Source organism: Enterococcus sp. AZ048, from assembly GCF_051715125.1.
GTDB classification, from domain to species: domain Bacteria; phylum Bacillota; class Bacilli; order Lactobacillales; family Enterococcaceae; genus Enterococcus_A; species Enterococcus_A gilvus.
Genome location: NZ_JBIOTD010000001.1, coordinates 2,622,843 through 2,679,509, shown reverse-complemented (window position 1 = coordinate 2,679,509; position 56,667 = coordinate 2,622,843). Strand labels below are relative to the sequence as shown.

60 protein-coding genes and 1 pseudogene (2 of these 61 running past the window's edge) are annotated in these 56,667 nt (G+C 43.3%); 37 read left to right on the top strand and 24 right to left on the bottom strand.

The features are described from left to right. On the bottom strand, positions 1-300 hold the 5' portion of the coding sequence (locus IGI66_RS13165; protein WP_438849213.1) for a LytTR family DNA-binding domain-containing protein. Its footprint begins 153 nt before the window's first position; the window shows 300 of its 453 coding nt (coding positions 1-300); its start codon is at positions 298-300; the stop codon falls past the left edge of the window. Positions 301-525: 225 nt separating this feature from the next. Between IGI66_RS13165 and IGI66_RS13160 the strand changes: the two genes are divergently transcribed. The 10 genes from IGI66_RS13160 to aspT all read left to right on the top strand — a co-directional run bounded on the left by IGI66_RS13160 (position 526) and on the right by aspT (position 12,762). Continuing rightward, on the top strand, positions 526-1,056 hold the full coding sequence (locus tag IGI66_RS13160) for a helix-turn-helix domain-containing protein (protein WP_438849212.1): 531 nt from the start codon (positions 526-528) through the stop codon (positions 1,054-1,056). A 152-nt stretch (positions 1,057-1,208) separates the two neighbouring features. Then, positions 1,209-1,640, top strand: coding sequence for an effector binding domain-containing protein (locus tag IGI66_RS13155; protein WP_010779452.1), 432 nt, complete (start codon positions 1,209-1,211; stop codon positions 1,638-1,640). A gap of 493 nt (positions 1,641-2,133) precedes the next feature. Further along, positions 2,134-3,357, top strand: coding sequence for a trans-sulfuration enzyme family protein (locus IGI66_RS13150; RefSeq protein ID WP_438849211.1), 1,224 nt, complete (start codon positions 2,134-2,136; stop codon positions 3,355-3,357). Between the two features lie 90 nt (positions 3,358-3,447). Continuing rightward, positions 3,448-4,236 (top strand): ABC transporter ATP-binding protein, encoded by a 789-nt coding sequence (locus tag IGI66_RS13145; protein WP_438849210.1) that lies wholly within the window; start codon positions 3,448-3,450, stop codon positions 4,234-4,236. Positions 4,237-4,274: 38 nt separating this feature from the next. Next, positions 4,275-5,354 (top strand): ABC transporter substrate-binding protein, encoded by a 1,080-nt coding sequence (locus tag IGI66_RS13140; protein ID WP_010779455.1) that lies wholly within the window; start codon positions 4,275-4,277, stop codon positions 5,352-5,354. 21 nt (positions 5,355-5,375) lie between these two features. Continuing rightward, positions 5,376-6,137: an ABC transporter permease gene (locus IGI66_RS13135; RefSeq protein ID WP_010779456.1), complete on the top strand. Its 762-nt coding sequence runs from the start codon at positions 5,376-5,378 to the stop codon at positions 6,135-6,137. A 315-nt stretch (positions 6,138-6,452) separates the two neighbouring features. Next, positions 6,453-7,739: an L-lactate MFS transporter gene (locus IGI66_RS13130; RefSeq protein ID WP_086306305.1), complete on the top strand. Its 1,287-nt coding sequence runs from the start codon at positions 6,453-6,455 to the stop codon at positions 7,737-7,739. A 154-nt stretch (positions 7,740-7,893) separates the two neighbouring features. Continuing rightward, positions 7,894-9,273 (top strand): MATE family efflux transporter, encoded by a 1,380-nt coding sequence (locus IGI66_RS13125; protein ID WP_438849209.1) that lies wholly within the window; start codon positions 7,894-7,896, stop codon positions 9,271-9,273. 222 nt (positions 9,274-9,495) lie between these two features. Further along, on the top strand, positions 9,496-11,082 hold the full coding sequence (locus IGI66_RS13120; protein ID WP_438849208.1) for a bifunctional aspartate transaminase/aspartate 4-decarboxylase: 1,587 nt from the start codon (positions 9,496-9,498) through the stop codon (positions 11,080-11,082). 12 nt (positions 11,083-11,094) lie between these two features. After that, positions 11,095-12,762 (top strand): aspartate-alanine antiporter, encoded by a 1,668-nt coding sequence (aspT, locus tag IGI66_RS13115; protein WP_438849298.1) that lies wholly within the window; start codon positions 11,095-11,097, stop codon positions 12,760-12,762. 73 nt (positions 12,763-12,835) lie between these two features. Here the strand turns inward: aspT and IGI66_RS13110 are convergent, their stop codons facing one another. After that, on the bottom strand, positions 12,836-14,755 hold the full coding sequence (locus IGI66_RS13110) for a BglG family transcription antiterminator (protein ID WP_438849207.1): 1,920 nt from the start codon (positions 14,753-14,755) through the stop codon (positions 12,836-12,838). Between the two features lie 179 nt (positions 14,756-14,934). Here IGI66_RS13110 and IGI66_RS13105 point away from each other — a divergent pair, with 179 nt between their 5' ends. The 9 genes from IGI66_RS13105 to IGI66_RS13065 all read left to right on the top strand — a co-directional run bounded on the left by IGI66_RS13105 (position 14,935) and on the right by IGI66_RS13065 (position 22,840). Next, positions 14,935-15,249, top strand: coding sequence for a PTS sugar transporter subunit IIB (locus tag IGI66_RS13105; protein ID WP_010779462.1), 315 nt, complete (start codon positions 14,935-14,937; stop codon positions 15,247-15,249). 72 nt (positions 15,250-15,321) lie between these two features. Then, a complete protein-coding gene (locus IGI66_RS13100; protein ID WP_176281408.1) occupies positions 15,322-16,590 on the top strand; it encodes a PTS sugar transporter subunit IIC in 1,269 nt (422 codons plus the stop codon). Between the two features lie 18 nt (positions 16,591-16,608). After that, positions 16,609-16,965 (top strand): PTS lactose/cellobiose transporter subunit IIA, encoded by a 357-nt coding sequence (locus IGI66_RS13095; protein WP_010779464.1) that lies wholly within the window; start codon positions 16,609-16,611, stop codon positions 16,963-16,965. Beyond that, entirely contained in the window at positions 16,966-17,766 is an 801-nt protein-coding gene (locus IGI66_RS13090; protein WP_438849206.1) for a histidine phosphatase family protein, read from the top strand. Positions 17,767-17,841: 75 nt separating this feature from the next. After that, positions 17,842-19,272 carry a glycoside hydrolase family 1 protein gene (locus IGI66_RS13085; RefSeq protein WP_438849205.1) on the top strand — a complete coding sequence of 477 codons (1,431 nt, stop codon included), beginning with the start codon at positions 17,842-17,844 and terminating at the stop codon, positions 19,270-19,272. Further along, positions 19,272-19,871 carry a hypothetical protein gene (locus IGI66_RS13080; protein ID WP_114525105.1) on the top strand — a complete coding sequence of 200 codons (600 nt, stop codon included), beginning with the start codon at positions 19,272-19,274 and terminating at the stop codon, positions 19,869-19,871. Before IGI66_RS13085 ends, IGI66_RS13080 begins: the two co-directional genes overlap by 1 nt. A 290-nt stretch (positions 19,872-20,161) precedes the next feature. Beyond that, complete coding sequence (locus tag IGI66_RS13075; RefSeq protein WP_438849204.1) at positions 20,162-21,682, top strand: metal ABC transporter solute-binding protein, Zn/Mn family; 1,521 nt, start codon at positions 20,162-20,164, stop codon at positions 21,680-21,682. Positions 21,683-21,716: 34 nt separating this feature from the next. Beyond that, entirely contained in the window at positions 21,717-21,833 is a 117-nt protein-coding gene (locus tag IGI66_RS13070; protein WP_010779469.1) for a putative metal homeostasis protein, read from the top strand. A gap of 155 nt (positions 21,834-21,988) precedes the next feature. Further along, positions 21,989-22,840, top strand: a complete 852-nt coding sequence (locus IGI66_RS13065) for an arginase family protein (protein WP_438849203.1) — start codon at positions 21,989-21,991, stop codon at positions 22,838-22,840. A gap of 35 nt (positions 22,841-22,875) precedes the next feature. On the opposite strand, the gene IGI66_RS13060 is transcribed toward IGI66_RS13065, so the two are convergent. From IGI66_RS13060 to IGI66_RS13030, 7 genes are all read right to left on the bottom strand, one after another. After that, positions 22,876-23,994, bottom strand: coding sequence for a glycosyl hydrolase family 8 (locus tag IGI66_RS13060; protein WP_438849202.1), 1,119 nt, complete (start codon positions 23,992-23,994; stop codon positions 22,876-22,878). A gap of 11 nt (positions 23,995-24,005) precedes the next feature. Beyond that, positions 24,006-25,319, bottom strand: a complete 1,314-nt coding sequence (locus tag IGI66_RS13055) for a glycosyltransferase family 2 protein (protein WP_114525101.1) — start codon at positions 25,317-25,319, stop codon at positions 24,006-24,008. Continuing rightward, positions 25,319-25,459, bottom strand: a complete 141-nt coding sequence (locus IGI66_RS13050) for a hypothetical protein (RefSeq protein ID WP_010779473.1) — start codon at positions 25,457-25,459, stop codon at positions 25,319-25,321. Before IGI66_RS13050 ends, IGI66_RS13055 begins: the two co-directional genes overlap by 1 nt. Positions 25,460-25,473: 14 nt before the next feature. After that, entirely contained in the window at positions 25,474-26,340 is an 867-nt protein-coding gene (locus tag IGI66_RS13045) for a GGDEF domain-containing protein (protein ID WP_438849201.1), read from the bottom strand. A gap of 13 nt (positions 26,341-26,353) precedes the next feature. Beyond that, entirely contained in the window at positions 26,354-27,487 is a 1,134-nt protein-coding gene (gene wecB, locus IGI66_RS13040) for a non-hydrolyzing UDP-N-acetylglucosamine 2-epimerase (protein ID WP_438849200.1), read from the bottom strand. A 234-nt stretch (positions 27,488-27,721) separates the two neighbouring features. Further along, positions 27,722-28,375 carry a YoaK family protein gene (locus tag IGI66_RS13035; protein WP_431378934.1) on the bottom strand — a complete coding sequence of 218 codons (654 nt, stop codon included), beginning with the start codon at positions 28,373-28,375 and terminating at the stop codon, positions 27,722-27,724. Between the two features lie 122 nt (positions 28,376-28,497). Continuing rightward, positions 28,498-29,646, bottom strand: a complete 1,149-nt coding sequence (locus tag IGI66_RS13030; protein WP_438849199.1) for a cobalamin-independent methionine synthase II family protein — start codon at positions 29,644-29,646, stop codon at positions 28,498-28,500. 114 nt (positions 29,647-29,760) lie between these two features. On the opposite strand from IGI66_RS13030, the pseudogene IGI66_RS13025 reads away from it, so the two are divergent. Both IGI66_RS13025 and IGI66_RS13020 read left to right on the top strand, forming a co-directional pair. Further along, positions 29,761-30,696 (top strand): annotated as a pseudogene (locus tag IGI66_RS13025) (LysR family transcriptional regulator). A 194-nt stretch (positions 30,697-30,890) separates the two neighbouring features. After that, positions 30,891-32,045: a CapA family protein gene (locus IGI66_RS13020; protein WP_438849198.1), complete on the top strand. Its 1,155-nt coding sequence runs from the start codon at positions 30,891-30,893 to the stop codon at positions 32,043-32,045. 121 nt (positions 32,046-32,166) lie between these two features. Here the strand turns inward: IGI66_RS13020 and IGI66_RS13015 are convergent, their stop codons facing one another. From IGI66_RS13015 to IGI66_RS12995, 5 genes are all read right to left on the bottom strand, one after another. Further along, complete coding sequence (locus tag IGI66_RS13015; protein WP_438849197.1) at positions 32,167-33,009, bottom strand: aldo/keto reductase; 843 nt, start codon at positions 33,007-33,009, stop codon at positions 32,167-32,169. Between the two features lie 114 nt (positions 33,010-33,123). Then, positions 33,124-33,657 carry a GNAT family N-acetyltransferase gene (locus IGI66_RS13010; RefSeq protein WP_438849297.1) on the bottom strand — a complete coding sequence of 178 codons (534 nt, stop codon included), beginning with the start codon at positions 33,655-33,657 and terminating at the stop codon, positions 33,124-33,126. A 111-nt stretch (positions 33,658-33,768) separates the two neighbouring features. Then, positions 33,769-34,797: an LLM class flavin-dependent oxidoreductase gene (locus tag IGI66_RS13005; RefSeq protein ID WP_435934652.1), complete on the bottom strand. Its 1,029-nt coding sequence runs from the start codon at positions 34,795-34,797 to the stop codon at positions 33,769-33,771. Between the two features lie 142 nt (positions 34,798-34,939). Further along, a complete protein-coding gene (locus IGI66_RS13000; protein ID WP_010779483.1) occupies positions 34,940-35,494 on the bottom strand; it encodes a hypothetical protein in 555 nt (184 codons plus the stop codon). Between the two features lie 99 nt (positions 35,495-35,593). Beyond that, positions 35,594-35,926 (bottom strand): hypothetical protein, encoded by a 333-nt coding sequence (locus IGI66_RS12995; protein WP_301521336.1) that lies wholly within the window; start codon positions 35,924-35,926, stop codon positions 35,594-35,596. Positions 35,927-36,393: 467 nt separating this feature from the next. Here IGI66_RS12995 and IGI66_RS12990 point away from each other — a divergent pair, with 467 nt between their 5' ends. The 3 genes from IGI66_RS12990 to IGI66_RS12980 all read left to right on the top strand — a co-directional run bounded on the left by IGI66_RS12990 (position 36,394) and on the right by IGI66_RS12980 (position 38,659). Further along, on the top strand, positions 36,394-37,326 hold the full coding sequence (locus IGI66_RS12990) for a PLP-dependent cysteine synthase family protein (protein ID WP_438849196.1): 933 nt from the start codon (positions 36,394-36,396) through the stop codon (positions 37,324-37,326). Positions 37,327-37,536: 210 nt separating this feature from the next. Further along, the gene (locus tag IGI66_RS12985) at positions 37,537-38,193 is read left to right on the top strand and encodes a class I SAM-dependent methyltransferase (protein WP_301517517.1); all 657 of its coding nucleotides are present in this window, start codon (positions 37,537-37,539) and stop codon (positions 38,191-38,193) included. A 1-nt stretch (position 38,194) separates the two neighbouring features. Continuing rightward, positions 38,195-38,659, top strand: a complete 465-nt coding sequence (locus tag IGI66_RS12980; RefSeq protein ID WP_438849195.1) for an S-ribosylhomocysteine lyase — start codon at positions 38,195-38,197, stop codon at positions 38,657-38,659. 41 nt (positions 38,660-38,700) lie between these two features. Here IGI66_RS12980 and IGI66_RS12975 read toward each other — a convergent pair whose 3' ends face one another. After that, complete coding sequence (locus tag IGI66_RS12975; RefSeq protein ID WP_438849194.1) at positions 38,701-39,588, bottom strand: VOC family protein; 888 nt, start codon at positions 39,586-39,588, stop codon at positions 38,701-38,703. Between the two features lie 533 nt (positions 39,589-40,121). Between IGI66_RS12975 and IGI66_RS12970 the strand changes: the two genes are divergently transcribed. After that, complete coding sequence (locus IGI66_RS12970) at positions 40,122-40,976, top strand: hypothetical protein (RefSeq protein WP_438849193.1); 855 nt, start codon at positions 40,122-40,124, stop codon at positions 40,974-40,976. Positions 40,977-41,156: 180 nt separating this feature from the next. Here the strand turns inward: IGI66_RS12970 and IGI66_RS12965 are convergent, their stop codons facing one another. Both IGI66_RS12965 and IGI66_RS12960 read right to left on the bottom strand, forming a co-directional pair. Next, positions 41,157-41,648, bottom strand: a complete 492-nt coding sequence (locus IGI66_RS12965; protein WP_010779490.1) for an AraC family transcriptional regulator — start codon at positions 41,646-41,648, stop codon at positions 41,157-41,159. 29 nt (positions 41,649-41,677) lie between these two features. Beyond that, complete coding sequence (locus tag IGI66_RS12960) at positions 41,678-42,055, bottom strand: helix-turn-helix domain-containing protein (protein ID WP_438849192.1); 378 nt, start codon at positions 42,053-42,055, stop codon at positions 41,678-41,680. A 176-nt stretch (positions 42,056-42,231) separates the two neighbouring features. On the opposite strand from IGI66_RS12960, the gene IGI66_RS12955 reads away from it, so the two are divergent. After that, on the top strand, positions 42,232-43,092 hold the full coding sequence (locus IGI66_RS12955) for a VOC family protein (RefSeq protein ID WP_438849191.1): 861 nt from the start codon (positions 42,232-42,234) through the stop codon (positions 43,090-43,092). A 70-nt stretch (positions 43,093-43,162) separates the two neighbouring features. On the opposite strand, the gene IGI66_RS12950 is transcribed toward IGI66_RS12955, so the two are convergent. Then, the gene (locus tag IGI66_RS12950; RefSeq protein ID WP_438849190.1) at positions 43,163-43,315 is read right to left on the bottom strand and encodes a hypothetical protein; all 153 of its coding nucleotides are present in this window, start codon (positions 43,313-43,315) and stop codon (positions 43,163-43,165) included. Between the two features lie 167 nt (positions 43,316-43,482). After that, the gene (locus IGI66_RS12945) at positions 43,483-43,758 is read right to left on the bottom strand and encodes a CD3324 family protein (RefSeq protein WP_438849189.1); all 276 of its coding nucleotides are present in this window, start codon (positions 43,756-43,758) and stop codon (positions 43,483-43,485) included. Positions 43,759-44,456: 698 nt separating this feature from the next. On the opposite strand from IGI66_RS12945, the gene IGI66_RS12940 reads away from it, so the two are divergent. Both IGI66_RS12940 and IGI66_RS12935 read left to right on the top strand, forming a co-directional pair. Further along, on the top strand, positions 44,457-44,612 hold the full coding sequence (locus tag IGI66_RS12940) for a hypothetical protein (protein WP_438849188.1): 156 nt from the start codon (positions 44,457-44,459) through the stop codon (positions 44,610-44,612). A gap of 33 nt (positions 44,613-44,645) precedes the next feature. Further along, positions 44,646-45,260: a toll/interleukin-1 receptor domain-containing protein gene (locus IGI66_RS12935; protein ID WP_438849187.1), complete on the top strand. Its 615-nt coding sequence runs from the start codon at positions 44,646-44,648 to the stop codon at positions 45,258-45,260. A gap of 100 nt (positions 45,261-45,360) precedes the next feature. Here IGI66_RS12935 and IGI66_RS12930 read toward each other — a convergent pair whose 3' ends face one another. From IGI66_RS12930 to coaA, 5 genes are all read right to left on the bottom strand, one after another. Further along, positions 45,361-45,927: a restriction endonuclease gene (locus IGI66_RS12930; RefSeq protein WP_438849186.1), complete on the bottom strand. Its 567-nt coding sequence runs from the start codon at positions 45,925-45,927 to the stop codon at positions 45,361-45,363. 36 nt (positions 45,928-45,963) lie between these two features. Then, a complete protein-coding gene (locus IGI66_RS12925; protein ID WP_438849185.1) occupies positions 45,964-46,929 on the bottom strand; it encodes a caspase family protein in 966 nt (321 codons plus the stop codon). Positions 46,930-46,940: 11 nt separating this feature from the next. Next, on the bottom strand, positions 46,941-47,318 hold the full coding sequence (locus IGI66_RS12920; protein ID WP_438849184.1) for a hypothetical protein: 378 nt from the start codon (positions 47,316-47,318) through the stop codon (positions 46,941-46,943). Positions 47,319-47,507: 189 nt separating this feature from the next. Beyond that, positions 47,508-49,076: a glutamine-hydrolyzing GMP synthase gene (gene guaA, locus IGI66_RS12915; RefSeq protein ID WP_288226830.1), complete on the bottom strand. Its 1,569-nt coding sequence runs from the start codon at positions 49,074-49,076 to the stop codon at positions 47,508-47,510. Positions 49,077-49,132: 56 nt separating this feature from the next. After that, positions 49,133-50,056: a type I pantothenate kinase gene (gene coaA / locus IGI66_RS12910; RefSeq protein ID WP_010779508.1), complete on the bottom strand. Its 924-nt coding sequence runs from the start codon at positions 50,054-50,056 to the stop codon at positions 49,133-49,135. Between the two features lie 354 nt (positions 50,057-50,410). Here coaA and IGI66_RS12905 point away from each other — a divergent pair, with 354 nt between their 5' ends. The 9 genes from IGI66_RS12905 to IGI66_RS12865 all read left to right on the top strand — a co-directional run. Beyond that, positions 50,411-51,028: a GrpB family protein gene (locus IGI66_RS12905; RefSeq protein WP_438849183.1), complete on the top strand. Its 618-nt coding sequence runs from the start codon at positions 50,411-50,413 to the stop codon at positions 51,026-51,028. 54 nt (positions 51,029-51,082) lie between these two features. Continuing rightward, positions 51,083-51,664: an SGNH/GDSL hydrolase family protein gene (locus IGI66_RS12900; RefSeq protein ID WP_438849182.1), complete on the top strand. Its 582-nt coding sequence runs from the start codon at positions 51,083-51,085 to the stop codon at positions 51,662-51,664. A gap of 4 nt (positions 51,665-51,668) precedes the next feature. After that, positions 51,669-52,268, top strand: coding sequence for a class I SAM-dependent methyltransferase (locus tag IGI66_RS12895; RefSeq protein ID WP_438849181.1), 600 nt, complete (start codon positions 51,669-51,671; stop codon positions 52,266-52,268). A 139-nt stretch (positions 52,269-52,407) separates the two neighbouring features. Next, a complete protein-coding gene (locus tag IGI66_RS12890; protein ID WP_010779512.1) occupies positions 52,408-53,355 on the top strand; it encodes a sugar-binding transcriptional regulator in 948 nt (315 codons plus the stop codon). Between the two features lie 33 nt (positions 53,356-53,388). Beyond that, a complete protein-coding gene (locus tag IGI66_RS12885; RefSeq protein WP_438849180.1) occupies positions 53,389-54,255 on the top strand; it encodes a helix-turn-helix transcriptional regulator in 867 nt (288 codons plus the stop codon). 56 nt (positions 54,256-54,311) lie between these two features. Beyond that, positions 54,312-54,785, top strand: coding sequence for a hypothetical protein (locus IGI66_RS12880; protein ID WP_438849179.1), 474 nt, complete (start codon positions 54,312-54,314; stop codon positions 54,783-54,785). Between the two features lie 182 nt (positions 54,786-54,967). Continuing rightward, positions 54,968-55,768, top strand: coding sequence for an SDR family oxidoreductase (locus IGI66_RS12875; RefSeq protein ID WP_438849178.1), 801 nt, complete (start codon positions 54,968-54,970; stop codon positions 55,766-55,768). A 105-nt stretch (positions 55,769-55,873) separates the two neighbouring features. After that, positions 55,874-56,287: a PTS sugar transporter subunit IIA gene (locus IGI66_RS12870; RefSeq protein ID WP_010779516.1), complete on the top strand. Its 414-nt coding sequence runs from the start codon at positions 55,874-55,876 to the stop codon at positions 56,285-56,287. Position 56,288: 1 nt separating this feature from the next. After that, a protein-coding gene (locus IGI66_RS12865) for a mannose/fructose/sorbose PTS transporter subunit IIB (RefSeq protein ID WP_010779517.1) crosses the window boundary here: on the top strand, positions 56,289-56,667 show its 5' portion. The gene runs 110 nt beyond the window's last position; the window shows 379 of its 489 coding nt (coding positions 1-379); it begins with the start codon at positions 56,289-56,291; its stop codon lies off the right edge, out of view.

Here is a 56,667-nt window from a genome sequence, read left to right as displayed (position 1 = left end):
ATTGATACGGTAAAAATTCAGACTTTCGAGCCCGCTCAATTCCTTGAGCCGTTTTTGTAAAAGATACGTGCGCTGATCACACAACGTTACCTGTACAAGGTGTCCCATCGTTTCAAAGGCAACGACTTGACTCATGGGCAGTTTGACGGAACGATTGTTTTTTGGATCGATGGCGATGAGCGCCTTTTCCTGCTGGAGTTGTTTTTCAAGTTGAAGCAATTGTTGTTTGTTTTCTGGATGTGCGAAGATATCTATTTCGTTTATGGCTTTTTCTTTTACCCAAGTGAAGTGGATGTTCACTCATTCTCCTCCTTTTGTTTTCTGTATGTCTCTCTTTCATGAACCTAGCATAGCAAGGTTTTTGCAGAGAAAGAATCTTTTTTTCGTTTGTTACAAGAAAACAGCCATTTGTTGCAAAAAAGCAGGATATCAAACATTCCTTGCGGGAAAAAGCAGCGATGAAAGCGACGCGCTCTAGTATACTTGAAGTGAGGATTCTATCATCAAGTTAGGAGGAGATGCAGCATGATTGCCGAAATTTTACGAAGGGAAAGAAAACAAAAAGGCATCACGCAACAGGAAGCGGCAGAAATTTTTAATGTGACACGTCAAACCATTTCAAATTGGGAAAATGAAAGAAATTATCCAGACATTCCGACACTGGTGGCAATCAGCGAGTATTATGAAATCTCTTTGGACTATTTGATAAAAGGGGACAACAGGTATATGGCGAAGATGAAGAAAGAGGCTAGGTTGATGCAGTCGATTCGGATGGGCTTATTTTCAGTGATTGCTGGCGGAATCCTGTTTTTGCTTTCGATGGTCACGTTGGTCGCCGCATTCAATGGCGGAAAAATCGCCTATATTCTTCCAGAGCAACTGTGGATCATCGTCGCTGCGATTTGGGTCGGTGTCATCCATTTCAAAAATTTGAAGGAGGACATGACTGCTTCGATTGGGATGGTCGTTAGTATTTTCTTGATAGGGACATTCGTCACAGCATTCTTTTGTTTGATGCTTTTGATCCTTGCATTGATGGGCGTCATTTATTTTTAATGGAGGAAATAGGAACAGACGTCAGTAAGCGTTTTTATTGCATTGGGGAAATAAGGGGCATATATTTAGCCTGTAATGGATGACTCTCTGGTTTTCTTTGAGAAACGAAGGGTTGCTGGTCAATTATATGAAAAGAAAGAAGGCGCTTAGTGATGTTGAAGCTAGTTGAAAGAGACGATCTGACGATTCACGGGTGGATCACAACGCTGCACTCGATGGATTCGCCGGATGAATTGATAGAAATGAGTAAACAGAAGATGCGGGCAAAAGAGGAATACGCGTCGAAAATCGAAGGGGACCTGTACGCAGTGAATGCTGTGATCAATGGGGACCAATGCTATTTGATCGGAAATAGTGATACTGAAAAGACACGTCCTTCAGAATTCGAGCTGCCGGCTGGGACCTATGCCGGTTTTGACTTGACCTACACCGATCAAGGAGAGCTGGATCGACTGATTGGTCATAGTTACGCAGAAGTCATGCAAAGTGACGCGTATCAAGTCGCCGGAAACTTTAATCTGGAAGAATATTCAGGCGTGGGGAAAGTCTCCTTTTACGTCCCTGTCCAAAAGAAAGAAAAATAAAGCACCGCTGAAGAAAATTGATAAAGGAAGACTGCCAAGCCACGACGGTTTGGCAGTTTTTTATAGATACTAAAATGGAAAGTTTTCCAATAAATAGGTAATAATGCAATAAAATAAAACAAAATAAGATTATTTGCTATAGAGTATGGAAAACGCTATCACTTAAAGGTATACTAGTGATGGAATTCACTTAATTGGAATGCACAAGGAGGTGAGGATGTGTTTATACAGCGTTACTGAGCGTGAGAATCGCAAAATCTTAGAGTTTCTAGGACAGTTAACAGAATAAAACGACGTTCTCACCTCATTTTTTTCAGGAATTAGTGGGTCTATTTGTGATTGAAAAATGAGGAGACATACTGAAAGGTATGCCTCTTTTTGTCGTGGGCGAAAAGAGGAAAATTTTATCTGTTAAATAACGCTTGTAGTTTAAACGTTCTGATAAAAGGAGTTCAAGGTATCTATGAAATTTGAAAAAAGTTGGAGGGTAAAAATGAGTAAGATTGATTTGAAGCAGGTTGGATTTGGGACGTTAGCAATTCATGCTGGGCAAGAACCAGACCCAGTCTACGGTTCATTGGCTACACCGATTTATCAAACATCGACGTTTTGTTTTGAGACAGTAGAGACCGGAACGCAAATTTTCGATGGGGCGCTTCCAGGCTATGCTTATTCTCGTGGAGGAAATCCAACAAACGCAGTGTTGGAGAATAAGCTTGCGGCATTAGAGGGGGGCGAGGCCTGTGTGGCGACAGCTTCAGGTATGGGAGCGATCGGCTCAGTTTTCGTCGGGCTTTTACAAGCTGGCGATCATGTCATCAGCGGGGAATGTATTTACGGTTGTTCCTCCCTCGTATTGAAAAATACACTGACGAAATTTGGGGTAAAGACCACTTTTTTGGATACAAGTGACTTAGCTGCGGTAGAAGCCGCTATTCAAGAGAATACCAAAATGATCTACTTTGAAACACCGACCAATCCGACGCTTGAATTGACGGACATCAAGGCGATTTCAGCGTTGGCTCATCAGCATGAGATCAAGGTGGTTGTAGACAATACCTTTGCACCGCCACCGATTCAATACCCTTTACAGTTGGGGGCAGATATCGTCGTGCATAGCGGAACAAAATATATCAACGGGCATGGCGATGTCATCTCGGGTTTTGTGATCGGAAGTGAAGCGGACATCACTCCGATTCGAAAAGATGCTGCAACGAAGCTTTGCGGATCGACCCCAAGTCCATTCAATTCCTTCCTAATCATTCGCGGGATGCAGACACTGGAATTGCGGATGGCTCGTCATTGCGAGAATGGGTTGGCAGTAGCTGAATATCTTGAAGAAAATCCTTTTGTTGAAAAGGTTTATTATCCTGGGCTGGAAAATCATCCCCACTATGAGCTGGCGAAGGCACAAATGAATAACCAGTTCAGCGGCATCATGGCATTTGAATTGAAGGAAGACATTGGCGGCATGGACAGCTATACCGCGTGTAAAAAAGTGGTAAACCAGTTGAAGCTGGCCTCTATCGCGGTTAGTCTCGGCGATCCGGAAACCTTAGTCCAGCATCCTGCCAGCATGACTCACGGCAATATGCCGAAAGAGGATCGAGAAGCTGCCGGAATCAAAGATAATTTGATTCGTTTGTCTTGTGGGCTGGAAAATAAAGAAGACATTATCGCTGACTTTGAACAAGCTTTTTCAATTCTGAAATCATAGGTACTTTGGGTGAAAAAGTGTTAGGCGGATCAGAGGGATCATGGAGAAAGTTCTCTTGAAAAAGGTCCTCTGGATTGAGAAAGGAGCTACATGGAGCAAATAAAAGTAACCGATCTGTCGTTTGCTTACAAAGAAGCGCCCGACCGATTGATTTTGAAGGACATCAATTTAGAGATTGCTTCGGGGGAATTTGTTTGTTTGTTGGGACAATCCGGCTGCGGAAAAAGTACGTTTTTACGGCTGCTGGCTGGACTGGAAACACCCACTTTGGGAGCTCTTACGATTGATTCTGTACCGATCAAAGGTGCAAGCTTGGAAAGAGGTGTTGTTTTTCAAGACTATGGACTATTTCCGTGGATGACTGCGGGAGAGAATATTTTTTTGGCATTGAAGCAGAAATACCCGAAGAAGGACAAAAAGGAATTGAAGACGATTATTTTAGATATGTTTGAAAAAGTCGGCTTAGATTCGTCGGTTTATAAGAAATTGCCAAAAGAGCTTTCCGGTGGAATGAAACAGCGTTGCGCGATCGCCCGCTCCTTAAGTGTCGATTCGCCGATTTTGTTGATGGATGAGCCTTTTGGTGCCTTGGATGCAGTGACTCGAGCACGGCTGCAGGATTTGATTTTGGATCTATGGTCAAAAGAAGAGCTGAAGAAAACCGTCTTTTTCGTGACGCATGATGTGGATGAAGCGCTTCTTTTAGCAAATCGAATCGTTGTTTTAGGGCAATCGCCCAGCAACATCATCTATGAATGCTGCATACCGGAAGAAAAACGAGCGACAAGGGACACGCAATTTGAAAATTTAGAGGTGTTAAAGCTTCGAAATACATTGATCAAAAATATCAATCGCGACGTCGAAAAACACATTGATTAAAACGCATGACGAAAAAATGGACGATAAAGGAGAGTATTATGAAAAAAAGAGTGGTTGCTTTGTTGGCACTGTCTACGTTGGTTTTAGGGCTGGGTGCCTGTGGCGGAAATTCCGCAAAGAGTAAAACAGAAGACACGAAAAAAGAAGCGAAATCAGAAAAAGGCGAATCCAAAAAGATTACCTGGGCACAAGGAAACAGCGGGAATGTTTTGGTGAGCATTGCGAAGGATCAGGGCTATTTCAAAGAAGTGGGATTGACGATCGATGAAGTTCCTTTAGACGAAGGGCAGTTGGAGGCAGTTACCACAGGACAAGTAGATATAGCCTCGAATTCAGGCACTTGGACACCGGTACAAATGATCGCAGCAGGGGATGATATGGCGATCATCGGCGGTTTCATGCTGACGGGGTCGATGCCGATCATCGCGGCGGAAGATGCGGATTGGAAAGGGCCGGAATCATTATTAGGCAGTAAATATGGCGACACGATCTCACGTTATGCGACGCTCCATGAATTGTACGAACAAGGACATGATCTAGAAAAAGAGATCGAGTTTGTTGATATCAGCGACGATGATGAGATTACAGCAGTCCAAAAGGGTGAGTTGGATTATGCGGTCATCGGAACTGGGAAAATGTATCAAGTACAGAATACGAAGGGCATCAAGATCGTAGACTATTGCAGTGATATCACGCCAAATTATTCATGCTGTCGAATGGTGGCACGAGATTCTTGGGTAAAGAAAAATCCAGAAACGGTGAAATTACTGAACGAAGCGCTGATTCGTGCACAAGCTTATTTTGAAGCAAACCGTGAAAAATGTGTGGACTTGATGGCTGAGCAGTTAGGAACGGACAAGGAATACGTGGAAGCCTATATGTTGAATGAACATTATCGGATCAATCCAGACACCGTAAAAAATACGGTTATGGACAACTACAAATACATGAAGGCAGTTGGCGGGATCGATCAGGAAGACAAAAAGGTGAAGCTTGAAGACCGCATTTATTCTGACCTATACAAAGAAGCTTTAGACAATGCCGTAGAAAAATACAGCGATGAAGATCCAGAGTTCTACAAAAATGCCGTGACCTTCTATGAAGAAAATAATTTATAGACGGATAAAGGAACAGACGAAATGAAAAAAATAAGGACATTTATAAAAAAATATTGGATCACTTGTTTGATTTGCGTCGGCTTCGTCTTTCTTTATAAATATATCTCGGACAATAAATTGTTCAACGCGCTGATGTTCCCGCCTGTCGAAGATATTTGGGAAGCCTTTATCAAGGACCGTGATTATGCTGCACTCAACTTGCTGTACTCGTTGAAGCTGCTGATCCCTTCGATCGCCATAACGCTGGTGATCGCATTGGGATTAGGTGTACTTGTGGGAATGAACACGCGGCTGCGTGAGATTCTGCACCCGATCATTTATGCCTTCAGTTGTGTTCCTTCGATCCTGCTTTCACCGTTTGTAGTCCTGCTGGCGCCCGATTTTTGGTGGGCCTCAGTGGTTCTGATCGTGTATGGGACGGTCTGGGCAACGCTTTTTGCGACGATCACCGGTATTCAGACGATTGATAAACGCTATCTGGATAATGCGGCAACATTGGAGCTGCGCGGCGCTAAAAAATTTTTCAAAGTCATTTTACCCGCAGCCAGCCCATCGATTTTATCAGGGTTTGTCAATTCTCTTCGCAGCTCCTTCGTGATGCTGGTCTATGCTGAGATGTACGGAGCGACATACGGTCTGGGCTTTTATGTCAAGCGGTATTCAAGCCTGGGCATTTATAAAAATATGTGGGGCGGCTTTGTCTTCATGGTGCTGGTATTGGTAGTAGTGATGCAGTTGTTTGAGAAAATCAAAAATCACTTGCTGAAATGGACGATTGATTAATGAATAGTAGGAAAAGGCGGATGGGAAAATTTCTCATCCGCTTTTTTTTAGAAAAAAAGCAGAAGGAAACAGTGGGAATTTAAAAATAAGAGAAAAATACATAAAACGAGCGGGTTCGATTCTTTTTTTTAATAAGAAAGAATGTATTCGGATTATATTAATTTTTTTATTGAATTTAACAAAATGGGAGCGTATACTCGTGATTATTGAGTGTTTGAAAAAACTATTTTTTTGATGAAAAAGACAGAACAAAAGTTATTTGTTTTATCACAGGCACTCACACATACAAATGGATTGAAATCAGGAGGGAAAAGAATGCGCAGGGAAAAAAATAGATGGCTGATCGCTCTATCCGGTGTGGCGATTCATCTGTCTATCGGTTCGGCATACGCATGGAGTGTATTCAAAGAGCCAATCAAAGAGCTGACTGGTTGGGACAAATCATCGATCTCTTTTGCATTTAGTTTAGCTATTTTCTGTTTAGGAATATCCGCGGCATTTATGGGGAAATTTGTGGAAAAATTTGGCCCTAAGAAAACGGGCACGGTGGCATCGATTTTATTCGGACTGGGCATCGTTTCAACAGGGTTTGCCATTTCCAGCCACTCGCTGCCGATGCTGTATCTGACCTACGGGATCATTGGTGGGATTGGATTAGGGGCAGGGTATGTGACACCTGTGTCCACGATGATCCGCTGGTTCCCGGATAGAAAAGGGCTGGCCGCGGGACTGGCGATCATGGGCTTTGGATTTGCCTCCATGATCACAGGACCGATCGCTCAGCAGCTCATGGTGCATGTCGGCGTTGCTAAAACCTTCTATATCTTAGGCGTCGCGTATTTCTTAGTGATGTTCACGGCTTCTCGCTATTTAGAAAAGCCTGCGGCGGATTGGGCACCAAAGGGCTTTGAGGCACCGAATCCTACAAAAGAAGTAACGATCCAATATAAAGGCATTCAACTGACCGCCAATCAAGCGATTCGGACCAAGACTTTTTGGCTCTTGTGGTTCATGCTCTTTTTGAATATCACGTGCGGCATCTCTTTGGTTTCCGAAGCGTCTCCGATGGCGCAGGAAATCACCGGGATGTCTGCCGGCATGGCAGCAACGATGGTGGGCGTAATGGGCGTCTTCAATGGCTGCGGGCGATTGTTCTGGGCGTTGATCTCCGATGTTCTCGGGCGGAAAAATGTGTTTACGATTCTCTTCATCATTGATATTGCGGTATTACTAAGCCTTTCTGTCGTGCGTTCGCCGTTTCTTTTCGCAGCGTTGATCTGTCTATTGATGACCTGCTACGGGGCGGGATTTTCGATCGTTCCGGCGTATATCGGCGATGTTTTCGGTTCTAGGGAGGTCGGTGCGATCCATGGCTATATCCTGACTGCTTGGGCAGCGGCGGGGATGTTTGGTCCGATCTTTTTGGGCAAAGTGACGGAAATGTTCCACTCCTATACCGCGGTGTTACGGATCTTCGCGGTGCTTGCGCTGGTGGGCTTTGCGGCGTCGATGCTGATTCGTTCGTCAATCAAAAAGCTGGCAAATTCGGACGATCATGGAACACCGAAAGGATCAAATTACGACAAGACGAAACATGCTTAAAAAATCGTTCCAGCGGTCAGAGCCGACAGGTTTTGACCGCTTTTTGAACAAGAAAAATCTATCAAGATCGGACACTGGCTTGGGCGGCTGGGAGAAATTTTGACGTATCTTTAATTTGAAACAGTGAGTTGGAAAGTAAAAAGGAGGATAAAAAATGGAGGGAACGAATCCATTAGGGATTGAAAAAGTTTCGCGGTTGTTATGGCGGTTCTCCATTCCGGCGATCATTGGGATGGTCGTGAATGCGTTGTACAATGTCGTGGACCGTATTTACATTGGAAATGCGCCGGGATTAGGAGCGAACGGGTTAGCAGGGATCACGATCGGCTTTCCCATCATGATCATTTTGTTGTCGATCGGAATATTGTTTGGTGTTGGCGGTGCGACGTTGTTTTCTATGAAATTGGGCGCCGGAGAAACAGAAGAGGCGGAGCTTGCGTTAGGGAATGCCTTTTCTCTGCTGCTGATCAGCGGTGTTCTTTTCATGGTTCTTGGACAGGTGTTTCTGTCCCCGCTGCTTGCCTCATTCGGTGCCAGTCCGCAAGTTTTGCCTTATGCCATCGGATATATGCGCATCATCTTTTGGGGCGCCGTGTTCCAAATCGTCAGTATTGGCTTAAACAACTTTTTGCGGGCAGACGGGCAACCGAAGCTGGCGATGGTGACGATGTTTATGGGAGCGGGGGTCAACATCATCCTCGATCCAGTCTTTATTTATGTCTTTGATATGGGCATGGCAGGCGCGGCGTTGGCGACGATCCTGTCGCAGTTCATTTCAATGGTCTGGATATTGACCTATTTTTTCAGCAAGCGAAGCCATCATCCCATTCGTCTGAAAAATATGGTGCTCAAGTGGGGGACCGCGATTCGGATCACGGCATTGGGCCTGCCTAATTTTTTGCTGCAATTGGGAAACAGCGTGCTGAACGTCGTGTTGAATATGACGTTGCTGAACTATGGCGGGGACATCGCTGTATCGGGCATGGGCATCGTCAATAGCATCCAGACGATCTTGCTGATGCCGATCACAGGACTGGTCCAAGGAGCTCAGCCGATCGTCAGCTTCAATTTCGGGGCTAAAAAATTCAATCGCGTCCGAGAAACGCAAAAATATGCGATCCTGATTGCCACTACGATCGTTGGTATCGGGTGGCTGGCAACGAGGATCATCCCGGAGCCGCTGGTTCGACTGTTCAACAGCGAACCAGAATTGTTGGCCTTTGGCACACAAGCATTGCAGACGTGGTTCCTAGGGTTGCCGATCATTGGCTTCCAAATCGTAGCGTCAAATTTCTTCCAAGCGACTGGGCGCACGAGGTCAGCTATTTTTCTAACGCTGACGCGTCAAATCATCCTGTTGATCCCAGCCATCCTGCTTTTTTCCCAAACATGGGGGATGGATGGTCTGCTCCACGCGGCACCCTTTTCAGATGCCGCTGCCGGATTATTGACAGCCGTTTTTTACATTGGCGGCATCAAACGCCTGACGAAGGAAGAAGCCGAGGGGGATCAGTTGGATTATGAAATCGAATAAAACGAGGGATAGAAGACTTGGGGATAAAAAATCTCCAAGTCTTTTTTTGTGAAGAAAGGTCGAAAATAAGGTGTTTTTTTTGTTTATTGGAAACGGTTTTGATTTTCGAATAATGAAGATTTTGTGGAGCAAAGGCTTACATAGAGTCGCTTTATTTCCTAACAAAATAGGGAAGTGCTAGTCTGATAAAGGAAAGAGTAATCACAGTAGGAGGAGATCCGCATGGTAACAAAAAAAGAAGAACAACAATTAGAAACACTCGGCGCATTTGAAATAAGCAATGACATGTTGAAACTGGCGCAGCACAATGAAAAGAACAATATCTTTTTGAACGCCGGCAGAGGCAATCCTAACTGGATCAACACAAAGGCTCGTTTGGCTTTTGCACGGATCATTGAATTTGGTGCACAGGAATCAAGACGGACGATGGATCAGGGAGATTTGGCTGGCTACACGACTTTGGAAGGAATCCGTGAACGCTTAGAGACGTTTTTAGATTCGGAATCCAGCGAGATCGACCGCTTTTTGTTAGACGCAGTTGACTATGCCCACGATCAGCTTGGTGCAGACAAAGATGAATTCGTGAAAGAATTGGTCGATGGTGCGATAGGAAATAATTACCCAGTGCCTAGCCGAATATTGAAAAATAGCGAGCGTGTGATCAATGCGTATTTGGAATCTGCTTTGTATCGCGGTGAAAAATTAGCTGATCAAACGGAGCTGTTCCCTACAGAAGGCGGGACCGCAGCGATCGTGTATATTTTTAATTCATTAAAGGAAAACAAACTTATCAAGAAAGGCGATAAGATCGCGATCAATACACCGATCTTCACGCCATATCTGCAAATTCCTGAACTAAACGACTATGACATGGTCGAAGTTGATTTGCGTTCAACGGAAGAAAATAATTGGGAAATCCAAGCTTCCGAAATCGATAAATTAAACGACAAAGATATCAAAGCCTTCTTTATCGTGAACCCTTCAAATCCAGGTGCGATGGCTTTTGACGATGCTGCTTTAGCTGAAATCAAAAAGGTCGTCGAAGCACGCCCCGATTTTATCATCATTACTGACGATGTGTATGGGACTTTCGTGACGGACTTCAAAACAGTGTACAGTGTCGTTCCCCACAACACCTTGCTTGTCTACTCGTATTCAAAATTGTTTGGTGCGACTGGCTGGCGACTAGGCGTGATCGCGGCGAATAAAGACAATGTCTTTGATCGATTGATCAGCAAATTGGACGAAAAAGACAAGGAAGAATTGAATACCCGCTACGCCATCAATGTCATCGATCCAGAAAAGATGTCCTTCATCGACCGAATGGTGGCAGACAGCCGCTCCGTGGGACTTTACCATACATCCGGCTTGTCGACACCGCAGCAAATCATGGAAGTATTGTTTTCATTGACCCATTTGCTGAATCGGGAAAAGGATGCCTACATTGATGCGTCAAAAGCCATCGTTGATCGACGCTACGATGCCTTGTATAAAGGCTTGAAAATCGAAAAAAATCCAAGCAAAGAAAACAGTAAATATTATAGCCTGATTGATATCTATGGCCTTGCAGAAGAATTGTACGGTTCAGCATTCAAGGATTATTTAGTCGATAATTTTGAGCAAGTAGATTTCCTCTATAATCTGTCAGAGAAAAATGGCGTGGTTCTGATGGATGGCGTTGGTTTCGGGACACAACCGGGAGAACTGCGTGTATCAGAAGCCAATCTGCCAGATGAAGATTATGAGATCTTGGCAAAACAAATTCTTGAATTGCTTGGTGAATACCATGCGCAATTTTTACAACACTAAGGAGGAACAATGATGTGGAAAGAGATCAGCACGTTTTTATTGGCTAATCCAATCATTAGTCTCTTTCTCGCCCTTGCAGGGGGCTATTATATCGGAAAGTTAAAAATCAAATCCTTCAGTCTGGGATCGACCGTCGGCGTGCTGTTAGTGGCACTGCTGATCGGCCAAGTCGGAGCGTTCACGATCGCGCCGATACTAAAAAGTATTTTCTTTGATCTATTCATTTTTGTTGTCGGTTATGAAGTTGGCCCCGCGTTTGTCCAAAGTCTGAAAAAATCAGGGATCAAGCTCGTGATCCAATCTCTCTTTTTCTCGGTGGTCGCTTTTGGGATCGCGATGGTCATTTTCAAAATAGCGGACATCGATGCTGGTGAAGCTGGCGGGATCATTGCCGGAGCACTCACACAGTCAGCCACGATCGGGACGGCGACTTCTGCGATCAATGGGCTGGCGATATCGGCTGCAGCAAAATCTGCGATGACTTCGAATGTAGCCATTGCCTATGCAGTGACTTATGTTTTCGGAACGATGGGTGTAGTGATCTTTTTGAAGAATATTGCCCCCGCGATCTTACGAGTCAATTTAAAAGATGAAACGAAAAAAATGATGGAGTCGTTAAATCTGGATACTTCTGACAGCAGTTCGCCCTTATTAAGCACACTTGCGACCCGCTCCTTTGAGATCCTCCAACTGCCTCAAGAAAAAATGACAGTGGCGGCCTTTGAAAAGAAGTTCCATGACAAGATCGTCCTTCAACAGCTATTCAGCCAACGGAACCCCGTGGACTTTGATGCTCAGACCTTATTGAAAAAAGGACAGGTAGTCACCGTTCTAGGAGACAGCGAGGATCTATGGAAACTCATCAAAGAAGGCGTCAATTACAAAGAAGTCTTCGACGATGCGTATCGTAAGATTCCATTGCTGACTATGGAAGTCATGCTGACGAACGAATACAGCTATTCTGCACTGTCTCGTTTGACGGATCACAGTATCGTGGTCGCTGAAGCTATGCATGAGGGAACTAAGGTGACAGAGTTGTCCACGTTGAAGCCGGGAGACCGGGTCACGCTTGCCGGTCCTGCCCGTTCGATCAAGAAGGTCTTGCCTACACTTGGCTATCCTGTGGAAAATGGCGCAGAAACAGATGTCAGCTTTCTATCGATCGGACTGATCGTCGGTCTTCTGATCGGGTTATTGGTGCTGACCGTCAAAGGGGTGCCATTAACGCTGGGAGCTGGCGGAGGCGCCTTGTTCAGCGGCTTGTTTTTTGGGTGGTACCAAAACAAGAAGGCATATTTGGGGAATATTCCCAGTGCTACTCGCTGGTTCTTAAAAAGTGTCGGCCTAAACCTGTTTATAGCTGCCGTCGGGTTAGAAGCAGGCAGTCAATTTATCAAGGCATTAGGCGCTATGGGAATCCAGGTATTGCTGATCGGTGCGGTGATCTCGATTTTGCCGCATTTGCTCACGCTGCTGTTCGGCAAGTATGTATTGAAGCTGAACGCAGTCGACAACATTGGCTCCTTAGCCGGCGTTGGGACGATCAACGCGGCGTTAAATGCCATCAGTGAGGAAACACAAAGCAGTGTCTTTTCATTGAGTTTCACCCCAGCCTATGCGATCGGGAACATTACACTCACCGTAATGGGTCCTTTAGTCGTAGCGTTGCTGGCACATTAACGAAAAAAATAGACTTCACGAATTCGCTCCATCAGTCATTGATTGAGCGGGTTCATGAAGTCTTTTTTTTTGCTTAATATTTCCGTTTGATCTTCGTATAAATAAACGAGCGAAAGGCAGAAAAATTTTTGATCCGTTTGATTTCTTGATAGCCGTCAGCCGTCTCGAAAAGAGAGATCAAGGCCTCGTAAATGTCCGTGAACCTCCGACGATCCACATCGTTGATCGCAGCCAATAGGATGATGTGGACCTTTTGATTTCCCCAAGCGATCCCTTTTTCAGAAATGGCGATGCTAATGACGGTTCGATGGGCATCCATATAGACAGAATGGGGGATCGCGATCGCTTCAAAGGCTGTTGAAGATGCGTGCTCTCTTTCTAATACATGGGTCGTGAACACGGCGGGGATCACGCCTTCTTTTTCTAATACATGGCACATCTCAGTGATTGCCTCATCTGAATTATCCGCCTTCAGGTCACTGGTAAAAAAGATTTCGTTGAAGTAATCGTCAAAGTTTTGGCGCAGGATGCTCTTCTTTCGATCCAGTCGAATGTTTCCCAGCTCATTAAGCAGCATCACGCGCTGTTCTTCTGTAAAGATCGGAGAAACATTAATCACGAGAAAGTCCTGTGAATCAGGGACAGGCAACGTAGTGATCAACAATTCAAAATCCAATTCTGCCACCTCAGAAAATTTGGAGACGACGGTTTGGATGTTCAGCTCATTGCCGAAGTGTTGATGCAGCTTTTCATAAAGCTGTTCATCTAGATTCATGTATTTTGGACATAAAAGAACCGTCCGTATCTTTGAAAGGTTGCGTTTTTGCCCCTCCAGTTCAGAACCGATATGCAAGGCGATATAGGCGGTCTCGTCTTCGCTGATGGAAATATCAAACAAGGCGCTTAACCGTAACGACAGGTAGACCGAGACATCGTAGACCATCGGAAAGCTCTTTTTCAACGACTCCAGCATGGGATTTTTCAAAGAAGTCTCCTGTTTGGCACGAGAGAACAGCCCACTGATATGCAGCGAGAAGGGAACAAGAAAATTCTCGCTCATGAGATTGATCCCAAAGGTTTGCCGGACATCCTCCAACACCTCATCCACTGCCTGAGAAATATCGCTTCCTATGATCTGCTCCAGCTCCTTCAAATTATTCGAAGGAATATAGTTGGCGTTGGCTTGAAAGATCATGTGGATCTCTTCTTTTTCCAAACTATTCAAAGACAACTCAAACGATTCTTCGATCATGGCGATCATTTGTGTGACTAGCTGCGCTTTGTCTTCCCGCAGCCAGGAGCTGAACCAATTTCGAGTGACTAAAGATTTATCGTTCCGCACAGAATCTAGCAGAATCAATAAGTGCAGCATCAAATTGACAAAGGAAAAGTCATTCAAATGATAATTAGATTCGTGCATGATGCTGTGAATAATAGTGGATAATTTTTCGATGTCCGCCTTATCGAAGGTGGCTTCTAAAATTTGCTTGTCGATAAATTTATGGGGCACTTCTTCAAAGATGATATAAGAGATCAGTCGGCGCTTTTCCTTTTCCTCCCCCACGATCTGGATCTCGTCTTGCTTGAGTACGAACTTCACGTGGTATTTCTCATATGCCTTATTCATTCGGGCAAGATCTGATTTTATTGTGGAATAGCTCACGAATAATTCATCGGAGAGGTCAAAAATGTTTAGCTGTTGATGCTCCATCAAGATTTGTTTGATGATAAAGAAAGACCGTTCCTTGAAGGTTTGAGGTAAATCGTTTTCATTTTGCGGTGTGGCTAATAGCTTCGCGGCTTCCTCCGGGACGATCGTGTAGCCTAGATTGGAGGAATGGATCACGGGCACAGAGCCCAATCTATTTAATTGATAGATATAATTTTTCACCGTTCGGATAGAAACGCCCATTTTTTCAGCCAAAATTCTGGAAGAGACAGGAGTATCTTGCTGCAGCAGCAATCTCAGCAGGTAGTCTTGTTTTTCCTTCATTTCCTCATCCCCTCATAAATGCTTTTTATTATTATATCGTGAAACACTAGAAGATAAAATAGAGAGTTGCACGGTCGGCGTGCAAGAGCCTGGTTGAGGGAAATGTGAAAAATCGGAATAATGAGGGTGTAAAGAGAACAGCGCGTACAGAAAAAATAGATTCTTAGGAGGATTTTATTATGGAAACGATCAATATTTTACTTTGCTGCGGTGCCGGTATGTCTAGTGGTTTCTTAGCTCAAAAAACACGAAAGGCTGCAAAGAAGCGCAAGATCTCAGGGTCTATCGATGCAAGAAGTGAAAGTGAAGTGGCTTCTTATCTAGATGCGATCGATATTTTACTTTTAGGCCCGCATTATGCGTCATTCAAAGAAGAAATGTCTGAGCAGGCAGCGCCTTACAATGTGGTGGTGGACGTCATTCCTCAAGATATTTACGGCATGTTAGATGGCGAAGGGCTGTTGGATTTTGCTCTTAGCAAACTGGAGAAGTAATGAAAAGATCGCCGTCTTCTCGTAGTCGTTTCGTTAGAGAAGAGACGGTATAAAAAATAGGAGGAACAAAAAATGAAAAAATTTATGGATTGGCTGGCCAATTCGTTTGCGCCAAAAGCAAAAAATCTGACGCAGCGCCCGTCCGTTGCTGGATTATCGAGTGCGATGCAAAAATTGATTCCCTTCATTATGACGGGATCGATCGTCTTCTTTTACAATGTTTTTCGCTCGTACATTCCGCAACTGCCAGATTTAGGCAATATTTCAAATTATTCATTCGGCATGATTGGGTTGATTGCCGCGTTCATGGTAGCGAATCAGTATATGGAGAAATTCAAACATGCGAATTACTCAATTACCGCAGGGATCGTCTCAGTCTGTGTTTTGATGATGACCTTGCAGCCAGTCGGAGCCGAAGAAGGCGTCTATGACATGGGACGTGTCGGACCCACAGGGATTTTGATCGGGGTAATCGTCGGCGCAGTCGTAAGCGTGATCTTCCATTATTTCAGCAAGCTTCACTTATTGCGAAATTCAGAATTGCCGGATTTCGTTGTTGAATGGATCAACAACATCATCCCAATTTTCTTAAGCTTGGCGTTATGGTCCACACTGATCTTCGCCTTGAAGATCGATGTTTTCGAAGTCATCATCAATCTGTTTGAGCCGATCCAAAGCTTCGGGCAATCATTGCCAGGACTGATCCTGCTTGTATTGATCCCAGCCTTTTTCTACTCGATGGGGATCTCAACATGGTTATGGTCAGCCATCCAAAACCCGATCTTTATCGCCGGGATCGCGGCCAACGCCCTCGCTCTGAAAAGTGGAGATACCGGAATGAATATCGTCACGAATGAGACGGTTTATAGTTTGGGCTTGATCATGATGGGCGGGACAGGGGCGACCTTGTCGCTGAATCTGCTGATGTGCTTCTCAAAAGCGAAGAAATTAAAAACATTGGGACGCATCTGTATCGGTCCTTCATTATTCAACATCAATGAACCCGTCGTCTTCAGTACTCCCGTAGTGATGAACCCGATCTTGATGATGCCTATGTGGATCAACTCGATTACAGGAAGCATCGTTGTCTGGTTCGCGATGCGAGGCGGCTTGCTGAATATTCCGCAAGAGCTGATGCAAGTGGCGCAGATCCCAGCACCGATCTCCAGTGTGATGATCCTGCAAGATTTCCGCGCGATCCTCTGGTATGTCCTGTTGTTCGCGATGTACCTGTTGACGTGGTACCCATTCTTCAAAGTGTATGAAAGAGAAGTGCTGGCTGAAGAAGTCAAAGAAGAGCAAGTAGGTGCAGAATTAACGGCACCTGTAGAAGCTGTATAAAAGGATGAGGTGAAAAAAATGATGGAAGAAACAGAAGTACTCGAAGAAGAAAATGAACTGATCTCGGTAGCCATGCAAATCATTTTACACGCAGGCAACGGCCGAACAAAGGCGCAAGAAGCCATCAAATACGCAAAAGAACAAGATTTCGAGGCGGCTCAAGACGCGCTGAAGGAAGCAAAGGACCATATCGTGTTGGCCCATCGCTCTCAAACTGCGATCATCCAAAATGAAGCAGCAGGAAAAAGCTACCAGCCTAGCTTACTTTTCACCCATGCGCAGGATCATTTGATGACGATCACCAGCGAAGTCAATATGACCAGAGATTTAGTCGATCTGTTTGAAGTAGTGATGAAAAAGCAGGAGACCGTTTAAATGAAGAAGAAATTAGTAGGGCTATTATTCCTGATGAGCATTCTGCTGGTCGCTGTCGGAACAGTGACCAGCGGAGTAAGTGAAGCAGCAGCCAAAGAATCCAAGCAACCCAAGGAAACGACAATTTATTTAGTCAGACATGGAAAAACGTGGTTCAATACGCAGAATCAAGTCCAAGGATTTTGCGACAGCTTGCTGACGGAAGAAGGAGAAGCACAGGCAAAATTAGTCGGTGAAGGGTTGAAAGAAGTCAAATTCCGCGCGGCGTATTCCGGTGATTTAGGTCGCCAAAGAAAAACAGCCCAGTTGATTTTAGAGCAAAACAACAAGAAAACACCGCAAATCATTGAGAACAAAGGCTTTAGAGAGAAGAATTTTGGCGGCTTTGAAGGTCAGTCCAATGATGACATGAATCTCGCTGTTGCCAAGTCGTTGAATTTGGATTATCCCGAAGGCAGCGATGAGCTATGGGATTTCTTAAAGGAGCAACTGACGGAAGAAGAGCTGGCAAATAAAGTAGCGGAGGTCGATCCAACGAAGACGGCTGAAACTTACGATCAAATGAAGCAGCGTGTAGAAAAAGCAATGCCGCAAGCACTGAAAAAAGTGACCAAAAAAGGCGGAAATGTTTTGATCGTTTCATCCGGCGGTATCATTCCGATCTTACTGGAAAGCATCGCCCCTGGAAGCTATCAAGGAGAAAAAATCGCCAATTGCAGTGTCACTACGTTGACCTATAAAGATGGGAAATACACGATCGATACGATCGGCGATACCAGCTTTGTTGATCAAAAAGAATAACCTATGGAAAACCTGAAGCAGTCCGGTAAATGACTCATCCTTCAGTTTTAAATAAAAAGATGAGGAGCGAAAACGATGAACAACGAATTTCCAAAAGACTTCCTGTGGGGAGCAGCAACCAGCGCGTACCAAGTAGAGGGCGCAGCACAAGAGGATGGGAAAGGACTATCCCAACAAGACATCATCAACAGCGAACGCCACGAAAAATTCGGCTTTGCCGATGCGAGTGTCGCCAGCGACCATTACCATAAATACAAAGAAGACATCGCTTTGTTCAAAGAAATGGGCTTCACCAGCTACCGCTTTTCGATCGCGTGGTCACGAGTGTTCCCAAATGGAGATGATGTAGTCAATGAAGCGGGCATCCAATTTTACCGCGATCTGATCAAGGAATTGAAAGACAATGGCATCGAACCGATCCCGACCTTGTATCATTATGATTTGCCATGGCCTTTAGTTGAAAAATATGGCGGCTGGCTGTCTCGTGAAGTGGTGAAGGATTTGGAAGTCTTCGCGAAATACGTGATCAATGAATTCAAAGACGACATCAAATATTGGATCACCATCAACGAGCAAAGCATCATCGTGCAATACTGGACACAAAAATGCTATGTATTGCCAGAATATCAAGACAACAATCAGCTACGGTATCAAATCAATCACCACATGAATTTGGCGCAAGCAGTCGCGGTGAAAGCTGCGCATGAGGTGGGCGCAAAAGCAGGTCCTGCCTTAGGCTATGCCCCTGTGTATGCCCGCACCTGCAAACCAGAAGATCAGTTAGCGGCTTTGAACGCGAATGACCTACGTAATGCTTATTATTTGGATGTGTATTTCCGCGGCTACTACAATGTCGCAGCGTTGACTTACTTGAAGCAAGCCGGCTTGGCACCAGAAATGGAAGAAGGGGATGAAGCCTTCTTCGCGGAAAATTTATCTGACTTTTTTGCCATCAATTATTACGACAGTCAGTGTGCTCATGCGTGTCCTGAAGGGGAAGAGCGCCGCTGGTCCGGCTACAATTTATCGGGTAAAAAAGGCGATATGTCTGGTTTTGAAACACATCCTGGATTTTATCAAATGTGTTCAAATCCAGAGCTGCGCACGACAGACTGGGATTGGGCGATCGACCCGATCGGTTTAGAGTATGTTTACCGTGATCTCTACACTCGGTACCGCGTACCATTTATGATCACTGAAAATGGCCTAGGCGCATACGACGAGTTGACGCCTGACGGCAAAGTTCATGACGATTATCGCATCGAGTATTTACGGGAACACATCCAAGCGACGAAACGTGCGATGGATCTAGGCGTAGAAGTAGTCGGCTATATGCCGTGGTCAGCGATCGATCTGCTGTCCACCAGCAATGGCTATAAGAAGCGTTATGGATTGATCTATGTGGATCGTACAGACGACGATGTAAAAGAATGCAAACGAATCAGAAAAGATTCTTTCTATTGGTACAAAGAAGTGATCGCGTCTAACGGCACGAAGATGGATTGATGAAGATGCTTTTACGAAATCTGATTTCTGTTCTGGGCTCTTCTTTAGTAGGCGTGGGCGTTGGGCTTTGCGTTGCTACAGGCCTTGGTGCGGATGCACTGGGTGTCCTGTGGGAAGGACTGGCCAAGCATCTGCCGATCACCGTCGGGCAAGCATCTTTGTTAGTCACTTGTACGTGCCTGCTGCTGGTACTGGTGATCGATAGAAACGAGTTAGGCGCAGCAACCTTGTTCAATCCTATTGCGACCAGCATTTTTACCGACTGGATGATTCGCCAATGGACGATCGAAGGTCCTGTGATCGTGAAATTCCTGCTGGTTGTCCTTGGGATCTCATTCATCGGCATCGGGTCTGGGATCGCCGCCGCAACCAATGCAGGCAAGGAAGGCTACATTGCGCTAAGTTTTGCCTTGAGCCATCGTCTTTCAGTCGATTTGGCAAAAGTGCGGATGAGCTTGGATCTGATCTGCTTTATCGCTGGTATGGTACTCGGTGGAAAATTTATGATCGGACCATTCGTGGGTGTCCTATTGATCGGGCCTCTATTGAAGCGAACAAGCAGCTATTGTGGAGAAAAAATGTCACCATTGTTAGGGTAAGAAAAAGGATTCAGACGGAAACGTTTGAATCCTTTTTTTGATGGGTATGATTATTTTGTAATAAAAATAAATAGTCACAGAGCCAGAACACGAATAAGACTAGGACCGTCATATGAATGAGGATACAAATGAATAAAATTTCATGTTATTTTATCTTGACGTACCTTCGAGTAGATGGTAAAGTATTTCTGCTTAAATAGTAATCGTTACGGTTTGACTGATGCAAATAGTAATCGACAGACCCTGTGGACCGACGAGTGCTCAGAGCAGAAATCAACTGGAGGTTTGGAATGAAAAAGAAAATAGGTATTCTCATCATCGGCTTATTGGCACTTTTTGGTTTAGGTGCCTGCAAGGATAACCAAGCAACAACCAATAGCAAGGGAGACAAACTGCATATCGTGGCGACCTTCTATCCCATGTATGATTTTACGAAACATATTGTCGGCGATGCCGGCGACGTGAGTCTATTGATGCCGGCAGGCTCAGAGCCTCATGATTATGAGCCTTCTGCAAAAGATATGGCAAAGATCTCGGAAGCAGATGCTTTTGTCTATCACAACGAAAACATGGAGGGCTGGGTTCCCAGCGCGATTAAATCTTGGAAAAAGGGCGCACCCAATGTTATTGAAGGAACAAAAGGAATGGTCTTGCTGCCAGGCGGCGAGGAAGAACACGACCATAGTCATGAAGAGGGACACCACCATGAACTCGATCCCCATACTTGGGTGTCGCCTCATCGAGCGATCAAGGAAGTGACTTCGATCAAGGACCAATTGATCACATTATACCCAGATAAAAAAGCGACATTTGAAAAAAATGCGCAAAACTATTTGACGAAGCTAGAGGCTTTGGATAAAGAATTTTCAGCAGAATTGAAGAACGCCAAACAAAAGGATTTCGTCACACAGCATACCGCCTTCAACTATCTTGCGGTGGATTATGGCCTGAATCAAGTGGGCATCTCAGGATTGAATCCCGATCAGGAGCCAGATCCTTCGAGAATCGCGGAGCTGAAGCACTATGTCGAGGACAATGGCATCAAGTACATTTACTTCGAAAACAACAATCAAGGAAAAGCTGCGAAGACATTGGCGGATGAAACCAACGTGACACTTGCCGTGCTGAATCCATTAGAAAGTTTGACGCAAAAGCAAATGGATGCCGGAGAGGATTATATCTCCGTCATGAAAGAAAACTTGTCTGCCTTGAAGAAAACAACGAATACACCTGGAAAAGAAGTAACGCCTGAAACAGCTGCAAAACAGGAACAGACTGTCTATAATGGCTACTTCAAAGATGCGCAGGTCAAAGACCGTCCATTGTCCGATTACGCCGGTGATTGGCAATCTGTTTATCCATTGTTGGAAAAGGGAACATTGGATCAAGTATTCGATTATAAAGCGAAGCTGAAAAAAGATAAAACACCAGAGGAATATAAAGACTATTATGAAACAGGCTACAAAACCGATGTAAATGAAATCAAAATCACAGACAATCAGATTGATTTTCTCGTGGACGGTAAACACCACAAGTATACCTATGAATTCGCCGGTCACGAAGTGTTGACTTACGAAAAAGGCAATCGCGGTGTTCGCTTTACCTTTGAGACAAAAGACCCAGACGCAGGGGACTATCGATATGTCCAATTCAGCGATCACGGGATCGCGCCGGCAAAAGCCGCCCACTTCCATATTTATGTTGGGGGAAGCAGTCAAAAGGAATTGCTGAAGGAACTGGACCACTGGCCTACGTATTATCCGAAAACGATGAGTGGTCAGGAGATTGCCCAAGAAATGATGGCGCATTAATCAAGAAAAGCGAAGAAAGAGTGAGGAAGAATCCATGGAAAAATCAGATGTATCAAGTGCCTACCGCCGCTTAAAAAGCCCCAATATCAAGACACGCAAGCGTGCATTAAAGATTATCAAAGAGAATAAGCGACAATCAGGAAAGAAATAAGCACAGCTGACAGCTTCTGAGATTTAACAAAGTCCCGCAGGATTCGTTAGAAAGAGGGGGTTGCTTTTCAACAAGTCGAGCACGAAGAGTTGCATGGGCAGAGGAAAGAAGGGTAAGATGAACGTATCAAATACCCCTACAGAGGAGAGGTTCCATTGACTAAAACCACTCGATTGAAAGTCCCTCAATGGCAGGGAGGAAACAATCTCACTTACGCACTGGGTGCAGATATTCTTTCCTTTCTAGCCCCAAAGAATTTGGAACAAAAAGAAATCATCGTGCCGATTTCTGAGTTGGAAGAACCCTTGATCAGAGAAAACGGTGTGACTGGTCAGTCTGTCGTTGCGGAGAATGTCGATAAGATGACGGCGATCATCCAAGAGGAGACGCCTGACAAAATCATTACACTGGGTGGTGATTGTCTAGTCTCACAGGCACCGTTTGACTACCTGCATGGCAAATACGAAGACAAGCTCGGAATCATCTGGCTAGATGCCCATCCGGACATTTCGACACCGGCTATTTTTTTCAATGCTCATGCGATGGTTTTAGGCAATTTATTGAAGGATGGAGACCCTGTCTTAGCGGAAAAGGTGCAGCACCCCTTTGAAGCAAAAGATATTTTGTATGTGGGATTGCAGCAGCCGACAGTAGATGAGGAAGCGATCATGCAGCGGTTAGGCCTTCAGTATCAAGTCCAAGCACAGTCACGGCTCGCACCGGAAACGATCATCCAATGGCTGCAGCACAACGAATTTACGAAAGTTGCGGTTCATTTTGATTTGGATGTTCTAGATCCAAATGAATTCCGCTCGCTTTACTTTTCAGAACCTGGTACTGCGAAGCATTCGGCGGAGGCTGGGAAGATGTCCCTACTGGAAGTGAAGGAAACGATGCAGGCCATTGCAGAGCAAAGCGAGATCGTCGGTTTGACTATCGCAGAGCTGTTGCCATGGGATGCACAGAATTTGAAGAATCTGCTAAACGGATTTGATATTTTTCGATAAGAAAAAGACGAGAAGAGGCCTGCCTCTTCCCGTCTTTATTTTTGATCCATTTGCAGAGTGATCAAGGTTGTCAATGTGTCACCGTAGTAATCATTTTTCGATACCCCGTCATTGATGACCCACGATTCTGTCGTTACGAGATTGCCATAAGCTTTTTTCTGATCCGCCGCAAATAAAACGGGCGCAGAGAAATTTTTCGATAAATTTTGAGACAAGGGTTGTCCTGAGAGGGTATAGCCTTCAGCGATACTGCCCTGTTTCAAAAAGAAATTCATCATTTTGCTCAAGATTTGGTTGCTGCGTTTGTCGGATGAGCTAGCCAACCGCCATGGGATGCGGCAGGCGTTGGCGCCGTAATTGCCATCGTTGGGACCAGCGATCAGATTCTTTTCTGCTGGTTCGACACGGTTGTTTTTCACGACAGCAAAATCAGGAATCAAGCCGCTTTTATGCTGTTTGCTGAGGTCTTCTAGGACCACTAGCGAATGGCTTTTTAGCGTCTTCCAAAAATCATCGCCTGTAAAAGAAGCAAAGGCATCGAAATAGCTTGGGATAATATCTGAAGGGCGGATCAAATCGTAGGAATCAGACTCTTTTGTCGCCCACGCGCCGACGGTCAACAGCTTATTGGTTGAATTATAGTTTTTGGTTTTGATCGCTGTAAGTAATTTTTTAGCGGCACCCTTATAATTCGTTTGACTGTCTGGCCACTGCTTGCTTGCCTCGATCAAGGCGTAGGCAATATCCAAATCGCCGTCCGTCGCATTGGTCTTTTCTTGTTCCAGCACGCGTTCGTCTTCGAATTTCTGCCGCCAGCTCATCAGCGGCACGTCGTCGCTAAGCTGAAAATGTTCATAATAGCGATAAAAATCGCGGAACTCTTTCTCCGAAGCCCAGCCGCGTTTGGCCGCTTGCATCGTGATCAACATCCCGTAGCCATGACCTTCTGAGAGTGAGACTGCTTCTTTCTCCTCTGGATTGGTTTGGACATAAGAACCGTTGCCAGATTCTTTGACATACGCGGTTTGCCATTGCTGATAGGTCGTTTTTTCTAACTGTTTCTGATTGTCTTTTATAGTAATGATGACGGCTGCGACATAGCAAAAAAAGAGCAATGCCAGCAGCGGCCACATAATTGCAGGACGTCTGCGCATACGTTCGCCTCCTAATCATCGAAACGCTGAGTTTTGTACCACTTCGTACCGTCACGTCGAAACAGTTTGTCTCCTATATAGGAAAAGAATGCTGCGATCGAGATGCCGATAAAGAGTAGGGAGTAGGTAAAGTAGGACGCGATGGCATAGAAGAAATTCGCCGTCGTGGCCTGTCCAAATTGGCTAGATAACGCCAGTTGGATCTGTAACAAATAGATCGTAAACATCAACGCCCAATTGACGAATAAGAGCGCGCCGATCTGACGATTGCTGCCGCCAAAGGTAAAGATCACGTCGATGGACGGAAACCAAAGGTGTAAGATCATCGCGATAAAATTGACGATGAACATGATGTTCGAGAGAATGATCGCACTAGTGAACCAAAAGAAGGTGTTAAAATAATAAACACTTTGCAGACGGATGCGCCAGTTGGAGCCGCCAAAAAAGTCTTTTAGGTTATTGACGATGACTTCATAATTTCCTTTTGCCCAGCGTTTTCGCTGCCGATAATAAACGGACAGCGTCTCTGGCTCCTGCTGAAAAGCTTCTGCACGGGAGGCCAAAGCAATCAATTTGCCGATTTTCATGATTCTAAAGCTCAAAGCAGTGTCTTCGGTCAAGGCTCCATTATCCCAGCCGCCTAAGTCGCGGATCATTTTTGTCTGAATAATGAAGTTTGTACCGGGAATCTGTCCGATTTTAAAAAGCTGCCACATGCCAGTATGAATGATTCGTTGACTCGTCACGATCTCTAAATTGATACAACGGGTCAAAAAATTCCGTTTGTAATTCCGTGTTTTGTTTCGGCCAAAAACAGCACCGTAACGCTCCGGGTCTTCTAAGGCCCGTTCGATCAAAAAATGCAGGGCATTTTGTTCAGGCATCGCATCGGCATCATAAACACAAAGATACTCTCCGTGAGCGATTTTTAAGGAGTCATTCAATACGCCGGCTTTTCCTCCTGTGCCTCGGCGGTCAATGACATTAGTCAGATAATAGCCGGTATATTCTGGCTGCTGCAAGATCGACTGGACCCGTTCATACGTGGCATCGTCGCAATTATCTGCAAACACCAGTATCTCCATCTTTTCTCTGGGATAGTTCATGTTTAAAATCGCCTTCACGGTATCTTGGATAACGATCTCTTCATTATGGGCAGGGACAACGATCGTCACGACCGGATATGCGCGCAGCGGGTCCAACCGATTTTTTGGCGGGCGAATATTCTTGAGCAGGAAAAACACAGCTCCGAATAAGACGACCAAAGTAATCAGCAGTGAAAACCAAATAGAAATAATCCCAAACATCAATAGAATACTTGCCATCAGTAATCACGCCTCCTAAAGTAACGCCAGATCCGATCCTTGATGACGAGCAGACAGAGGAATAAGACGACGGCTGCCACAAAAAATATACCTGTGATGATCTTACTTGCTTCAAAGAAATACATCAGTAACTGATCCATAAATAGCCGCCTCCTTATAAAATGTACTCGTCTGTCAAATCTGCCTCTGAGCGTCTTCTTACCCGGCTGATAACTTGCTCAGCCGTCATTTCAGTAGAACCTTCGATCAGAAACTCGCCGGAACGAACCACGATGCTTTGTGAATGCTCAAAATTTTTAAATGGGAAGAGAGAAAATTGTGTCTTGGTGATTTTATTTAAGCTTTGGATAAATTCGCAGCTTTTTCCCGATTCATAAACGGGGGATAACACGACAAAGATGCCATTGCCAAAATAAAACTGGTCCTCTTCTGGTAAACGGATATTACTCAGCAATTCAGCGAGTTCCTTCAACAAGTCATCCGTTGCTTGGTCGTTTTGATAATTCAATTGCTCGATATAATCAATGGTATACGACGAAATGAGTAACCCGCGCCCGGTTTTGTGATACAAATTCATGGCACATTTAAATTTCTCGTAACGGGCATCAAATTCTTTTCGATTGTAAAGGCCCGTCGTTTCATCCAACGTCTGTAAATATTCCCGCATCCTCGGCTGGAACGTGTTGCTTCGCTGATTGAACAGCACACTGTTTTTAGTGATCAAACCTAAAACGGCAAAAATCGGTATCACAACGATCAAATAGATTTTTTCCAGTCCCGGCATAATGATCGGCGTATAATACAGCAAGTATGTGCCTGTCGACATGACCAACATAGAAAATACCGCAACGGTTATCGTGTTTCCTAAAAAACCAACTAATAGACCTAAGAAGGCCAAAAGAGAGATGCTCAGCACAGGGACAAAACCAAAGCGATCATCGAGGACCAAGTTTTGAATAAGAAAAATAGCGGCTAGCAGGATCATCATCCATTCGATTCGAATGCGTCGTAAATACTTCATAACATCGTTCTCCTTATCGACTAAAGTCTGCTGGACGAGGGGCAGCATAAAAATAATGAGCGATCGCTTCAGTGATTCTTTCGCTGGCTTTTCCATCGCCATAGGGGTTGCTGGCCTTCGCCATTTTTTCATAGGCAGCAGGGTTCTCGAACAGCTCTTTGATGGCGGTGTATACAGGAAGTGTATCTGTTCCGACTAAACGTAAGGTTCCCGCAGCGACACCTTCTGGCCGCTCCGTTTGATCCCGCAGGACGAGAACCGGGACACCCAAAGAAGGGGCTTCTTCTTGGACACCGCCAGAATCTGTCAAAATCAAATAACTCCGTTTGGCATAATTATGAAAATCGATCACATCCAAAGGTTCGATCAAGGAGACATTTGATAATGTGCCTAATGCTGCCTTCGCCGCGTCGCGGACCATTGGATTTTTGTGCATCGGGAAAATAAATTGCGTGTCTGGATATTCCTCGGCTGCTTGACGGATCGCTTCAAACACCTGCTGCATTGGCTTGCCTAGATTTTCACGGCGGTGCATGGTAATAAGAACGAGTCGTTTTCGACCTTTCGAGACAGCAGCAGGAATCTGATACGCTTCATCAATAGTATTTTTCATAGCATCGATCGCGGTATTGCCTGTGATATAAATATGTTTGTCTGAATGGCTTTCTTTAAGCAGGTTCTCTTTGCTTTCCTGTGTTGGAGCGAAATAAAGATCTGCTAAATCATCCGTCAGTTGACGATTGATCTCTTCTGGAAATGGCGAATACTTGTCCCAAGTGCGTAGTCCCGCCTCCACGTGTCCAATGGGGATCTGCTGATAAAAAGCACTTAAAGCTGCTGAAAAAGTGGTTGTTGTATCCCCGTGGACCAGCAAAATATCGGGACGCTCTTCAAGCAAGACAGCAGTCAGCTTTTCAAGGACACGGCTGGTGATCTCGCTCAGTGTTTGACCTTGGTGCATGATGTTCAAGTCATAGTCCGGTGTGATCGAAAAGGACGCTAAGACCTGATCGAGCATCTCACGGTGCTGACCGGTGACAACGACTTTCGTTTCAAAGCGATCGTCCGCCTTCAAGGTCTTGGCAAGGGGCGCCATTTTGATTGCCTCTGGCCGTGTTCCAAAAACTAAAAATACTTTCTTTCTCATTATGATCCCCCTTAATAGATAGAAAAATGATGGATAAATTTGAAAAATACTAAGAAATAAAAAGTTAAGACAGTATAGCATCTGATTAAACGATTGAAAAATTAAAAATAACAGGTCACATTTTAAATTAATTTTCACCATAATCATAAGGGTAATTTGAATGTATATGAAGTTTTTAGCTTGACGGGAGACAAAAAAAAGCAGGAAGATCGCTCTTCCTGCAAAAAAAGGCTGTTAACGAAAGGCGCGACGGTCTTTTACCAGCAAGAAAACCGCGATCGCCAAGAAAATCAAACTGAATAAAATCGTTCGATGCCCAAAATAAATGACCAAAAAGCCATTTAAAAAGGCACCAACAACAAAGCTGGCTAGAATCAGCAAGGTGTCAGAAAAAGCTTCTTGTTTGGCTTTGTCATGAGTGAAGTAGCCCTCAAAGAAATTGGTAGCAAGATTGCGCAGATTTCCGGTCATCATCAGTGAAGTAAAAGGCTTGCCCTTTAGCCGTTGGAACTCTTGAAGCTGAGTCGCCGCTGTGATAGAAAGCAGCGCATTTGCGACCAAGTTAGGTAATTGCGGGGAGAAGATCCCAACGATCAACAGCAAGAAAATCTCAATCAGTAAAAACCGAAGCTGCTGGTCACGCAGGATCTTCGTCTGTAAGTAACGGGCCATCAATGCCCCCAACGCAAAGGAGAAGATTGGGATCAAGTAATGTATAAGTGCTCCCCAATCGCCTTGGCCTAAATGAATCCCCAATAGGATAAAGTTCCCTGTTTGCAGTCCGGCAAAGACTTCACCATGAACAAGATACGTATAGGCATCTAAGCCGCCGGCTGTGGCTGCTAAAGCCATCCCGAACGCCAGTCGTTCATGCATTTTTTCTTCCATTATAAAAGCACCTCTTTTTTCTTCATCAGAAGTGTACGACAAATGGCGAGAAACAACAAAAGAAGTGTATCGATAAAAAAAGAGCAAACAAGAGGTGCTTGTCTGCTCTAATTAATGCTGGTCTATCCAAAGAATGTTTTAGCAAGCTGCTGGCCTTGGTCGATCTTCGCCCACTGCTCGTCCAAGGTTAAGTGATTGCCGCTATCGCAAGAGGCGAAGCCGCATTGATGCGATAAGAACAACCGCTCTTTTGGAAGGATCTCACTCGCTTTTTCCAGGTATTTCAACACGCGTTCATCGTCATCTAAAGTATTTGTTTTGCTCGAAAGCAGACCTAGAACGACTTCAACAGAATCCTTTTCCTTCAGCACTTCTAATGCCGCTAGATCACCCGCGCGCTCGTCGTCCCATTCCAAGAAGAAGCGATCATAGTGCTGTTCCCCAAGGAATTTTTCAGCAATGGCTTGATACGTCCCGCCTGAAGCATGGCGGGATTCATAATTGCCGCGGCAATTATGGGTCCATACCTTCAATCCCAATTCGTGACCAAAATCGGCAATTTCATTATTCACAGCGATAAATTCATTGGCCAAGCCAATCAGATCCACATTGCCTTCGGAGAAAAAACTGTCCTTGTTGGTAGAATCAAAAAGCTCCCACAAACAGTCGTCGAATTGAACGATCTTGCCGCCAGCCTCTTTATACTCAACTAAAAATTCCTTATACGCAGTAACTAATCCGGTTTTTAAATCTTCCTTAGTCTGATAGACCTGATCCGTTCCAAATAGGTGATTAAACACAGAGAGTTCTGTGAACGCATGGGCGACACTCCAAACAGTGGTCTTTACGTCGTTGCCTTGCGCTTGTTCGCTTACTTCACGGAAAATGTCTAAAAAGTGATGATTTTTCCCCGATAACGGTGCAACGATTCGAATCCCAATGTCTTTCCGTGTTTCAAAATGCGCGCCATCAAAATCCTTGAAGCTGTAGCCGTGGTCAGCAATAAATCGTTCTACCCCGTGCAGCCCCCAAAGGAAATCCAGGTGCCACATAGATTTTGAATATTCTCCGTCTGTGAGCACGTCGATGTGATGTGCGAGTTGCTCCTGAATCACTTGAGTGATCGCGTTGCTCTCTGTTTCTTTGTACCCGTCAAATGCGTCGTAAAAAGGGTAGGTAATATCGTCTCGTTCCTCGATCTGGTTTTTATAATCCAACAGGTTTTGCGGACGTAAAAGTGACCCGACTAATTGAAATTTTGATTTCTCCATGTATAAACAACCTCCAAACATTTAAGTTCGTTTATCGTATCAAATATCCTGTATAATAAATAATACGTAATTTCTTTCATAAATTATAGGCAGAACCTATTAAGGAGGGCATCTATGCGCATTCAATAATTAGAGTACCTAGAGAAAATTGTTCAAACAGGCTCAATGAACGAGGCGGCGAAAAAATTATACCTCTCTCAGCCCAGCTTGACGCAAGCAATCAAAGAACTGGAAAGCGAATACCAACTGCAGCTTTTTTACCGCAATAAAACCGGGATGACGTTGACGAATGACGGTCGCGAATTCATGAACTACACCAGGGGGATCTTGGATCAGGTCAACCTGTTGAATGCGACGTATAAAGTACAAACGACGCGGAAGCAGGTCTTCAGCGTCTCGGCGCAGCACTATGCCTTTGTCGTTCACGCCTTCGTTGAACTCGTCAAAAAGCTTGGCGGGGAGGAATACGATTTTACTTTGCGAGAAACACTGACAGAGAATACGCTGAACGATGTCCAAACCTTTAAGAGTGAATTGGGGATCATCTATTTGAACACCTTCAATCGCATGGTTCTAAAGCGATTGATCACGGATAAGGAGCTGGAATTCATTCCTTTGTTTGACGCGCACCCTCATGTTTTTGTCGGTCGCGAAAACCCCTTAACGAAAAAGAAGACCCTCAAGCTGGAAGATCTGGAAGAGTATCCTTATCTATCCTACGAGCAGGGGGAGACCAATTCCTTTTACTTTTCGGAAGAGATTCTAAGTACCATGCAGCACAAGAAACAGATAAAAATCAGTGACCGTGCGACGATCTTTAATTTGATGGTCGGGCTTAATGGGTATACGATCAGCTCGGGAATCATCAGCAGTGAATTGAACGATGAAAAAATCGTGGCGATCCCACTAGAGATCGACGACCAGATGACGCTTGGCTACCTTAAACATAAAAAAAGCACCCTCAGTGTGATGGGAAAAGAATATTTAGAGCTGCTAAAACAGCATATCCGAAACTATGGCTTTGAGATCTTCGAGGCGCCTGAAAAATAAAAACCACAAAAAAAGAAACGCGTCCCACTTCGCGTCTTTCGTGCGAGTAGTGGCATCCTATGTGAATTGAGACCGACAGTCTTTTTTGGTTTGAATGGATAGAGATAGCGGTTGCAATCGTATAGTGAACATGACAAACTTGTTATTGAGAGAAAGAAACAAGCAGTTTATTTTACGATTAAAGGGGAAAACAGGTGAAAAAATTAGTGATGATAGGCATGATTGTCGGGCTATTTGTGACAGGATGCGGAAACACTCGATCCGAACAAGAGACCAGCACCACTTCTACTAAGACGTCGAATCAAGAAAGTCCTTCGGAGGTGTCGTTGACCTTTTCTGCAGTGGGAGATAATTTGATCCACGATTTTATTTATGACCATTTGAGACAACCGGACGGCTCGTACAGATTTGATGAGATGTATCAGCCGACAAAGTATTTGAATCAAGATCGAGACCTAGCTTATATCAATTTAGAAACCATTTGTGGGGGGGAAGAGTTGGGACTGTCGGGGTATCCTACTTTTAATGGCCCAACACAAGTCTTGGATTCATTGCACACTGCCGGGTACAATTGGCTGTCTGCTGCAAGCAACCACACCATGGATAGAGGAGAAGAGGGGATCGTGAAGCAGTTGGAGTATTTGGAAAGATACCCCGACATCACGGTGACGGGCTCACAAAAAGCACCGGATGCACCACGACTTCATATTCAAACGATCAAAGGGGTAAAAGTTGGTTTGATATCTTATACGTTTGGGTTAAATGGGATTCCACTACCCGAAGGCAAAGAGTATTTAGTCAATTTGATCGATGAAGAACAGATCAAGAAAGATATGCAGACATTGAATGCTCAAAGTGACATTCAACTTGTCAGTATGCATTGGGGTGAGGAGTATCAAATTGTTCCCAACGACGAACAGACACGATTGGCACAAGTATTGAGCGATGCAGGCGCGGATGTCATCATTGGAGGGCACCCGCATGTCATTCAGCCGATGGACTATGTAACTGGGGAGTCAGGGAATCAAACATTGGTCATGTACTCATTAGGAAACTTCATTTCTTCTCAAGATGTCAACGATCGGATGCTAGGGGGCATGGGCCGTTGGACGATCAAGTATGACAAAGAAAAAAAGAAGGGGATCTTTGCAGATGTCGAATTTTGGCCAACGATCACTTATATCGGTGACAATTATCAAACCTATCAAACTTATGCCTTGAAGGATTACACCGATGAATTAGCGACTCAGCATATGCTCCATGTGAACCAAGGGCAGGATGTATCAAGAAATTATTTCATCGAACGAACAAAGCAGATCATGAATGATAAAGTGAAGATCGTTTACTGAGAATCCTTACGTCAGAGAAAGAGCAAATCATTGAGAGTCCTTCCTGTTCAATGCGCAACCAGTGATTATCTTCAAAAAAAAGCCGCAATCGAGTCAATCGATTGCGGCTAATGCTATATGTTTATTTTCTGCTTAATGAGCCCTTCAAAAATTCTTCGTCGTTTGGATCACCAGAGCCACGTTGATTTTTATCAATGGAAGCGATCATAGACATTTCTTCCTCTGTTAACGTGAAATCGAAGACATCGATGTTTTGAGCGATGCGTTCTTCGTGGACAGATTTCGGAATGACGATGATATCCCGTTGCAAGTGCCAACGCAAGATGACTTGCGCCACCGTTTTGCTGTGGGCTTCAGCGATTTTTGTTAACACAGGATCTTCTAAAACATTGCTTTTGCCTTGTCCAAGAGGGCCCCACGCTTCATGAACGATATCCAAACTCTTCAAATACTCATGCAATTCCTTTTGTTGGAAGTACGGATGTGTCTCGATTTGGTCAACAGTAGGTTTGATTGTTGCTGTCGTCATCAATTTTTCCAAGTGCGGTTTCTCAAAGTTTGAGACACCAATGGATTTGATCAGACCGTCATTGTACAAACTTTCCATCGCACGCCATTTTTCGTTGTAGCCTTCACTTGGCCAGTGGATCAAGTAAAGATCCAAATAGTCGGTTTGTAATTTTTTCAAAGATTCGTGGAAAGCGGCAATTGTTTCATCATACGTCGTGTTGCTGTTCCATACTTTTGACGTAATGAAGAGGTCTTCACGTTTCACATCGCTTTGAGCAAGTGCTTCACCAAGCCATTCTTCATTGTGATAAATCGTTGCAGTATCGAAGTGACGATAGCCGTCCTTCAAAGCTTCCGCTACGGCACTTTTCAAATCATCCGCATCTTGCACTTTGAAGACACCGAGACCCAATTGAGGGATCATTTGACCGTTGTTCAATTTCAACTCTTCCATTAAGAAAAACCTCCTAATATAATCGTTACACTAAAAGTATAACGCGAGTTGGCCTATACTGTAATAATTTTGCTTTATCAATTGTAGATTTATAAATGAAAGGAAGACAAAAAGCTAGTCACGAAGTCGCGAATAGAGGCATTCATCTACGATCCCACGATTATTTTTTCCTCGTTGTTTCAGCAAGCCTTCATACGTGAAGCCGCATTTTTTTAAAACATTCCCAGAATTCTCATTTTCAGCATCATGAAAGGCCTCGATCCGCTGGACGGAAGTAGCGGCAAAGAGGTAGTCTACAACGGCGGTCAGCGCTTCGGCAATGTAGCCCTGATGCCACCAATCTGTACCGAGAACGTAGCCGATCTCCATGGTTTTTATTTCTGGATGATAGCGAACGACAGAGATCGCCCCAATCAAGTGCTGGGTTTCTTTCTCTTCGATCCCCCAGTAAAAATGCTCCTCGCTCTGATATGCTTGTTCATTAAGCGCGAGATAAGCAGCGACATCTTCCGCATTTTCATAAGGTTCCCAAGTCAGGTACGTTGTTACAGCAGGATCATTTGCCCAGTGGCGAAACATCTGGACATGGTCTGCCACGACCATCTTCCTCAATATCAATCTTTCAGTCAGTATCCGTTCCGTGCCCATTGTGTCACGACCTTTCTGCGTAAAACAGCTTTTTTCGATTTTACCATAGATGTCTAGGCGAAACACAAAAAAGCCAGCCTGCTTTGCAGACTAGCTAAAGGATACACTATATTATCTCCACCCTAAGTCGGGAGCAATGTCTTTAACGATGGACTCAAGCAAATGCATATTGTATTCGACGCCTAATGTATTAGGGATCGTAACAAGGACTGTATCTGCTTCTTTGATGGCTTCATCTTCTGCCAATTCTTTAGCGATCTTGTCTGGTTCACCCGCAAAGGTTTTCCCGAAGATCGTTGGGTTTTGATGGTACGCAAGGAACCCAACTTGGTCGTATTTTGCATCGTCGCCTTGGCGGCCGAATAGCTGACGGTCCAAGTCTGTTGTAATTGGCTGGATAGAACGTGTCACCAAAGTTCTTGGTTCAAAGTCATGTCCAGCTTCTTTCCATGCCTCTTTATAGGCACGTAATTGTTTGGCTTGTTGAACATGGAAAGGTTCGTTCGTTTCATAGTTTACCAACGTTGAGGATTGCAGATTCATCCCGTGTTGAGCAGCCCAAATCGCTGTCTGCTGTGAACCAGCGCCCCACCAGATCCGTTGACGAAGTCCTTCTGAATAAGGTTCTAAACGCAATTTTCCAGGTGCTTGCGGGAACATGGGTTGTGGATTTTGTTCAGCGAACCGTTCGCCTTCAAGCAGCTTCAAAAATTCCAATGTCCGCTCTCGTGTGATGTCTTTGATCTCGTCTTCATCATAGTCATACCCAAAATATTTCCAACCATCAAGCACTTGTTCAGGCGAACCACGGCCAACGCCTAGTTCAACCCTTCCTTGAGTGATGATATCTGTTAATCCAGCATTTTCAGCCATCATATAAGGGTTTTCGTAACGCATATCGATCAACCCAGTACCAATCTCGATCTTACTGGTTTTCGCACCGATCGCTGAAAGCAATGGAAAAGGTGAGCCGATTTGATCTGCGAAATGATGCACGCGATAATAAGCCCCATCAATGCCGATTTTTTCTGCTTCCACGGCTAGATCAATGGATTGTAAATACGCATCTTTTGCTGTTTTTACGATTGATCCTTCAAAATCCATCCAATGACCAAAACTTAAAAAGCCAATTTTTTTCATAATGGATGACCTCCTTTGTTCTCTAAAAATCACTTACTTTTAATAAGTTAAACCGATTCTACTACGTTCCTTTTTAAAAAGCGAATAATTGTTCTCGGAGGGTTCTCTTTGTTCTGGCGTCCTCATCCACGTTATCCAGCGATTAAATGAAACTCTCTAAAAATTCTGTCGCCACTCGTTCAAAGGATTCATCATAATCAATGAGCAATTGCTTCAAAGGCTCTGTTTGGAGAACGTTTTTTCCTTGTGTCTGGACCTCCATCAACAGCTCCTCTCCGTTTAATCGGAAATCCACAAAGACTTCATCCTCGATATTTGTTTCAAGATAATCGATCAAGGTCTCAAAATACCCCTCCGCCAAAGGATCTGCTACTTCTGCTAAGACTTGTTCCATCAAGGCATCCACACCGGAATGCTGATAAAGAAGGAAATGCTTGCTGACGAAGGCGGAATTGTACACATTCTCAATGTTGAAATCCAAAAATTGCAGGTAATCGTCTACTTCGCCAATTTTTTCTAATGTATCGAATACGCGCTGCAAGATTCGCAACAGGGCGTCATCAAGTACGGCATCAAAACGGTCTTTCGGATAGACAGTTTCGACGTGTTCTTCCTCATCAAAAAAGCTTGCTTGGATTTTTTCAAAATAGCAGCCGTCAGATTGATCCGTGACAAAAAAACGGATAGTCATTCCCATGGGACACACCTCACTAAAATTTATTAAAAAGCCTACTTCAAAAATAAAAAACTGAACACGTCATAAATCAGGCGTCCAGTTTTTTACAGTCGATAATAATTAGTTAGTATTAACAATGCGTTGGATTTTTTCGGCAAGATGACGAATCAGATTTGGCGCATTGGTACGGAAATCCTCAATAAATGAGTCAGATAAACTAGTTACCGTGCCGACTTCTTTGTTCATGATATCAAAAATGGCGAGTGTTTTATCTTGTGATTGCCATTCGACCTTCCAATAAGGACCTTCTAAATCACCATCTAGAATTTGTTGGCTGTTGTCTCGGACCGCTTCACGGATGACATCTTCTTCAGTCGTATCAATGCCTTTTTCTAATAAATAAGTTAATTTTTCTTCGACTTCATACATATTTTCGGGAACAAGTGAATACATTTTTCCAATCTCCCTTACTCGCATTTGCGAGGGTTTATTTTCTTTAGTTATACTCAAATTATCAGAAATCTGCAAAGAATAAAACTTACTTGTTTTGTAAAAAAAATTAGCAAGGTGAGCGCTTGAAAATGAAATACTGGTTAACAGCATTAAAAATAAATGAGTGCTTTCTTTGACAAAACGTTTTATCTATGCTAATTTTTTTAAAACGTAAAAAACTTTTTGGGAGGGGAAGACATGACAGTCAGCAAACATTTCGCAACTGAATCTTGCTGTTGTTGTATGGTGCGTAAACGCAGCATACCATTTTGTCATGCCTATTAACTGCCCAATTTGCGACTGTTTTTGATACGTATGTGCCCGTTTGAGGGGCATAGTCAAGGTGTCAATAAAGCGAATCTCAAGGTGCTGATTAATAGTCAGTGCCTTTTTTGTTTTCCAAAAAACGTAATTAAGGGAGTATACCAATGATTATTGATTCGATTCAGATGGCGATTGGGGACACACCGATGCTCCGATTCACCCATCACCAGTTTGAAGAAATACCGAAAGGTTCCGCCATTTATGCGAAGCTGGAATATTTAAATCCAGGAGGGAGCATCAAAGATCGTTTAGGCGCTTACCTGATCAAGGAGGGGATAGAACAGCGTAAAATCACGGAAAATACAGTGATCATTGAACCGACCGCTGGAAACACTGGGATCGGTGTGGCGATCGCCGCGCAGGCAGCCAAGCTGTCGACGATGTTTGTCGTACCGGAAAAATTCAGCTTGGAAAAGCAAGAGCTGATGAGGGCGTTGGGGGCGGAGATCGTCCATACACCAACAGAAGAAGGAATCAAAGGTGCGATCGCGGAAGCCAAACGATTGCATGCGGAGCGGTCAAACAGCTATTTGCCCTTGCAGTTTGACAATCCCGCAAACCCTGAAGCCTATTACCATACCTTGGGTCCCGAATTAATAAAGGATCTTGGCTCATCCATAACAAGCTTTGTGGCCGGGATCGGCAGTGGCGGAACCTTTAGCGGCGTGGCACGCTACTTGCTGAAGCATGTGCCATCGATTCGCTTGATCGGCGTGGAGCCTGAAGGATCGATTCTCAATGGTGGCGCGAGTCATAGTCATGAAATTGAAGGAATCGGCGTGGAATTTATTCCGACTTTTCTTGAAGGACTTCCAGTTCATGATTTTGTGACAATCAGTGATGCAGAGGGATTTGCCATGACTCGTCGATTGGCAAAAGAGCATGGCACGCTCGTTGGAAGTTCGTCGGGGGCTGCGATGGCGGCAGCTTTGCGAGAAGTCGCCACTCTTCCAGCCGATAGTCAAGTAGTGACCGTATTTCCCGATGCCGGAGATCGCTACTTGTCAAAGCAAATCTATTCTAGAACCAATTATTGATGCTCTTTAAATACGTTTTCCTTGCCAAGTTATGGGTATTATAAGTTGGCAAAAAAGCGAGAAGTGATGTCCGTTGCTCATACAGAAACAGCGATGTACTGCTCGCAGGATTGAATAGAAGGTTGTTTCAGTAAAAGGCTTTGGAGGTGTAGAGCGTTCAGCCTGAAAATAAATAAAATAGAAGAACGATTGGAAAGGAACGAGACCGATATGGGATTAGAGTTCATGCCGATTTTTGAAGGCTGGGCAGTGGATTATGATGAGGAAGTAAACGGCGCGAACCCGGAATATCAGGAAGTGTTCGCGAATTATTGGCAAATTTTAGATGAGATCACCGCACACTCGGGACAGTCTGTGCTGGAGTTTGGCAGCGGAACAGGCAATTTAACGGAGAAGCTGGTTGCTGCTGGAAAGACCGTTTATCCTGTGGAACCTTCGCCAGAAATGCGGGACATGGCGGCAAAAAAAGACACACTGCAAGCAACCTCTTTTTTTGCTGGCGATATGGAAAACTTCCCCTTGCCACCAGAGCCTGTGGATACGATCGTATCGAATTTAGTGTTCCACCATCTGACGGCAGAGGAAAAGCAAAAGGTTCTCAAAGAATACAATCAGATCCTTCCTATCGGCGGGAAAATTATTTTTGGGGACACGATGTTTTTGTCACAAACGGTTTACGACACCTATCTACGCACAGAAAAAGAAGCAGGACGACAGAACTTAGCCGCTGATTTAGAGCGAGAGTATTATCCTGTGATAAGTGAATTAGATCAATATTTTCAAAAAAGTGGGTTTCAAACAACGTACCGACAAATGAATCGTTTTGTTTGGATCGTTTATGCAGAAAAAATAATGGAGGCAGAATAAGATGAAAATGAACGTTGAAAGTTTTAATTTAGACCACACAAAGGTAAAGGCGCCGTATATTCGCGTCGCGGACAAAAAGACTGGAGCAAATGGCGACTTGATCGTGAAATACGATGTTCGCCTGAAACAGCCAAATCAAGCCTATATGGATATGGCTGCATTGCATTCCTTGGAGCATTTGACAGCAGAACTGATCCGAAACCATGCAGAATATATCGTAGACTGGTCACCAATGGGATGCCAAACAGGATTCTACCTGACTGTTTTGAATCATGACGACATTGACGAGATCATGGATGTTGTGGAGCAAACGATGAAGGATGTCTTGAAGGCAACAGAAGTACCGGCGAGCAATCCCGTCCAATGCGGCTGGGCAGCGAACCACACATTGGAAGGTGCTCAAGAGTTGGCGAAAGAATTCTTGAGTCAACGAGACGAATGGCCGCATATTTTTGCGGAGGGCTAAACAAAAGGAGGTATGACCAGCGTTAGGTCACACCTCCTTTTTTATGCCTCTGGATAAATATTGGCTTCTATTTCAGCACGTTGATCAGCTAAAAATGGCGGCAATGCAAAATGTTCTCCTAGCTGTTCCAAAGGTTCATCGATGGTAAAGCCCGGCCCAAGTGTTGCGAACTCTAGCCGATTCCCACCAGGTTCACGAATGTAAAGACTCTTGAAATATCCGCGAGAGACGAATTTCTCGATCATCCAGCCTTGTTTTTTCGCCCGTTGCTGCAGCTCATCCAAGACAGTATCATTCGCAATGGCGAAGGCGACATGATCCGCACTGCCGCGCCCCATGTGACTTGGCTTGTCCGAATCAGTCGGTAAAATCTCAAGAAAATCCGTCGCATTCAATTGAATTCGCTGGTCCACGGTGGTCCAGCCTAGAAAAGTCTCAAAAAATACACTTGTTGCCTGAGGATCACGAACGTGAAGCTGAGTAGAATGCAATCCTAAAAGTTGTTTTTCGGCTGGAATATCAGTGTTCACTTGATGCTCTGAAGTCAAAGGAGGCAACGCTGTCTCAGTCAACAGAATCTCTACTTGATCAGGATCGAGAAAGCGTAATTGCCCCTCACTCGCCGTATAGTTTACCGAATAATGCTCCAACCGTTCTTGCCAGTAGGCCAAACTATTCTTCGGAAGTTTCAGACCGATCGTCGAGATAAATTGATGATTCTCATAACGATGCCCTAACTGCGGAACAACAAAGAAAGTCACCACACTGCCCGGTGAACCTTGATAGTCGCCATAATAATAATGAAGCATCCGATGATTCTCCTGATTGACCGTGTTCTTCACAAAACGCATCCCTAAAACATCGGTATAAAATCGTACATTTTCACGACTGTCCTTCGTTAATAATGAGATATGATGAAATGCTGCCACAGGCGCACCTTCCTTTCTTTTTACTTACTTAAAATAAGTATAAAGGAGAGAAGAAAGTGAAACAAGGGAAGCGACTTGGTGGTGAAAAATGCTGACTGAAATTAGTTGAAAAATTTGATAGGATTCAATTTTAAACTACATGAGTGTCAACGAAATAAATAAAATTTATTTGATTTAAAACGCCGAGTTACTCGTGGGTGCGTACAATGGGAAACTATTTGATAGTCATCTTGAATTTCAGTCCTTTTTTATTCGTTCTGTCAGTATGTGATTCATCATTCACATACAATCTTTTTAGTAATAGGCGTTCGCCAATGATAAAATTCATCGGCATTTTTGTATTTATTCGGTTCTGATAAAAAAATCACCTAAAATAATGTATAAAATTATATTTTTGCAAATCTAAATTGCTGAAAATTCTATTTTTTGGTAACATTTTTTATACAGATATGGTGTGAATGTTATTTAGTGTTTAACAAAAAATAGATACATAGATAAGACGAAACGAAATTTGCGAAATGAGGCAGATAAAAATGAATAAGAAAATCCTCGTGCTCATCATGATCACTACGATCATGACGGCTTTAATTATTTGTGGAGGAATGTATAAGGACGCTCAACGTAATAACAAAGTGGAAGCAGATAGGGACGCTCAACAAAAACTAGATACACGAATGGAGAAAGAAAAAGAGGCACTGGAAACCGCGGAAGCAGCAGTTAATACTGCTTATAAATCCCGATTGGAAAAAGATATTGATAAAGCCAATGAAGCCATCAAAAAACTAAGCAAGAATCAACAAGCCGAAAAAACAAAACTGACCGACAGAATGGCAAAATTAGCTAGCTTTCTCAAACAAATCTCAGCGGTAGATAAAGCAATAAAGAAGGCTGAAGAATCGAGAACCGATACCGATATTGAAGCTGCGCAGGATCTGATCGATAAGGAGACTGACCCGTATCTTAAAAACGATAAAGAGGCGGCGCAAAAAAGATTAGACGATTTGAAAACACAAATCGCCAATGTACTTGCCCAACAGCAATTAGAAGCCGAGCCGCAAGTACAGACAGAGCCAACAGAAGAACCAACGCAGCCGTCGGAAGAACAACCAGATGCCCAAGAAACACAGCCAGAGCAGCAAAACCCAGTGACTGAACAACCAGCTTATAACGAACAACCACAGCCAAGCTATCCACAACCAGTCCAGCCAGATCCTGTACAAACGGTGCCGATTCAACCAGAGACCTCCAATCCTGAGCCAACGCCCAGCCAGTCATCTGACGATGGAGGACAAGGAAATACGCAACCATCAGAATCCACATCCGAAGGCGGAAATGCTGATGCAAACGAATTGGGATCGGAACAATCAGCACAGGATGTCACTGATTAAAAACGAGAATCTAATCTAAGGAAAATGAAAAGTACTAAAGCCGTCGGAATTTTGGCTTTAGTACTTTTTGATCTTAGGGAAGTTTATACTCATTTTATGTTTATCAGTGAACAGTATTCAAGCAGCCAGCGATAGTACAAACGGCAAAAATCTTTAAATTGTCTCGTTTTTCCATTCTTCTCAATTAATCGGAATATAAATATCCGTAAAACTTTTATCTCTAAAATTCTTAGGTGGCTCGGTAACGAACAATTCAAACGGTACCGCATCGCGAGCCTTCTGATCGTCTTTGAAAAGCCATTCTTGATACATATAATTCCAGGCATCACCATATTCTTTTGCGGATAGTTCAAAATGTCCGACACCAAATTTTCCTGAAATACTAGACAAGCAGATATTGCCGGTTTCTTGAACGGTTCGATCGTTTGGAATGGTCATGGCGACACTGGTGCGTAAATTCTTGGACTCGGTAATAAATGGATTGTCATCGTAAATAGTCAATACCTTGGTCTCATTTTCGACGATGAGATCATTTTTTGTCGCGAATTCAAATAGTTCGTTGAACAGCTTTCGGCTCTGCTTTCTAAATGCGGCGTAGCTTCCTCTGAAACGAATATAAATGATTTTCAAGTCCTCCAGATTCTCTGTTGTGATGCTTTTCGGTTCGATCATGTTTGTGTCCCCCTTTTAGAATATCTTCATTATTCCATGTTTCTTTTTGGAACTCTTGTCATTTCTTGCTGTTTCCGATACTTAGAGGGGCTGACGCCAAAATGTTTTTTGAAGGCTCTGCTGAAGGAGCTTGCATCATTATAGCCGTAGCTTAAGGCGATGTCAGTTAGTGAAGTAGAAGAGGACACGCATAGAAAAATGGCTGCGCGTTCCAACTTGAATCGTGTCACGAATTCTTTCAGTGTCTCGGAAGAATAGTTTTTAAAGATTCGGTGGAAATGAAATTCTGAAAAGTGGGCATTTTTAGCTAGATCACTTAACGAGATCGGCTCTGCGAGATGCTTTTCAATGTAATCTTCTGTTTTATTCATTAGTCGTCTATAGCTTTCTTCTGTCGAATCCGACACATCCTCGAGCTCCTTTTTCATTATTTTATTTTATTATAGAAGATTGGCTGCCTTTTTTGAATTGTTAGACAGAAAGCTAAGCAGAGAATTTTACTTACAAATAGTAAGGTGATAAGGTGAAGTTAATTATAATAGAAAGAATGCGACGACAATCTTTTATTCAGGAGGTTTTATCCATGACAGTAATTATTCCCACTTTTCAAATAAGCGCGGCTGCCCACATTGGGCGAGTAGCTTTGAAGGTAGCTAATTTAGAAAAAATGACTCGCTTTTACCAAGAAGTGATTGGTCTGCAAGTCTTGAGTCAAAACGCATCCCAAAGTACACTAGGTGTTGGCGATACGGTATTATTAGAATTACATAAGGTGCAAGCGCCTCTAGCTGTGACGCCCAAGACCGGTTTATATCATGTGGCGTTTTTATTACCTAGTCGAAAAGATCTTGGCAATGCCCTGCGTCACTATTTACAAGTCGATGCGCCTTTAATTGGTGCCAGTGATCACGGCTATAGCGAAGCCCTCTATCTGAACGATCCAGAAGGGAACGGCATCGAAGTCTACCATGATAAGCCGCAAAGCGAATGGGATATTCGTGCGGATGGTGAGATCGTTGGTGTGACGCTCGAAATGGATGCGGAAGCGGTGATCGCTGCTGGAGATGCTACATGGGATGGATTTCCATTAGGAACGACTGTTGGTCACGTGCACTTAAAAGTAGCGGATCTGATGCAAACGGAACAATTTTATACAGAAGTTTTAGGCTTGTCTTTGAAAAATAATTTCGGCAATCAAGCCAAATTTTTCGCGACGGGTGACTATCATCATCACATTGGCTCGAATGTCTGGTTAGGAAAAAATGTTCCTGCGATGACAGAAAACGACTTGGGCTTGGACTATTTCAGCTTCGCTGTACCCAATCAAGCCGAGTTGGACCGTTTAGAAAATCACTGGAAAACGCAGATCGATTACACCAAAGATGAAAGCGGCAGTTTGTGGGTGGTTGATCCCAACGGAATTACGCTGAAGTTTGAAAAATAGAAAATTGTCAAAACAAACTAGCAACCTAGACGCTGATAATCAGTGTCCAGGTTGCTAGTTTTTATTATTCTTATTTTGATAATGGGCGACCACGTCGGTTTTGGACATGAGGGATATTTTGTTTGCCCGTCACTTTATTTTTTGATTGTTGTTGCGAGTGTTCAAAGGCTTTTTTATTCTTCTCTTGAAGAAGATCTTCAAGTTTGACCTTTTGCTTTGTCATAAATGCTCCTCCTTTCAGCAAGAATCGCAGCTAGCAGTCAGCAATTAATTTCATCCGCATGTGAAAGAAATCCTTTCATTCGTACTATCTTTAGTATAAAGGAGAGAGTCACAGTCGGAGGAGCATCCTTTTGTATAAAAAAAGAAAGAGCCCGAATAAGCTCTTCCTTAGCATTGTTTTTTTATCGTGCGAATGATACGTTGGACACTTTTGATATCCAAATAGTAGCTGCCAGCGAGCTCACGAGTACTCTTTCCCATCAGATATTCCTGATAGATTTGTTGGTTTCTTCGTCTAAGCATCTCTTTACTAGCAGTCTTGCTGCCCCAAGGCAAACGTTCCTTTGGCCTCTTGGGGATATAAAGGATTGTACCATGAACATATTTTTGGATCTCTTTTACGATTTCCTCTGGTAGAAGTTCGAATGCGTTCTGATAAGCCATCTTTTACCCTCCTAATAAAGTAGAATTTAGGATTCAGCAAAAGCTCTTCAAGCATTCCTGCCAAGCTTTTGCTAGGCTTTAATAATAATTACTCCCATCGTAATGCTCCTTTCTGGTACTAGGTTTAGTATAGCATAGTGGTTTTCGAGTTAAATATAGGATGAAGAAAGCTATTTTAAAATTAAAAAGCTACATCTTCATTGTAACTTTTTAATTGAAGAGAAAAATGAAAAAAGACGCAGAACTTGTCAAACAAATGAAGCTGAGGAAAATATTGGATATAGTCTTTTTGGTGGATTGGATACTGTTAAATTTTTTGGACGATGCTTAAGACAAGTATCTCTTCTATATTTTCAATCATACAATTCTTTATGATTCATTCCAAACGATAATAGAGTCGGTAAAGGATACTCATCGATAATGATTTTGAAATCTGATTTGGGTCCATAAATCATCATAATCTGTTGAGAGGAGGATACTCCTAATTGTTTAGGTGATGATATTTTTTGTGAGGTATTCTTTATGTTTTTAGGCACCACTTTTATTATTGATTATGTTTGTAATGAATTATGATCTAAAATAAAAATCGCTAATGATTAAAATGCTTAATAAAGTTATTTTAGAAATTTCAAAAAAATTTTCGGCATTGACAAAAAGTGATTATTGGATGAATATTATTATAAAAAGGAGCTGCTTAAATGAGAAAGAAAGTATTTATTAGCCATTCGAGAAAAGATGGGAAATATGCGGATGTGTTCTTGGAATTATTAAGAAATTTTGGATTTCATGATGAAGAGATTTTTTGTAGTTCAAATTACTCAACGAGTGCAGCATATGGTGAACTTATTTTTTAAAGAATGAAAACTGAATTAAAAGATGGACCTGTTATGATTTATTTATTGTCTAATAACTATTATGGCAGCGTTGTTTGCTTGAATGAGATGGGGGCATCTTGGATGATGAGTGAGTCACATTATCCCATTGCCTTACCAAAATTTAAAACGAATGAGATAACAGGTGCCATTACTTCTGAGCGATTAACTTTATCAATAGATAGTCAGTTTGAAACAAATGATCTATTTAGATTGATCGAACTAGTTAGTTCAAGTGCAAATGTTCCATGGCCTGAAAAAGTCAAATTGAATCCTACTAATTTCATTGATCCTCTTACAAAAAAAATGAATAATATTCTTTTAGAAAGTAATTCGTTATTACCAAAAGATGGTTTTTTCGAAACAATTCTTGGAGAAAGAAGAGAACTAAAGGGTAATTTAAAAGATAAAGCTTGTTGCTACAAATTGCCTAATAATATCTTAGCAAAATATTTAGATGTTAATGATGATAAAACTGAAAAATCACAATTCTTATTCATCTGGAAGACTCAAGGAGATTTTAAAACTGGGGATAAGGTACGATTTGGTTTGAAAGATAGTGAACAAAAACATTTTTCAGATATTGGGTTATGTCGCAATATTTATGTTACTTCTATTGAAAAGATATGATAACAAACAATATGAAGTAATCTCATTGAATTAGTAAATTGAAAGTAGTACGTAAATGCCCTCCAAAAAAATTGGGGGAGCATTTACGTATGTGCGCTTATCAATTTAAAGGATGTTTAATGAATTCCTCCAATGTATTGTTGTTACGACTTAAGTATGAGCAAGTAAACATTCCTTTTCCATTGCCATCTATTAGTACGACTGAGTAAGGTTTTCCATAATTGTAAGGTTTGCGACCAGAAGCGACTATTACTCCTTGCATAGAACGAGCTTGATAATCACTCATCGCATCCGTAAGTTGAACCAATGCGATTCCATGCTTTTTTGCATAGTCAATAGCTCCGCTTTGAAAATTAGATGTCGAAATCAAAATACCTTTATGTGCACCTATTGAGTTGATTTTTGAATGTAGTATCTGTACTTTTTCTCTGCTTATCGCTGATTTATAGTGCTTACATTCAACTAGGGTTTTGTATGACACACCCATTAATGAAAATTCAATGTATCCATCAATTTGATAGTTTCCATCAAAGGCTTCGACAATCTTGTCATGTTCAATTATTAAATTTTCAAGATTTTTTGTTTGCTCAGCTAGAACATCTAAAGAGTACCGTTCAAACTGTTCTGGTGTTAACGTCAAACAGCTGTCTATAGTTGGATTAAACATATCCTCCTCCTGTTTTTAAAAAGACAGTCAATGAATCTAAAATCTTCTATCTTTTGATAATCTCCAGTAATGTAATCCCAAAGCTGTCAATTTACATGATTTGCTTTCCATTGCAGCAAAATACATATGTTCGGTATCAACAGGTTCAATTAATCCCACACTTTCGTATAGCTGAAGTGTCTTAAATTGGGAGACCTTTTCTTCATTTGCGTAAGGTTCAATTACTTCGTGTTCCTGGTTTGGAACGTTTGTAAATTCGAAGGAAGGGTCCAATTTAAACTCATCGCTAGAATTTGGGAAAAAATGAGATAGCTTGCGTAGAATTCTTTTTGAAACTCTTGGTTCAATAGATCGCATAGGCAAGAATCGTGAAATGTTTGTTTTAAAAACAGGGCGTTGTTCCCATTCTCCTAGTGATTGGTCAATAAAAGCATACAAACTAGCAGGGGTTATCCTACCAGTTATATCAGCAGCTCCGCCTCTTAACCCTTGTAGTAATAAATTTGTAAAAATTCCTTGTCCTTTATACTCCATTGATACTTCATCGCGTAAACTGGCAGTCATAATAGTGACACCTTCACCTAATTGTGATTCTGTACTTTGTGAAACTACGGATTCACCTAGTCTACCTGAGAAACAGCAGTCTAAAATAATTATTTTATTTTTGCAAGATGATCTATTTGCTAGTCCTAATATATCGTTTAAAGAAACTCCTAAATCTAATCCATCGAAATCAGGAGTAACTAGATAACCGGCTCCACTATCACTACCATGACCTGAAAAGTATAACAGCGCGATTTCAGAGTCACCACTAAACAGTGAATTAATCATTTCTAATAATTCAGCTTTTGTCTCTATGTCAGTATTTAGTGATACATCAAAATTAGGAGAGCCATCTCCGTTGGTCTTTAGTAATTCCGCCATTGATGTAGCATCATTTACACAACCATTAAGCGGTATTTGTGTATAATTGTCAATGCCTACCGCTAGTGCTTTTCTCATATTGTTTTCTCCTATAAATTATTAAGCCATGAAGAGATATTTGACCATGTCCAATCTCTCATTTTGTAGGCAGGGAACTCAGGGAGAACATTTACTCCCAAATGATTATCATTTCCCCAAATCCCTAAACAAGGAACTTTTTCCTCAGATGCACATTTTAGTTCCCAACGTTCGCCATCAGCTTTCATTGTATTTTTGGTGATAATTGCTATTACACCATCACACCCCTTGATTTTTGTCCTACATCTTGTTTTCCATGAATCACTCCAAGGTTCTTTCACTGACATATCAACAAATTCAAAAGGACTATGTGCATTTTTTGCTTGACCAACCAAAAAATCTCTTAAGTTAGAATCCTCTATTGCAAAGCTAATAAAGATGCGTTTCATGTAAATATCCTCCAATCATACACTTATATAGAATAATTATAGGTTATTGTTTCTTCTTTGGAAAGCCCTTTCGTGGACTCTGTATGGAAACAGTAGTTAGTATATTCAACATGAAAAAAGCCAATCGATTAAGATTGGCTTCACGGTTACATGAACTGAAAAATTTGTATAAATTTATTCACCTGTATATTATTCCCACTCCACCGTAGCAGGCGGCTTACTCGTAATATCATACACAATCCGATTGACATGTGCGACTTCATTCACGATCCGGACTGAAATTTTTTGCAAGACATCCCATGGGATACGTGCGAAGTCTGCGGTCATACCATCGATGGAAGTGACAGCGCGGATACCGACTGTATAGTCGTAGGTACGGCCGTCGCCCATCACACCGACTGAACGGATGCCTGGTAGGACAGTGAAGTATTGCCAGATGTCGCGATCAAGACCGGCGTTGGCGATTTCTTCACGCAGGATCGCGTCTGATTCCCGTACGATCTCTAGTTTTTCTTCGGTGATTTCACCAAGGACGCGGATTCCTAGACCTGGTCCTGGGAATGGTTGGCGCCATACGATGGAGTCAGGCATGCCAAGCTGTGTTCCTAATTCGCGAACTTCGTCTTTGAATAAAGTATTTAGTGGTTCGATCAATTCGAACTGCATATCTTCTGGTAATCCACCTACGTTATGGTGAGATTTGATTGTTTGCGCTGTTTCGGTACCAGATTCGATCACATCGGTATAAAGTGTGCCTTGGGCTAAGAAAGAGATGCCTTCTTGACCAGCAAGTTTGGTTGCTTCGTCGTCGAATAGGTAAACGAATTCGTTCCCAATGATCTTACGTTTTTTCTCTGGATCAGAAACGCCGGCTAATTTATCTAGGAAACGGTCACGGGCATCGACTTTGATGATGTTTAGGCCGAATTTACCGCCGAGTGCTTCCATCACTTGTTCGCCTTCGTTTTTACGTAATAGACCGTGGTCTACGAAGATCGAGGTTAATTGATCGCCGATGGCTTTTTGTAAAAGCACACCTACGACAGATGAGTCCACGCCGCCGGATAGACCAAGTAGGACTTTTTTGTCGCCGACTTGTTCGCGGATTTTTGCGACTTGCATCTCGATGAAGTTATCCATGCTCCAGTCGCCTTTACATTGACACACATCTAGGGCAAAGTGACGTAACAGTTCGTTGCCGTATTCTGAATGGCGCACTTCTGCGTGGAATTGGATGCCGTAGAAGTTGCGGTTGGTATCTTGGATCGCTGCGATCGGGCAGTCTTTGCTGGTGCCGACTTTTTCGAAGCCTTCTGGGACTTGAGTTACTAAGTCGCCGTGGCTCATCCAAACAGTTTGTTCTTTTGGTGTACCGGCAAATAGAACGGCATCATCAGAGATGACTTCTAGGGTTGCTTGTCCGTATTCGCGATTTTTCGCAGGTTCGACTTTTCCGCCTAAGTTGTACGTGATCAGCTGCATGCCGTAACAGATACCTAAAACGGGAATGCCTAGTTCAAAGATTTTTGGATCGATGGAGAAGGCTCCTTCGTCATAAACACTGTTAGGACCACCTGATAGGATGATTCCTTTTGGATTCATGGCTTTGACTTCTTCAGCAGTGATGCGGTGGCTCATAAGTTCTGAGAAAACACCGAATTCACGGATACGACGAGTGATTAATTGGTTGTACTGGCTACCATAGTCAAGTACGATGATTTTTTCTACGTTTGTCATTTCGGCAGAAACGTTTGTCACAATTATTACCCCTTTTCAAGTTTTATATATAAAAGAAAGCAAGCTTTCCTTATAAGCTAGTATTTACGCAAATAAATTTCATCAATAATATGATGCTTTGCCTTGTGCAAGATAATATCAGCTCGGCCTCTTGTTGGCAAGATGTACTCTTCTAAATTCTTCAAGTTCACATTTTTCCAAACGTCTTGGGCCATGGTCAACGCTTCTTGGCGATCCCCAATAGCATACTGATAATAGTAATTGTCAGGATCTTTAAAGGCGGTATCTAATAAGGATTCAAACCGTTCCAAGTACCAGCGTTCGATCATTTGCGGATCAGCATCGACAAACAGCGAAAGGTCGAAAAAATCGCTGACGTAGATTTGCTGGTTGGCAGGGAGCTGCAAGGTGTTGATACCTTCCACGATCAAGATATCTGGTGAATCGATGGTTTCAAATTCGCCTTCGACGATATCATAAACATCATGAGAATATTTTGGAATGGGAATGTTTTCTTTCCCCGACTTCACTTCATTCAATACATCGATCAGTTTTTCCATATCGTAGCTTTCAGGAAATCCTTTGCGATCCATGATTCCGCGTTCTTCTAAAACGGCGTTTGGGTAGAGAAACCCGTCTGTGGTGATCAATTGTACGTTTTGATGTTTGAACAAGCGGTCTAATAAGGTTTGCAATAAACGAGCGGTGGTGCTTTTTCCGACAGCCACACTACCAGCGATCCCGATGATAAATGGCGGCATTTTTACATAGCGGTGCAGAAACAACCCTTTGCTTAAGGTCAGTGATTCAAAATCCTTCATATATAGGTGGATCAGGTGACACAATGGCACATAAACATCCTCCACGTCTTTCATGGAGATGCGGTCATTCAAACTTTTGATGCTATCCAACTCAGCTTGGGTCAACGGCGTATTTCCAGGTGTGTAGAAATCTTGCCATTCATTCCGGGCGATCCGGTAATAATTCCCTCTTTCGTTCATAGCAGCCTCCTTATTCATAGTAAGGTATTCATGCTGTTTATCATTCTGTAAATGGACCTCATTCATGGAGATAGGATTGCCGCCTGTCCTCCTCTAAAAGGAGACTCGGCAACGGAACGCGTAAACAGACATCCTTTGATAACTGCGCTTATTCTAACACAAAAAACGTAGTCAGAATCGCTCCAACTCCAAGAAATCCGAATATTTTCCCTTAAAAAAGAGCTATAGGTCATTCTATCCGAAAAAAACAGTAAAAAGCTATCAGAATGGTAGGAGTTTCATCATATTTTTAGTTGGGCGGGAGAAAATAATCGGGATATTAAGAAAATTAAAGGAGCAGCATAAAAAAAGTGTATGATAGAAGAAATAAAATCAAAGAAAGCGGTGAGAACTATAAAAGAGTTGTCAGATATGACGCTGGAAGAATTGTGGCAATTGTTCCCGATCGTTTTGGCCAAACACGATCCGAAGTACGCAGACTGGTACGAGGAAGAAAAACACAAGTTGTTGGAATTGTTCAGGGAGTTTGATGTCCAGCGGATCACGCATATCGGCAGTACGTCTGTAGAGGGATTGATCGCGAAGTCAATCGTAGATATATTGCTAGAATTTCCTGTGGATTATCCACTGGAACGCATCGCTGATTTGCTAGAGGCGGATGGCTGGACGGTGATGGCTAAGGACGCAGAAAACCAAACGCTGGATTTGAACAAGGGATACACACCTGCTGGGTTTGCGGAGAAGGTGTACCATTTGCATGTGAAAACTGTGGGAGACTGGGACGAATTGTATTTTCGTGATTATTTACAGGTACATCCAGAAATCGCAGAGCAGTATGGGGTGTTGAAGCAATCGTTAAAGGAAAGGTTTGAGTACGATCGGGATGCCTATACCGAGGCGAAAACGACATTTGTACAGAAATACAGCCAAAAGGCGAGAGACGAGTTCGGCCCGCGCTATTTGGCTGAATAATTTTCGTGTTTCATGCTATGATAGAACCGATACTAGCGCGAGGAGGACAACGTAATGAAAAAAATCGTTTTATTTGGCGATAGTTTATTGGCAGGTGTCATGAATGGTGAAACCAGTGATATTTTAGACACATATATCATTGATGAATTGACGGAGATGGGCTTTCCAGGCTACTCCATCGTGAAATTAGGAAAACGAGGCGAGACTTCTTCAGATGGTTTGGCTCGAGTTGAAGAGGCTGTGGATGCTGAGGGTGATTTTGTTGTGATCTCGTTTGGGACCAATGATTCTTTGACACACGAGAATTCACTGGAAGCTTTTGGTGAAAATCTGAAAGAGATGATCGAATCCTTTGACGCGTCAAAAGTTATTATATTGACGACTGGCTACATCAACACAGCGGTTTATACTGCGGGTGACAACGAGCGGCAGCAGCTTTTTGCGCAGATGGCAAAAATGGTGGCGGCAGAATCAGGCGTGAATGTGATTGACCTCTATCATCATATGACGGTTTATCCAAAACCCAATGAGTTCGTCCAATCCTATGACGGTCTTCATCCATCAGAAGAAGGCTATCATTTCTTAGGCGCACTGATTGCACGAGATATAAAAGAAATATTACTAGCAGAAGGGTAGAATTATGGCAAATCATTATTATTCCGAAAATCCTGAGACCGCACACGACCTGCATCAATGGTCTTTTGAATTAGCAGGGAAAAATTTTCAATTTGTAACAGACAGCGGGGTGTTCTCCCGTGATACAGTGGATTACGGCTCACGGGCGTTGATCGAACATTTTGAGGCGAGTGAATTACCTGAAGGGACCTTGTTAGATGTCGGCTGCGGGTATGGCCCGATCGGGATGGCGTTGGCTTATCAGACGGGGCATCCCGTTGAGATGATCGATGTGAACAATCGAGCGGTGGAGCTGGCACAAGGCAATGCGAAGCGAAACGGCATTGAAGCGGATATTCATCAATCGAATATTTATGAGACGCTGCACCAAAAGGAATACGCGGCGATCATCAGTAATCCGCCGATCCGTGCAGGAAAGAAAGTCGTTCATCAAATATTAAGCGAAGCGGCACCTTTGTTAAAAGAAGGCGGTACGTTGACGATCGTTATTCAAAAAAAGCAAGGGGCACCGAGTGCGAAAAGTAAGATGGAAGAGGTCTTCGGCAATGCGGAGATCGCAGCAAAAGACAAAGGGTACTATATTATTACCAGCGTAAAAGAATAGAAAAGGACTCTCCCGTTCGTTCAACTTTTGAGCGAACGGGATTTTTCGTAATGGAAAAGGCTTGCAAGTTCGATAAAAGACACGCTATAATCACATTAACTCATGTTTTTCACAAATGTGATTTGAGAGGAGTGAGTCCATGCAAAAAGAAGAAGATAAATTATTGGTTCGTATTGCTGAAATGTATTACCAAGAAGATAAAAATCAGAGTCAGATTTCTAAAGAGCTGAATATCCACCGCAGCACGATCAGCCGTCTGCTGAAGCGTTCTCGTAATGAAGGGATCGTCAACATCTCGATCAATTATGACAAGGCAGGAACGTATAGTATCGAAAAGGAGCTTCAAGAAAAATTTGGTCTGGAAAAAGCGATCATCGTCCAAGCGGGCACAGATCTAAGCCGCACGCAAAAGGATAAGTTATTGGCTCAAGGCGTAGGGGAGTACATAACAGAGATCATTAAAGATGAGATGATCTTTGGGTTCTCATGGGGAGAGACGATGGCTGCTATCCCAGAAGGATTAGGTCAATACGATGCTGAGAATATTTTGTGTGTACCGATGATCGGCGGGCCCTCTGGACGCCTCATCAGCGATTTTCATGTCAATACGATCACGTATGAAGCATCGAAAAAATTGAATGGTCGTGCCTTGTTGATTGATTCGCCGGCTTTTCCTGAAACAGTCGCGTTGAAAAAGGCATTGATGGAAAACGAGTTCAACCAAGAGCTGATTGATTATTGGCGGAAGATCGATGTGGCGATTTTAGGGATCGGTTCTCCTACGTTAAAGGCGAGTGAAAGCTGGAAACAGTTCTATGGAGAAGATGTTTTGACGTATTTAGAAGGTAAAAAGGTAGTCGGGGATGTTGTTTCCCGCTTTTATAATATCGAAGGCGAACACATTGACAATACCTTAGATGACCGATTGATCGGGATCGACATCGCTGAATTAAAACGGGCACCGTATCGGATCGGTGTAGCAGAAGCAGTGGATAAAGCCGACGCGATCGCCAGTGCACTCAAAGGCCGCTACATCAATGTATTGGTCACGACAGAAGAAACGGCGCGGGAAGTATTGAAAAGATAGGGAAACCTGTCTTTTTCTATTTAAGGAGGAGCCATGCAAGTAATTCGATTGCTTCAAACGACCTTGATTTTATTGAGCCGCAAGCAAGTAACTGCAAAGGAATTGGCGGAACGTTTCCAAGTTTCAGTTCGAACGATCTATCGCGATGTGGATGCACTGAGTTTGGCGGGCGTGCCTGTGTATGCGAATAAAGGGCGCAACGGCGGGATTTTTCTGGATGACTCTTATCAGGTGAGCCACGCGTTGATTGAAAAAGAGGAGCAGGACGACTTGTTTTTAGCGCTGCATTTGCTGCAATCAGTAGGGTTGGCTGACACAGAAGAACTATTGAAAAAAATGGGGACAGTCTATGATTGGAGCGAGTGGCTGGAGATCGATCTGAGTCAGACAGAAATTACCAGTCAGACATTCGAAAAAATCAGAGAAGCGTTATTCAATCATTGCGAGGTCGACTGTGTGTATCATACGGAATATGGGCAAACACGTTTGTTGTCTCTGGCGCCTAAACGTGTGCTGTATAAGTATCAGACCTGGTATTTGCTGGCCTTGGAATTGACGAAAAAAGAGTGGATGCTCTTTCCTCTCAAACAAATCAAGCAAGTTGTTTTAAAGGAGCGGATCACTTACGACTTTCCTGAAGAAGTCGTAGTATTTCCCCGGTTATCTGTCCAATTGCGCTTCAGCAAGCGGATCGCCTATAAAAAGTATGCCGAGTTTGCGGATTTTGAGTGGCAGGATAACGCTGACAGCAGCTTTGATGCTGTCTTGGAGTTTGCGGAATTTGACGATCTGTATCGTTTTTTGATTCCATTAGGGAAAAATGTTGAAATTCTCGGACCAAGCTGGATTCGCGAAAAAGTCCTCAATCACGTCGCCGCTTTTTACGAGAATCATTTTTAATATGACATGTTCTGGCAACTTGATTCGATAAACTAAGAGAAAAGGAGGAGAGAAAGATGCACTTCGAACAAATCGTAAAACCAGAACAATGGATTCTTTCCCAAAGCTTCACCGTAAAAGTTGAGGAAATCCCACAGGTCATTGGTCCCACCTTTATGAAACTAGGAGGATTTATTCAGGAGCAAGGGATACAGATTCTAAGCACGCCCTTCGTGTCGTATAAGAACATGGACGAAAGCGGCGGAGTGGATGAAACAAGAGTCAAGATGGAAGTCGGATTTCCTGTCGCAGAGGAAGTGAAAAATGCTTCTACGATTGCCAGTGACAGCTATTTTCTACCGTCCTATAAGGCGCTGTCTTATTTGTATGTTGGAAGATACGAGGAGATGACCGATCCTTATTTCGCCATGCTGGATGAGATCAAGCGGATCGGCGGGAAATTTATCGGTACGTCGTATGAGTACTACCTTAGCGATGAGGAGATTCCAGCAGAGCAGCAAGAGACGATTATGGAATTGGTTTATGAATAAGCGTGAAAGCCACTCGGATAAGTGTAAAGCTTATCCGTTTTTTTTTTGTACTTTTTAGCACTTTTGTGATTTCATTTTAAAAAAGTTGCAAAAAGTGATTGACAACGTTTTCTTTTGCCTTTACTATAAAGGTGCAACAAATGTTAAATTAAAATCACAAATGTTAAAAAGGGGCGTTCACGATGGATTGGTTAAATGTTCAGGGGAAAACAGTCGTTGTCACAGGAGGGTCATCTGGTATCGGAGCGGCCATTGTTAAAGAATTGTGCGAATTGGGTATCAACGTGGTCAATGCTGATCTGCGAGAAGGTGCATTCACACATGAGAAATTGGTTTTTAGCCAAACAGATGTGACTTCTCCAGAATCAGTTGAAAAAACAATCGCTACTACCGTTGACAAATTTCAAACAATCGATGCAGTGGTTAATAATGCAGGGATCAACATCCCGGCACTATTGGTCGATGAGGAAATGACTGAAGACGGAAAATTTCAAATCAACGAGCACATTTTTAATAAGATGATTGCTATCAATCAAAAAGGGGTTTACTTGATGGGTCAAGCCGTTGGTCGAGTAATGGTGAATCAAGGCTACGGCGTCATCATCAATATGTCTTCAGAATGCGGACTAGAAGGGTCAGAAGGTCAAAGCGTATACGCAGCGACCAAAGCGGCGGTAAACAGCTTTACACGTTCATGGGCGAAAGAATTAGGCAAAAAGGGCGTTCGTGTCGTTGGCATCGCTCCGGGAATCATGGAAGAGACGGGGCTGCGCACGATCGAATACGAAACGGCACTGGCGTATACTCGAGGAATTTCGGTGGAGCAGCTGCGAGCGGGTTATACCAATACAAAGACGATCCCGCTAGGCCGCGACGGAAAATTACGTGAAGTGGCTGACTTAGTCGCATACTTCGTTTCTGGACGCTCAAGTTACGTGGACGGTGTGACGGTCAATGTTGCTGGAGGCAAGACAAGAGGGTAATCACTTTTGCTCCACTGAATTTAGCAGTCGGTGGAGCAAAATGAAGAGTTAAAAAGTTGTTGGTGCAACGTTTCGCAGATCAGTAAAACGACTAAGGAGGGACATATGAACAAAGTAATTTTGGTAGCACACGGGAAGCTGGCCCACGAAATGAAAAATTCAGCAGAAATGATTTTTGGGGCATTGCCAGATTTTGAATCCGTGGAATTTTTGAAGGAAGAAGGGCTGGACACGATTCAGGAAAAAGTTTTTGCAGCGATGAAGGATCAGGAAGCGTCCTATCTAGTATTGACGGATTTATTTTGCGGCACGCCTTATAACGCCAGCTGCGCGGTGGCGATGAAGCATCCAGAGCGTGAGATCGAAGTCGTGTCGGGCATGTCGCTGCCGATCGTCTTGGAGGTAGCCAGTATGCTGGGAAGTCGTTTGCAGGATATTGTGAATCATGCTACAAGCATTCCTTGCGATACGGTGAAAGCGTTTAAGCAGCAATTGATTGAAGAAGAGGAGGATTTCTAAGATGAAGATCAACTTAGCACGAATTGATGATCGTTTGATCCATGGGCAGGTGGCAACGGTTTGGGCGAAAGAAGCAGGGGCAAAACGAATCATTGTGGTCAGTAAAGAAGTGGCGAATGATGACATTCGTAAAACATTGGTAAAGCAAGCAGCACCTCCTGGAATCAAAGTAAATATCGTTGATCCGGAAAAGGCAATGAAGGTCTATCACAACCCAAAATATGCGAGCGAAACAGTCTTTTATTTATTCACGAACCCAATGGAAGTGTTGGAATTGGTCGAAATGAACGTGCCGATCACATCTATCAACATCGGAGGGATGCAATTCAAAACGGGGCGCACGCAAATCACCAAAGCTGTCTCTGTTGATCAAACAGAAG

Bases quoted from the DNA above. Each gene is read 5' to 3' on its own strand.
- IGI66_RS13110 (WP_438849207.1), bottom strand. From the start codon at position 14,755: ATGAAGGAAAAACAAGACTACCTGCTGAGATTGCTGCTGCAGCAAGAT.
- IGI66_RS12985 (WP_301517517.1), top strand. From the start codon at position 37,537: ATGGGATTAGAGTTCATGCCGATTTTTGAAGGCTGGGCAGTGGATTAT.
- IGI66_RS12945 (WP_438849189.1), bottom strand. From the start codon at position 43,758: ATGGCTTATCAGAACGCATTCGAACTTCTACCAGAGGAAATCGTAAAA.
- IGI66_RS13125 (WP_438849209.1), top strand. From the start codon at position 7,894: ATGGAGGGAACGAATCCATTAGGGATTGAAAAAGTTTCGCGGTTGTTA.
- IGI66_RS13135 (WP_010779456.1), top strand. From the start codon at position 5,376: ATGAAAAAAATAAGGACATTTATAAAAAAATATTGGATCACTTGTTTG.
- IGI66_RS12990 (WP_438849196.1), top strand. From the start codon at position 36,394: ATGATTATTGATTCGATTCAGATGGCGATTGGGGACACACCGATGCTC.
- IGI66_RS12940 (WP_438849188.1), top strand. From the start codon at position 44,457: ATGAGAAAGAAAGTATTTATTAGCCATTCGAGAAAAGATGGGAAATAT.
- IGI66_RS13120 (WP_438849208.1), top strand. From the start codon at position 9,496: ATGGTAACAAAAAAAGAAGAACAACAATTAGAAACACTCGGCGCATTT.
- IGI66_RS13075 (WP_438849204.1), top strand. From the start codon at position 20,162: ATGAAAAAGAAAATAGGTATTCTCATCATCGGCTTATTGGCACTTTTT.
- IGI66_RS13030 (WP_438849199.1), bottom strand. From the start codon at position 29,646: ATGGAGAAATCAAAATTTCAATTAGTCGGGTCACTTTTACGTCCGCAA.
- IGI66_RS12880 (WP_438849179.1), top strand. From the start codon at position 54,312: ATGCACTTCGAACAAATCGTAAAACCAGAACAATGGATTCTTTCCCAA.
- IGI66_RS13060 (WP_438849202.1), bottom strand. From the start codon at position 23,994: ATGCGCAGACGTCCTGCAATTATGTGGCCGCTGCTGGCATTGCTCTTT.
- IGI66_RS12890 (WP_010779512.1), top strand. From the start codon at position 52,408: ATGCAAAAAGAAGAAGATAAATTATTGGTTCGTATTGCTGAAATGTAT.
- IGI66_RS13160 (WP_438849212.1), top strand. From the start codon at position 526: ATGATTGCCGAAATTTTACGAAGGGAAAGAAAACAAAAAGGCATCACG.
- IGI66_RS13005 (WP_435934652.1), bottom strand. From the start codon at position 34,797: ATGAAAAAAATTGGCTTTTTAAGTTTTGGTCATTGGATGGATTTTGAA.
- IGI66_RS12980 (WP_438849195.1), top strand. From the start codon at position 38,195: ATGAAAATGAACGTTGAAAGTTTTAATTTAGACCACACAAAGGTAAAG.
- IGI66_RS13055 (WP_114525101.1), bottom strand. From the start codon at position 25,319: ATGGCAAGTATTCTATTGATGTTTGGGATTATTTCTATTTGGTTTTCA.
- aspT (WP_438849298.1), top strand. From the start codon at position 11,095: ATGTGGAAAGAGATCAGCACGTTTTTATTGGCTAATCCAATCATTAGT.
- IGI66_RS12885 (WP_438849180.1), top strand. From the start codon at position 53,389: ATGCAAGTAATTCGATTGCTTCAAACGACCTTGATTTTATTGAGCCGC.
- IGI66_RS12895 (WP_438849181.1), top strand. From the start codon at position 51,669: ATGGCAAATCATTATTATTCCGAAAATCCTGAGACCGCACACGACCTG.
- IGI66_RS13085 (WP_438849205.1), top strand. From the start codon at position 17,842: ATGAACAACGAATTTCCAAAAGACTTCCTGTGGGGAGCAGCAACCAGC.
- IGI66_RS12875 (WP_438849178.1), top strand. From the start codon at position 54,968: ATGGATTGGTTAAATGTTCAGGGGAAAACAGTCGTTGTCACAGGAGGG.
- IGI66_RS12955 (WP_438849191.1), top strand. From the start codon at position 42,232: ATGACAGTAATTATTCCCACTTTTCAAATAAGCGCGGCTGCCCACATT.
- IGI66_RS13000 (WP_010779483.1), bottom strand. From the start codon at position 35,494: ATGGGAATGACTATCCGTTTTTTTGTCACGGATCAATCTGACGGCTGC.
- IGI66_RS13130 (WP_086306305.1), top strand. From the start codon at position 6,453: ATGCGCAGGGAAAAAAATAGATGGCTGATCGCTCTATCCGGTGTGGCG.
- IGI66_RS12965 (WP_010779490.1), bottom strand. From the start codon at position 41,648: ATGATCGAACCGAAAAGCATCACAACAGAGAATCTGGAGGACTTGAAA.
- IGI66_RS12925 (WP_438849185.1), bottom strand. From the start codon at position 46,929: ATGAGAAAAGCACTAGCGGTAGGCATTGACAATTATACACAAATACCG.
- IGI66_RS13100 (WP_176281408.1), top strand. From the start codon at position 15,322: ATGAAAAAATTTATGGATTGGCTGGCCAATTCGTTTGCGCCAAAAGCA.
- IGI66_RS13155 (WP_010779452.1), top strand. From the start codon at position 1,209: ATGTTGAAGCTAGTTGAAAGAGACGATCTGACGATTCACGGGTGGATC.
- IGI66_RS13150 (WP_438849211.1), top strand. From the start codon at position 2,134: ATGAGTAAGATTGATTTGAAGCAGGTTGGATTTGGGACGTTAGCAATT.
- IGI66_RS13140 (WP_010779455.1), top strand. From the start codon at position 4,275: ATGAAAAAAAGAGTGGTTGCTTTGTTGGCACTGTCTACGTTGGTTTTA.
- IGI66_RS13095 (WP_010779464.1), top strand. From the start codon at position 16,609: ATGATGGAAGAAACAGAAGTACTCGAAGAAGAAAATGAACTGATCTCG.
- IGI66_RS12930 (WP_438849186.1), bottom strand. From the start codon at position 45,927: ATGTTTAATCCAACTATAGACAGCTGTTTGACGTTAACACCAGAACAG.
- IGI66_RS12935 (WP_438849187.1), top strand. From the start codon at position 44,646: ATGATTTATTTATTGTCTAATAACTATTATGGCAGCGTTGTTTGCTTG.
- IGI66_RS12970 (WP_438849193.1), top strand. From the start codon at position 40,122: ATGAATAAGAAAATCCTCGTGCTCATCATGATCACTACGATCATGACG.
- wecB (WP_438849200.1), bottom strand. From the start codon at position 27,487: ATGAGAAAGAAAGTATTTTTAGTTTTTGGAACACGGCCAGAGGCAATC.
- IGI66_RS13045 (WP_438849201.1), bottom strand. From the start codon at position 26,340: ATGAAGTATTTACGACGCATTCGAATCGAATGGATGATGATCCTGCTA.
- IGI66_RS13090 (WP_438849206.1), top strand. From the start codon at position 16,966: ATGAAGAAGAAATTAGTAGGGCTATTATTCCTGATGAGCATTCTGCTG.
- IGI66_RS13145 (WP_438849210.1), top strand. From the start codon at position 3,448: ATGGAGCAAATAAAAGTAACCGATCTGTCGTTTGCTTACAAAGAAGCG.
- IGI66_RS12870 (WP_010779516.1), top strand. From the start codon at position 55,874: ATGAACAAAGTAATTTTGGTAGCACACGGGAAGCTGGCCCACGAAATG.
- IGI66_RS12905 (WP_438849183.1), top strand. From the start codon at position 50,411: ATGATAGAAGAAATAAAATCAAAGAAAGCGGTGAGAACTATAAAAGAG.
- IGI66_RS13010 (WP_438849297.1), bottom strand. From the start codon at position 33,657: ATGGGCACGGAACGGATACTGACTGAAAGATTGATATTGAGGAAGATG.
- IGI66_RS13050 (WP_010779473.1), bottom strand. From the start codon at position 25,459: ATGGATCAGTTACTGATGTATTTCTTTGAAGCAAGTAAGATCATCACA.
- coaA (WP_010779508.1), bottom strand. From the start codon at position 50,056: ATGAACGAAAGAGGGAATTATTACCGGATCGCCCGGAATGAATGGCAA.
- IGI66_RS12995 (WP_301521336.1), bottom strand. From the start codon at position 35,926: ATGTATTCACTTGTTCCCGAAAATATGTATGAAGTCGAAGAAAAATTA.
- IGI66_RS13105 (WP_010779462.1), top strand. From the start codon at position 14,935: ATGGAAACGATCAATATTTTACTTTGCTGCGGTGCCGGTATGTCTAGT.
- IGI66_RS12950 (WP_438849190.1), bottom strand. From the start codon at position 43,315: ATGACAAAGCAAAAGGTCAAACTTGAAGATCTTCTTCAAGAGAAGAAT.
- IGI66_RS12900 (WP_438849182.1), top strand. From the start codon at position 51,083: ATGAAAAAAATCGTTTTATTTGGCGATAGTTTATTGGCAGGTGTCATG.
- IGI66_RS12920 (WP_438849184.1), bottom strand. From the start codon at position 47,318: ATGAAACGCATCTTTATTAGCTTTGCAATAGAGGATTCTAACTTAAGA.
- IGI66_RS13015 (WP_438849197.1), bottom strand. From the start codon at position 33,009: ATGGAAGAGTTGAAATTGAACAACGGTCAAATGATCCCTCAATTGGGT.
- IGI66_RS13080 (WP_114525105.1), top strand. From the start codon at position 19,272: ATGAAGATGCTTTTACGAAATCTGATTTCTGTTCTGGGCTCTTCTTTA.
- IGI66_RS13070 (WP_010779469.1), top strand. From the start codon at position 21,717: ATGGAAAAATCAGATGTATCAAGTGCCTACCGCCGCTTAAAAAGCCCC.
- IGI66_RS13035 (WP_431378934.1), bottom strand. From the start codon at position 28,375: ATGGAAGAAAAAATGCATGAACGACTGGCGTTCGGGATGGCTTTAGCA.